This window comes from Clostridium sp. UBA1056 (genome assembly GCA_002316385.1).
Lineage (GTDB): Bacteria > Bacillota > Clostridia > Clostridiales > Clostridiaceae > Clostridium_J.
This window is the reverse complement of the sequence record DCDL01000051.1, coordinates 123029-176152: the sequence shown is the minus strand read 5'-3', so window position 1 is coordinate 176152 and position 53124 is coordinate 123029. Positions and strand designations below refer to the sequence as shown.

Annotated in this window: 44 protein-coding genes and 1 other annotated feature; of the genes, 11 read left to right on the top strand and 33 right to left on the bottom strand. The window is 29.3% G+C overall.

The features are described 5' to 3' along the window. Positions 1-153: 153 nt before the first annotated feature. Together B3W71_RS13085 and B3W71_RS13080 are read right to left on the bottom strand one after the other, a co-directional pair. Positions 154-1308: a YibE/F family protein gene (locus B3W71_RS13085; RefSeq protein ID WP_346889374.1), complete on the bottom strand. Its 1155-nt coding sequence runs from the start codon at positions 1306-1308 to the stop codon at positions 154-156. An 84-nt stretch (positions 1309-1392) separates the two neighbouring features. Next, positions 1393-6351: a CehA/McbA family metallohydrolase gene (locus B3W71_RS13080; protein WP_346889373.1), complete on the bottom strand. Its 4959-nt coding sequence runs from the start codon at positions 6349-6351 to the stop codon at positions 1393-1395. 274 nt (positions 6352-6625) lie between these two features. On the opposite strand from B3W71_RS13080, the gene B3W71_RS13075 reads away from it, so the two are divergent. Beyond that, positions 6626-6790, top strand: coding sequence for a DUF3006 domain-containing protein (locus B3W71_RS13075; RefSeq protein WP_346889372.1), 165 nt, complete (start codon positions 6626-6628; stop codon positions 6788-6790). Positions 6791-6831: 41 nt separating this feature from the next. Here B3W71_RS13075 and B3W71_RS13070 read toward each other — a convergent pair whose 3' ends face one another. Then, positions 6832-8058 (bottom strand): dicarboxylate/amino acid:cation symporter, encoded by a 1227-nt coding sequence (locus B3W71_RS13070; protein ID WP_346889371.1) that lies wholly within the window; start codon positions 8056-8058, stop codon positions 6832-6834. A gap of 231 nt (positions 8059-8289) precedes the next feature. Between B3W71_RS13070 and B3W71_RS13065 the strand changes: the two genes are divergently transcribed. Beyond that, positions 8290-9147, top strand: coding sequence for an AraC family transcriptional regulator (locus B3W71_RS13065; RefSeq protein ID WP_346889370.1), 858 nt, complete (start codon positions 8290-8292; stop codon positions 9145-9147). Positions 9148-9269: 122 nt separating this feature from the next. Here the strand turns inward: B3W71_RS13065 and B3W71_RS13060 are convergent, their stop codons facing one another. From B3W71_RS13060 to B3W71_RS13045, 4 genes are all read right to left on the bottom strand, one after another. Continuing rightward, the gene (locus B3W71_RS13060) at positions 9270-9413 is read right to left on the bottom strand and encodes a clostri-philic family protein (protein WP_346889369.1); all 144 of its coding nucleotides are present in this window, start codon (positions 9411-9413) and stop codon (positions 9270-9272) included. A 126-nt stretch (positions 9414-9539) separates the two neighbouring features. Next, positions 9540-10937 carry an aldehyde dehydrogenase gene (locus tag B3W71_RS13055; protein ID WP_346889368.1) on the bottom strand — a complete coding sequence of 466 codons (1398 nt, stop codon included), beginning with the start codon at positions 10935-10937 and terminating at the stop codon, positions 9540-9542. 312 nt (positions 10938-11249) lie between these two features. After that, entirely contained in the window at positions 11250-11912 is a 663-nt protein-coding gene (locus tag B3W71_RS13050) for a hypothetical protein (RefSeq protein ID WP_346889367.1), read from the bottom strand. A gap of 87 nt (positions 11913-11999) precedes the next feature. Continuing rightward, complete coding sequence (locus B3W71_RS13045) at positions 12000-12569, bottom strand: TetR/AcrR family transcriptional regulator (protein WP_346889366.1); 570 nt, start codon at positions 12567-12569, stop codon at positions 12000-12002. A 614-nt stretch (positions 12570-13183) separates the two neighbouring features. Here B3W71_RS13045 and B3W71_RS13040 point away from each other — a divergent pair. Continuing rightward, positions 13184-13897 carry a flavin reductase family protein gene (locus tag B3W71_RS13040; RefSeq protein ID WP_414632031.1) on the top strand — a complete coding sequence of 238 codons (714 nt, stop codon included), beginning with the start codon at positions 13184-13186 and terminating at the stop codon, positions 13895-13897. 33 nt (positions 13898-13930) lie between these two features. Beyond that, positions 13931-15835: an NAD(+) synthase gene (locus B3W71_RS13035; RefSeq protein ID WP_346889365.1), complete on the top strand. Its 1905-nt coding sequence runs from the start codon at positions 13931-13933 to the stop codon at positions 15833-15835. A gap of 216 nt (positions 15836-16051) precedes the next feature. Here the strand turns inward: B3W71_RS13035 and B3W71_RS13030 are convergent, their stop codons facing one another. Next, positions 16052-16474: a YaaR family protein gene (locus B3W71_RS13030; RefSeq protein WP_346889364.1), complete on the bottom strand. Its 423-nt coding sequence runs from the start codon at positions 16472-16474 to the stop codon at positions 16052-16054. Between the two features lie 498 nt (positions 16475-16972). Here B3W71_RS13030 and B3W71_RS13025 point away from each other — a divergent pair, with 498 nt between their 5' ends. The 4 genes from B3W71_RS13025 (at position 16973) to B3W71_RS13010 (ending at position 23984) form a co-directional block, all read left to right on the top strand. Continuing rightward, complete coding sequence (locus B3W71_RS13025) at positions 16973-19624, top strand: cation-translocating P-type ATPase (RefSeq protein WP_346889363.1); 2652 nt, start codon at positions 16973-16975, stop codon at positions 19622-19624. A gap of 281 nt (positions 19625-19905) precedes the next feature. After that, on the top strand, positions 19906-21186 hold the full coding sequence (locus B3W71_RS13020) for a helix-turn-helix transcriptional regulator (RefSeq protein ID WP_346889362.1): 1281 nt from the start codon (positions 19906-19908) through the stop codon (positions 21184-21186). Between the two features lie 222 nt (positions 21187-21408). Continuing rightward, the gene (locus B3W71_RS13015; RefSeq protein WP_346889361.1) at positions 21409-22692 is read left to right on the top strand and encodes a helix-turn-helix domain-containing protein; all 1284 of its coding nucleotides are present in this window, start codon (positions 21409-21411) and stop codon (positions 22690-22692) included. Positions 22693-22913: 221 nt separating this feature from the next. Further along, the gene (locus B3W71_RS13010; RefSeq protein ID WP_346889360.1) at positions 22914-23984 is read left to right on the top strand and encodes a hypothetical protein; all 1071 of its coding nucleotides are present in this window, start codon (positions 22914-22916) and stop codon (positions 23982-23984) included. Between the two features lie 212 nt (positions 23985-24196). On the opposite strand, the gene B3W71_RS13005 is transcribed toward B3W71_RS13010, so the two are convergent. The 6 genes from B3W71_RS13005 to B3W71_RS12980 form a co-directional block, all read right to left on the bottom strand. Next, entirely contained in the window at positions 24197-24373 is a 177-nt protein-coding gene (locus B3W71_RS13005) for a hypothetical protein (RefSeq protein WP_346889359.1), read from the bottom strand. Between the two features lie 54 nt (positions 24374-24427). Beyond that, positions 24428-24613, bottom strand: a complete 186-nt coding sequence (locus tag B3W71_RS13000; RefSeq protein ID WP_343827581.1) for a helix-turn-helix transcriptional regulator — start codon at positions 24611-24613, stop codon at positions 24428-24430. A gap of 38 nt (positions 24614-24651) precedes the next feature. Then, on the bottom strand, positions 24652-25098 hold the full coding sequence (locus tag B3W71_RS12995) for a DUF2975 domain-containing protein (RefSeq protein WP_346889376.1): 447 nt from the start codon (positions 25096-25098) through the stop codon (positions 24652-24654). A gap of 211 nt (positions 25099-25309) precedes the next feature. Beyond that, the gene (locus B3W71_RS12990; RefSeq protein WP_346889358.1) at positions 25310-26146 is read right to left on the bottom strand and encodes a CvfB family protein; all 837 of its coding nucleotides are present in this window, start codon (positions 26144-26146) and stop codon (positions 25310-25312) included. A gap of 143 nt (positions 26147-26289) precedes the next feature. Continuing rightward, positions 26290-26787: a GAF domain-containing protein gene (locus B3W71_RS12985; RefSeq protein WP_346889357.1), complete on the bottom strand. Its 498-nt coding sequence runs from the start codon at positions 26785-26787 to the stop codon at positions 26290-26292. A gap of 97 nt (positions 26788-26884) precedes the next feature. Continuing rightward, positions 26885-27424: a gamma carbonic anhydrase family protein gene (locus tag B3W71_RS12980; RefSeq protein WP_346889356.1), complete on the bottom strand. Its 540-nt coding sequence runs from the start codon at positions 27422-27424 to the stop codon at positions 26885-26887. Between the two features lie 574 nt (positions 27425-27998). Here B3W71_RS12980 and B3W71_RS12975 point away from each other — a divergent pair. Continuing rightward, the gene (locus tag B3W71_RS12975) at positions 27999-30998 is read left to right on the top strand and encodes a vitamin B12-dependent ribonucleotide reductase (RefSeq protein ID WP_346889355.1); all 3000 of its coding nucleotides are present in this window, start codon (positions 27999-28001) and stop codon (positions 30996-30998) included. A gap of 145 nt (positions 30999-31143) precedes the next feature. On the opposite strand, the gene B3W71_RS12970 is transcribed toward B3W71_RS12975, so the two are convergent. The 5 genes from B3W71_RS12970 to ymfI all read right to left on the bottom strand — a co-directional run bounded on the left by B3W71_RS12970 (position 31144) and on the right by ymfI (position 35916). Then, on the bottom strand, positions 31144-32538 hold the full coding sequence (locus tag B3W71_RS12970) for a hypothetical protein (protein WP_346889354.1): 1395 nt from the start codon (positions 32536-32538) through the stop codon (positions 31144-31146). Further along, complete coding sequence (locus B3W71_RS12965; RefSeq protein ID WP_346889353.1) at positions 32535-33932, bottom strand: HAMP domain-containing sensor histidine kinase; 1398 nt, start codon at positions 33930-33932, stop codon at positions 32535-32537. Before B3W71_RS12965 ends, B3W71_RS12970 begins: the two co-directional genes overlap by 4 nt. Then, the gene (locus tag B3W71_RS12960) at positions 33933-34619 is read right to left on the bottom strand and encodes a response regulator transcription factor (RefSeq protein WP_346889352.1); all 687 of its coding nucleotides are present in this window, start codon (positions 34617-34619) and stop codon (positions 33933-33935) included. A 134-nt stretch (positions 34620-34753) separates the two neighbouring features. Next, positions 34754-35092, bottom strand: a complete 339-nt coding sequence (locus B3W71_RS12955; RefSeq protein WP_346889351.1) for a hypothetical protein — start codon at positions 35090-35092, stop codon at positions 34754-34756. An 86-nt stretch (positions 35093-35178) separates the two neighbouring features. After that, on the bottom strand, positions 35179-35916 hold the full coding sequence (gene ymfI / locus B3W71_RS12950) for an elongation factor P 5-aminopentanone reductase (RefSeq protein ID WP_346889350.1): 738 nt from the start codon (positions 35914-35916) through the stop codon (positions 35179-35181). Positions 35917-36180: 264 nt separating this feature from the next. Here ymfI and B3W71_RS12945 point away from each other — a divergent pair, with 264 nt between their 5' ends. After that, complete coding sequence (locus B3W71_RS12945) at positions 36181-36351, top strand: DUF362 domain-containing protein (protein ID WP_346889349.1); 171 nt, start codon at positions 36181-36183, stop codon at positions 36349-36351. A 194-nt stretch (positions 36352-36545) separates the two neighbouring features. On the opposite strand, the gene B3W71_RS12940 is transcribed toward B3W71_RS12945, so the two are convergent. The 8 genes from B3W71_RS12940 to asnS all read right to left on the bottom strand — a co-directional run bounded on the left by B3W71_RS12940 (position 36546) and on the right by asnS (position 45000). After that, positions 36546-36770 (bottom strand): hypothetical protein, encoded by a 225-nt coding sequence (locus tag B3W71_RS12940; RefSeq protein WP_346889348.1) that lies wholly within the window; start codon positions 36768-36770, stop codon positions 36546-36548. A 27-nt stretch (positions 36771-36797) separates the two neighbouring features. Then, positions 36798-37040 carry a hypothetical protein gene (locus tag B3W71_RS12935; protein ID WP_346889347.1) on the bottom strand — a complete coding sequence of 81 codons (243 nt, stop codon included), beginning with the start codon at positions 37038-37040 and terminating at the stop codon, positions 36798-36800. 410 nt (positions 37041-37450) lie between these two features. Next, positions 37451-38308 carry a YitT family protein gene (locus B3W71_RS12930; RefSeq protein ID WP_346889346.1) on the bottom strand — a complete coding sequence of 286 codons (858 nt, stop codon included), beginning with the start codon at positions 38306-38308 and terminating at the stop codon, positions 37451-37453. Positions 38309-38554: 246 nt separating this feature from the next. After that, the gene (locus B3W71_RS12925) at positions 38555-38866 is read right to left on the bottom strand and encodes a DUF1540 domain-containing protein (protein ID WP_346889345.1); all 312 of its coding nucleotides are present in this window, start codon (positions 38864-38866) and stop codon (positions 38555-38557) included. A 394-nt stretch (positions 38867-39260) separates the two neighbouring features. After that, on the bottom strand, positions 39261-39566 hold the full coding sequence (locus B3W71_RS12920) for a metalloregulator ArsR/SmtB family transcription factor (RefSeq protein WP_346889344.1): 306 nt from the start codon (positions 39564-39566) through the stop codon (positions 39261-39263). Positions 39567-39788: 222 nt separating this feature from the next. Beyond that, positions 39789-41552 (bottom strand): methyl-accepting chemotaxis protein, encoded by a 1764-nt coding sequence (locus B3W71_RS12915; RefSeq protein WP_346889343.1) that lies wholly within the window; start codon positions 41550-41552, stop codon positions 39789-39791. Positions 41553-42317: 765 nt separating this feature from the next. Then, complete coding sequence (locus B3W71_RS12910) at positions 42318-43178, bottom strand: hypothetical protein (RefSeq protein ID WP_346889342.1); 861 nt, start codon at positions 43176-43178, stop codon at positions 42318-42320. 430 nt (positions 43179-43608) lie between these two features. Further along, positions 43609-45000, bottom strand: coding sequence for an asparagine--tRNA ligase (asnS, locus tag B3W71_RS12905; RefSeq protein WP_414632030.1), 1392 nt, complete (start codon positions 44998-45000; stop codon positions 43609-43611). Positions 45001-45298: 298 nt separating this feature from the next. Then, positions 45299-45543, bottom strand: a binding site (T-box leader). 198 nt (positions 45544-45741) lie between these two features. Between asnS and B3W71_RS12900 the strand changes: the two genes are divergently transcribed. Beyond that, the gene (locus B3W71_RS12900) at positions 45742-46224 is read left to right on the top strand and encodes a DUF1648 domain-containing protein (protein WP_346889341.1); all 483 of its coding nucleotides are present in this window, start codon (positions 45742-45744) and stop codon (positions 46222-46224) included. Positions 46225-46301: 77 nt separating this feature from the next. On the opposite strand, the gene B3W71_RS12895 is transcribed toward B3W71_RS12900, so the two are convergent. From B3W71_RS12895 to B3W71_RS12870, 6 genes are all read right to left on the bottom strand, one after another. After that, the gene (locus B3W71_RS12895) at positions 46302-47438 is read right to left on the bottom strand and encodes a DHHW family protein (RefSeq protein WP_346889340.1); all 1137 of its coding nucleotides are present in this window, start codon (positions 47436-47438) and stop codon (positions 46302-46304) included. Between the two features lie 20 nt (positions 47439-47458). Continuing rightward, on the bottom strand, positions 47459-48865 hold the full coding sequence (locus B3W71_RS12890) for an MBOAT family O-acyltransferase (RefSeq protein WP_346889339.1): 1407 nt from the start codon (positions 48863-48865) through the stop codon (positions 47459-47461). Between the two features lie 28 nt (positions 48866-48893). Next, positions 48894-49367, bottom strand: a complete 474-nt coding sequence (locus B3W71_RS12885) for a DUF4358 domain-containing protein (protein ID WP_346889338.1) — start codon at positions 49365-49367, stop codon at positions 48894-48896. A gap of 9 nt (positions 49368-49376) precedes the next feature. Next, a complete protein-coding gene (locus B3W71_RS12880) occupies positions 49377-50147 on the bottom strand; it encodes a GDSL-type esterase/lipase family protein (RefSeq protein WP_346889337.1) in 771 nt (256 codons plus the stop codon). A gap of 582 nt (positions 50148-50729) precedes the next feature. Continuing rightward, a complete protein-coding gene (locus B3W71_RS12875; protein WP_346889336.1) occupies positions 50730-51257 on the bottom strand; it encodes a QueT transporter family protein in 528 nt (175 codons plus the stop codon). Between the two features lie 788 nt (positions 51258-52045). Then, positions 52046-53124, bottom strand: a 1079-nt coding sequence (locus B3W71_RS12870; RefSeq protein ID WP_346889335.1) for a SpaA isopeptide-forming pilin-related protein, incomplete at its 5' end; no start/stop codon positions are given.

The window sequence follows — 53124 nt, the reverse complement described above, 5'->3', positions numbered from 1 at the left end:
TGTTGACGCAGTATAAACAGAGTTCTTAGCTTCTTTGAAGCTTTAGAAATCGTTATCCAGGGACGTAACAGCTCTTTACGCCAACCTTTAAAAGAGATGGGAGTATTAGAGCTGGTAGTCATCGGATAACACAAAATAGACGAGCATTCTGACTTATTTATTTTTTGAAGATGCCTTACATAGATATGCTGCTATTATTGCCGTTGCTGGTACCGTTAGAATTATTCCAATAGTTCCCGCAAGCCCCTGAATCAGTTCAGTACCAAGTATATCTAAATTCAGTAATCTATTAGCTGGCATATTTGAAGAGTATAGCAAAATAAGTACATTTATAGACCCTCCTGCAAAAGCTAGAATTAAAGTATTAGACATAGTTCCTATTATATCTCTACCAATATTCATGCCACTTTTAAATAGTGATTTTATACTCATGGCCTTATCTATGGAACTTATTTCGAATATGGATGAGGATATTGACATGGCTACATCCATTACTGCTCCCAATGCAGATACAAGAATCCCTGCAAACAATATACCATTTATTTTGAGATTAGTAGTTTCTGCTATATACATTATACTTTCAGCCTCTGACATGTTTATTCCTGAAAGATTTGTGGTTTCCCCAAATATGTAAGCAAGTACCCCTGCTATTAAAACTCCTACTAAAGTTCCTATAATAGCTGACAATGTTTTCTTATTTGTTCCTGATACTAGCACTAAGGTAATCGATGTACTTATTATAGCTATCATTATAGCTGATATTATAGGACTTACACCTCTTAACATTAAAGGAACCATCAAAAATATTATGCATATCATTGTAAATAGTAATGCTACTATAGACTTTAAGCCTTTGAATCCTCCTACCAATAATATTACTAATAAAAATAAAATAACCATAATAGATAAAGAAGTGCTTCTCTTAAAGCTAGATATAGCCACATCATTAAGCTCATTGTCAATAAAATACATGGCAACTATTACCTTGTCACCTTTTTTAACTACAGTATTATATAGTCTACTTACATTATTAGTTATTTCATATTGATTTTCCACATAAGGACCATCTAATATTTTTACTGATACCTGTTGATATCCTAGTTCTATTTCTTCTATATATTTATCATCCTGCAAATTTTCTTTAATTACATTTACTATTTCTGCTTCATAATATTCTACTCCAGCACTTAACTTGTCCAATAAAAATCCATTAGTAAATATTAGTTTAGATGAAAAAACAATTAATATCCCTAATATAACGGTTACTGTTATTGTTATGATATCCTTCTTGTATTTATTTATATCCATCAAAAGCCCTCCTCTCACCTATTTTTATTGTAAGGGGCTGTTTCAAACTTACTTTGAGTCAGCCCCTAAATTCAATGTCTATTTTTATTTTTTACTCTGCTCTGTATCCTCACCTTTGTTTTTTCTCTTAAGTAATAGAGTTACTCCTCCTCCAATTACTAAAACAGCTATAACTATTAGTACTATTGAAGAGCTATCTCCTCCTGTTTTAGGTAATTTAGAAGTATTACTTCCTGGATTACTTGATTTGCTTGGCTTATTAGGTTTACTTGGAGTTTCTGGTTTTTCACCACTTACTACAGTTATTTTTCTTGTCATAGTAGTAGTATTTCCATCACTATCGGTTATACTGTAAGTTAAAACATACTCTCCAGCTTTACTTGTATCCACTGAGCCTTTTATTACTATTTTTGAAGTTATATCTCCATCCTCTTTATCAGTAGCAGTTACGCCTGATTTTGGATCAAAGCTATCTCCAACCTTTATTGTTATATCCTCGGCTCCATTAATTACTGACTTTTCATTGGTTCCTTCACTTGGAATTAACACAATTTCTCCAGTATTTCTAACTCTAAGTCTTGCTCCTTCAGGATCCATTGAACCAAGTCCAATAGCAGATACTGTATCTCCAACTCTAATATTCTTATCCCATGTACCCTTTGTAGCTTCATCTTTTCCATCCCATATATATCCTTCTACATATATCCTTGACTCTCCAGTGCCATCGTTAATATATAGATTAGATTTATCCATTCTAACTACCTTACCTTGCACCTGAATAAGCTTACCACCATTCTCAGTTAGCATACTATTTCCAGTAGAAAGCTTTACCGGTGATATATCCACGGGATTTTCATCGAGAATTTGAATTTGAGCATCCTCATCATTAACTTGAATTTCAAATTCACCTTGATATGCATCTACTGTACCTGTAACTCTAATTTTTTGTCCAACCCTTAATGGAGTTTTAGATACACCAAATATACAAATACCTCCTGTTTCATCTTCTATATATACTACTTCAAAGAAGGAATTTTTAGGAGTTACTGCCTCTGATTGAGAAGTTACTATGCCTTCTATAGTAAACTCTTCTCCTAATAAATCTGGTACATTGTCCTTATTTGCATCTATTCTAACATCTTCAATATTTACTTTTTCAGCTACCTTCTCTGCCATCATCCAACCCATAATATTTTTTACGATTTTAATATTTGAGTAAGAGGTTGCATTTTGCCCATCTGTTTCAAAGTCTGAGAAGAATGTATTACCAGCTACCACTACCTTACCACCATTACTTAACTCTTCTGCTCCAATAACTGATACTTTACCTTGTTCTACTGGTACGTTATCTTTATCATTATCCGAATCGCTAGTAGTTGTAGTTTCGTGACCCTTTACTAAGAAATCTACCTTATCTCCCTTAGCTCCATCTGCAAGAACAACAGAAGCTCCACTATAGAAGCTATATTGCTCTTTTCCATCTTCAATACCTGATACTAAATTATATAATGGTGAACTGTACTTATTAAAGTATAGTCTATAAGGTTGACCTCCATTAGTAGTATTATCAATAACTTGGTCATCATTTATTCTAAGTTCTGTTCCTATAGCTTCAAGTAATGGATTAAGCTGCTTATCATTACTATACTCTCCTTTTCCATCCTTATAATCAGCAATAGTAGTTACTATTATATTTCCTCCATCCTTTACATAATCTGCAATAGCCTTTATTTCACTTGGCTCTAACTTACTCTTAGTTAAGTTGTATTTAGACTCGTCTATACTTTGAGGATCTGTAAGAATAAATAAATCTATTCCCTTAAGAGTATCTGCAGTTATTGGCTCCTTGTTTAAAGAAAGTATAGTATTTCTATCCTGTAGTAAATTCTTAAGAGCTGTGTATTTTCCTGCATAATTTCCACTTACATATTGATTTACGTGAGCACCATCTATCACAACTTTATAAGTATTTTCTGGATTTTTAACCTTTACCTTTACACTACTAGTAAATACTTTTTCACTACCTTCATGATTTATGGTAGCTTTAGCATAAATTGTATATTCACCTTGTTTAGTAGGTGTCCAATCTAATTGAGCATTTTCAGTTTTAGCACCTTCCACTAAAGGAATAACTTTTTCGCCTATTTTATTTTCTGTTTTGACTTCGTTTACAAAGAACTCAACCTTAGCATCTTTTAAAGCCTTAGCTTCATTATTGTAAACTCCCACAGAAACTTGAACCTTTTCATTAGGTAAAGTTATCTCATTATCTACAGTAACTGCAGTCAATCCAAAATTACTACTATCTCCAACCCAAACTGGAGCTGTGACTGCTATATCTTCATCTCCTTGAACTATTTTTAAATAATAGTAAGTGTATTCTGGAGAAAGTTCAAATTGCCAATCTACATTTTTAGAGTTAAACTCTTTAGAAGTCACCTCAACTCCACCATTAGAAATAACTGATACCTTCTTTATAGCATCATCATCAGCTATATTAACTTTAAAGTTAAGTTTATCTACTTCACCTAAAGAACTTCCCATGATACTACCATTTACTGTATAATCAATGGTCATATTCTCATCCTCTGACGCATATACATTTAAATTTCTCATGGAATCATATAAAGCTTCTCTAGAGTTATCTGTAGATATAATTACTGTTCTAGCAGTATTAGCTGTGTACCATTTTCCCTTATGATTGTCTTGATTATTGGTTGGTGCTACGTGCCATCCCTTATCAAGAGCTCTTGTATAATATTCATAGCTTGGGAAATATCCTGAACCTCTTATTGGCCCCTCACCATTACCAACTTCCACTAGGTTTACAACCTTATCAGCTCCTGCACTATAATAACCAAAGTCTGCAAAATCTCCAAAGGTTTTTCCTGGATGATTTAATTGTGAAATTGACTGTGGTTGTGTTTGCAATGTATTGTAATAGTTTTGTAAATTCATCGCCTTATTGGATCTGGTTTCAAATCCTGGTGTATTAAATGTGTTCATATGCCCCCAACCACCTGTAGAACCTGACCAAGTCATTTCATAGCCATATATAGCTGTAAAATCATCTCCTTTATCATATTTATCCGCTGTAACATGAGCATTTGCCCAAGCTTTACTTGCTGACCCATCCGCCAAAGTAGCTGCTGTATCATTATCAAACCAGTTTGAGTGGTCTGTTACTGCATAATAATCAGCTCCATGATTCTTAGCCCAAGTATAAGCTTCATCTAAAGATCCTGTTCCATCTGAAATATTAGTATGAGAGTGAAGTTGTCCAAAATAATGAGTTAGTTTACCTTTTTTAAATGACCACTCTTTAGTTGAAGAATTTCCCAAAGTATCCTTAGCTTCAACTTTAACTATATGACTTCCATCTGCTAAATCACTAGCTGGTTTATATAATATAGAGGTTGCAGTTATTGTAGCCTTAGAAGTTACCTCTTCACCATCAAAGAACATTTTAATAGAGTTCCTATCTACTCCTGTCCTATCTTTTATTGAAGCCTTTATTTCAGGTCTTGCTACATCTCCAATGCTTGCACCATTATCTGGTACCAAATCATATATTTCTGGCCCAACTATATCTGCATTAGTTACTTCTACAAGAAATACACCCTCTTGTGGAATTCTTGTAGTATTAGTTCCATCCTCTGCTACAAGATAATATTCCATACCTTTTAAGTTTAGCTCTTCTTTAGATATTAATCCCGTGTAATTGCCTTGTTCATCTTTAATCATGTTTATAGCTTTGAAGATTTCTTCTCCCTTAGCTCTATAATTTAACATTGCACTTTTAACTTCTTTATTATCTTCAATAGAAGCTGATATTTGTAGCGCTTCATCTATTGATGCCTTAACCACTGGTTCATGCTTTATAATAGGCCCTTCAGTATCAGGAGCTTCTACCTTTGTAAAGGTACAAGATGAACCATATATTTGTACAGTTGTGTTGTATCTCCCCATAGTTCCTTTAACATTAACTAAGTCACCAGTAACTACATTCATATTAGAAGGTACATAGTATATGTCTAACTTATCTTCTCCTTGAGTTAAAGTCTTAGCTGTAACATCTATAACTGCATTAGTTATTTCCACATATTTTGAGTCATAATTTCCTGTTAATAACTCTTTTATAGTATGAGTTTCTGAAGCTGGCATACCACTATTCGATATAACCTTAATATCACTAGCTTGAAGTTGAGATAATCCTCTAAATGTATCTCTTTTCCCCTTAACTTCCACTAAAGCTCCATTAACTGCAGCACTTAAGTCTATCTTAGTAGAGTTATTTGATATTGCAATTGCACCCGTAGCATCTTGAATATGAATTGTTTGATTTCTATCATTAAAGGAAACTACTCCTCTAACTACAGCTTCAGTCCCATTACTTAAAGCTCTAGCTGCTGCTATAGTAAGTGGATCTACTGGTGGTTCCTCTGGGTCTGTAGTCCCTCCTCCATCACAAGTAATTTTAATATCATCTATAGCTAAGTTACCTGATGCCTTGTTGAAAGTAAATCTTACTGCTGTAACTTCCTTTTCTAAAGAAACTGAAAAAGTGCTTTCACTAGTTACTGTAATATCTGGTCCTTTTATCTCTTTCCAAGCATCATTAACTTTAACTTCTAATTTAAATGTTGAAGTTATAGGACCATTAGCAGCCTGTCCCTTATACCAAAAACTTAAAGTTCCTGTTGAATTTAAGTTGAATACTGGTGTTTCTAAGGTTTCAGTACTACTTCCACTCAATCTTCCAAATCCTAATGAAGGTTTTTCTTTACCATAATTTCCACTTGTATCATATCCATCTAATACAGTGGCCTCTTCCCCATTCCTTGTAATTATCCAGCCTGTTCCTTCTGGCTTCACATTTTTTCTAGCCCCTGTAAAACCTTCTGATAGGAGTATTGTTGTATCTACATTATTATTAATAGCTTTTTCCAATGCATAAGCATTTATACTCGGCATCACGATATAAGTTACTAAGAATAATAATGCACTAATTAGGCTTAAAAGTTTATTATTTTTCTTTCCCAATTAATTGTCCCCCTTTATAATATTTTAAAACAATTATACCATTTTATTCTCAATATTGTAATTATTGTAATGGAATATTCAACCTTAAATTACTCTATAATTAACTATTTTTTTGAATTTCTGTGCGATTTTTATTAACTAACCAGTAAAATATGTAATTATATAATCTGATTAATAAAATATTATCAATGGATTATATAAATTTTATTGGAATATTTATTACTTCAAGCTATAATATTGTTGAACTTCTATTGGATAAAGGTAGGTTTTAGAAATGTTAACTATAAATTATCAAGTTGTCGCCATTGATGGAGACTATGCAATTTTAAAGGATGAAAATAATAATACTATAAGTATAGCCAGAGCCCTACTTCCCCTTGAAATAAGAGAAGGTTCTAAGCTTTTATTTGAAAACTTTGAATATAGTATAATTCAATAAAAATAAGACTATCTCCAACTGAGATAGCCTATAATTTTATTTTATCCACTTTTCTTTTCTGTAAATTTAGATATTACCATGGTGCAAACAGTATTTCCAGCTGAATTTAGTAGTGTTGCTGGAGCATCAATTATAGTCGCAATGACTAACATTATTGCTAAAGCTTCTGGCGGAAAACCAAATATACTTAGTATTAGCATCTCACCAATGGAACCTCCAACTGGTATAGCTCCAACAACAGCCCCGATTAATAACCCTACAGCTAAGATGATAGTTAATGTTCCCAAGCTATTCATGTCTCTTCCGAATATAGCAAATAGAAACATTATCTTATATATTCCACCTATTACTGAGCCATCCTTATGAATATTTACCCCTAAAGGCATAACTATATTAGCTAGAGAGCTAGAAACTCCCATGTTTTTAGCAGCTTCTATATTCACTGGAATGCAAGCTGCACTAGAGCATGTAGCTAGTGCTGTCACTGATGGTCCTGTAGAATTTCTCCAGAAAACTTTTATCCCTTCCTTACCTCCTGCTATATAAGCATAAATTGTGAAAAATATTATGAAGTAAACTATGGATACTACTAAATAAAGTACGAAAATCTTAGCATATCCACTTAATATTTGACTACCTAATTGTCCAACTACATTAGCAAAGTATGCAGCTAAACCTATAGGTGCATAATACATAATTATATTTATCACCTTATTTACTACTACTGCCCCACTATTCAAAAACTTAGAAAAAGCTTTTCCCTCTTCCTTCGCTAGCATAGTTCCAAAACCTATAAGCATAGAAAATATTATAAGTGCTAACAGATTACTTCTAGATAATAACTGTGAAAAATCTCCTACCGTTATACTAGCAACTATCTTTTCTAAGAATCCCATTTGTTCCCCTGCTGTAACTTGAGTACTATTAATTAAATTAGTAAACATAGATGAATCTAATCCTTCAGCAGGATTAAAAATCTTAAAACTAGCTACTCCTATTATTCCTGATATAATGGCTGTGAATGCAAATACTACTATTGTTACACATAGTATTTTTCCCAGCTTTTTAGAACTATCCATATTAGCTATGGCTGATGAAATACTGAAGAATACAAGTGGTATTAGTATAGTAAATATTAAATTTAGAAATATTGTTCCTAGTGGCTCGAAAATACTTGCTCTTTCTCCCATTATTAATCCTATAATTCCACCTATAATAACTGAAAACATCAAAATTATAGACGATTTATAATTCCTTAAAATCTTCATTCATTCCTCCTCCTTAAATGAAATAATATAATTACTAATCTAATTCTCATATATTTTATACTCTCATTATATTCAACAATATGTACAATAAATATAGAATATATTGCTTGAAATGTTGCAAAAAGTGCTTTATTATTAAGTTACAAATAAGGCTTTAATCTCCTTTACACTTTAAAGTAGTAGCATTAGTTCTAATACTTTTATGATACATTAATCTTAGGAGGAACTTTTATGAATAATACCTATTCTAGTAATAAATCTGGATATCTTCATAATGATTTTCAACTCTTTCATATAAAAGATAAAAAAAGTCAGGAATTCGAATTTCATTATCATGATTTTAATAAAATAATAATCTTTTTATCTGGAAAGGTTACCTATTTAATTGAAGGTAAAGCTTACTATTTAAAACCTTGGGATATTTTATTAGTAAATAATCATGATGTGCATAAACCGATTATTGATTCTAAAGAAACCTATGAACGTATAGTTATTTGGGCTAATTCAGATTTTATAGAAGATCATAATTATGAGGGTTGTGATTTATCTACTTGCTTTAAACTAGCAAAAGAGAAGAGTTTTAATTTGATTAGATTGGAAGCTAATTTTCAAGATAATCTTAAGAATATCATATCATCCTTAGAAAACTCCTTTAGTTCTCAGGATTTTGGCAGTAAACTTTTAAGTAATGCTCTATTCATTCAACTAATTATATATCTCAATAGATTATACCTTGATAATACTTACATTACCTCTAAGGATTCTTTGAAATATGATAAACAAATCGAAGATATTTTAAAGTATATAAATAATAATCTATCACAAGACTTATCTGTAGATATTATATGTAAAGAATTTTTTATAAGCAAATACTATCTAATGCATAAATTTAAAAATGAAACTGGATATACTCTCCATAATTATATAATACAAAAAAGATTGTTTCTGGCTCAAGAGCTTATAAAATCTGGTGAACCAGTAACTAAGGTTAGTTCTATATGTGGATTCAAAGATTACTCCAGCTTTCTTCGTGGCTTTAAAAAACTATTTCAGAAATCACCTCGTGAATATATTAATGAAATAAAATAGACTATTTCAAAATAATTTACTAATATTTGTCTGATATTGAGCATGTGCTTATATTAAAGTGCATGCTTAACATAAATTTAAGATTAGTTTATTTTGAGATAGTCTATTTAAACATTATTTAATTATTTTATTGAGTTTCCATTGAAATCTTTAAACTCAGGCTTATTTTGAGGATCGCCTACATTATTTTGATTTTTATGAAGCCTTTGTCTTCTTTCTCCCTTTTGCATTGGGTTACTAACATTAGCACCTGGTTTACTCTTCATACTAAACACATCCTTTCCTTAAATAGTTTCTTCTTTTTTTAAGGTTTTATGTGTCTAATAAAACTACTAATTTACAAGTTTAGTCTTGAATATACTAAACTTTAAAATAAGTTAACATATATCTATTTATTTCATAAGTTTTTTTACATTATCTAGATTCTTTTTATTGAAAGGTGGAAAAATTATTGGAATATTTATTTTAGTAGTTTTTCTTACAAGGCTTCTCCTATGAGAGAATGTAGTAAAGCTTTCTCTACCATGGTAAGCACCTATACCTGAATTTCCTACACCCCCAAAAGGTAGCTCTGGGTTAGCCAAGTGTGTTATCGTGTCATTTATACAAGCTCCACCTGAAGAAATTTCCGTCAAAACCTTTTCTTCTACTTTATAATTCTCAGTAAATAAGTAAAGAGCTAGCGGTTTTGGTAATCTTTTAATCTTTCCTATTACCTTATCTAAATCGCTATAGCCTATAATCGGAAGAATAGGTCCAAAAATCTCATCTTCCATAGCTGCTCCTTCCCATGAAGCATCTATAAGTGTAGGCTCAATATGTCTTTTTTCTCTATTAACTTTGCCGCCATATATTATTTTATCTGATTCTTTATCTAATATGTTTTTAAGTCTTTGTAAATGTCTATCATTAACAATTCTTCCGTAATCTTTACTTTCCTCAGAATCTTTACCATAAAAACTTTCAATTTGTATCTTTAACTCTTTAATTAATTCACTTTTTACCTTTTCATTAACTACCACATAATCTGGTGCCACACAGGTCTGACCTACATTTATAGTCTTACCCCAAATTATACGCTGAGCTGCCACCTTGATATTTGCACTTTCATCTACAATTACAGGACTTTTCCCTCCTAATTCTAAAGTAACAGGAATTAGATTTTTAGCTGCAGCCTCCATAATTATCTTTCCAACTTGAGCACTTCCTGTGAAAAAGATATAATCGAAAGTACCATTAATTAAAGAAGTATTAGTCTCTATTCCACCTTCAACTGAACGTATATATTCCTTTGGAAAGGCTTCAGTAATCATTTCTGTAATTACTCTTGATACATTAGGTACATTTTCGGAAGGCTTTAGTACTACACAATTTCCTGCAGCAAGAGCTCCAACTAAAGGCTCTATCAGAAGCTGAAATGGATAATTATAGGGTCCTATAATTAAAACTGTTCCATAGGGCTCCGAAACTATAAAACTCTTTGCTGGAAATAAATATAAAGGTGTTTTTACCTTCTCCTCCTTTGCCCAATGCTTTAGATGCTTTATAGTATGACTAATACTACTTAATACAAAGCCTACTTCTGTAGTATAGGATTCAAACTCACACTTTCCTAAATCCTTATCTAGTGCTTCATATATCCTACTTTCATATTTCTTTATAGCAGCCTTTAGATTTCTTAATTGATTAATACGAAAATCTATATCACGACTTTTCTTCGATTCATAAAATTTATGATGCTCTTCTATAATTTTATCAACATCCTTTGAACTTAACTCTTTATATTCCATAAGAATAATCACCCCCATGCATATTTAGAACAAAATTTAAAATATTATATTTTGACTTACAACTACTTTATATACTAAATACTTTAGACCTGTTACTATAACTATATTTTATACTATTTTTACAATTTATACTACAGGCCTATATAACAAAGCCCTACTTAAAGTTATTATCTTTAAGTAGGACTTGTTCTTAAAATTTTCTATTATTTTTTTAGACTCTCTATTTAACATTTTAAAATTTTCTCTAGGCAACTATTAACATAGTTGCCTAGAGACTAGTTATATAAATAACTAGTTGCTCTGTTCATATCATTATAAAAGTTTTCTCATTTCTCTATATCCCATAAATACAACCCATACATAGGCTAGAGTTTTAGGTATCATTAAAATTCCCACAATAGGTACAGTATTTGCCCATAGTACCACTGGAACATAAAATCCAAAGGATAAAGTTATAGCAAGGGGCATAAACTTAAAGCCTCTATCATTAGTTTCTTTAATCTTCTTATAGAAAATCCATATGATTATAATTCCCAACATAGCAAAGGGAATGTTACGATATATTCCCCAGGAAACTGGAGCATTATATGATAACCATTGATTTTGTGGAAAAGCACATAAGATAATTCTAACAATGGCTAAAGTATAGATAATAGTAGTTAAACCTTTTTCACTTTTAACCTCATAACGAATTCTCCATATATGATATAAAACAACGTAAAATATAGTCATTGTGATAGATGTGATTAGCTTTCCTATACCTAAAGCTGCAGCATTAGCTTCTAATCCAGTAGTAAGTAATCCATAGGCCCTTGGTACTAGATGGAAAGCATCTCCACACCCTAAAATCACTGCCATAATTCCAAATAATCTGTATTGCTTATTTTGTCCACTTTTCTTAATCATAATGATTCCAATAATTATAACTGTTGTAAGATATACAACATCGAAAAGTGTTTCCATAATTCCTTGCATAATAAATCACCTCATCTCTTATTTGAACATTGTTCATTTCAAAAGTATATAAAATACCATATCTTAGTATGGCATAATTATTTAGCTTTATTTTAAATAAATAATTCTCTTTAAAATTTCTATAAAAAAGGCTATATTTTCTTCTCTAGCTTTAAGCATAGCCAACATGTTATTAAAAATAAATTTAGCCATTCCTTCTTTAGTTAAATCATTAGTCCAAGTTTCATTACTAATGATCTCTTCAGAATCTAGTAGATTAACTATACTTTTACGAACCTTTTCAAAAAACTCGTGCTCTCTTTTCCTTCCAAGAGATTTCCCACTACTACTTAATAAAGATAATTGTTCTATCCAATTTTCTTGAAATTTATCTAGATAAATAAATAGATTATTATATAATAGCTCTATCTTTTCAAAAATATTCTTATCTCCTCTTAAGCATTTGTCAAAATCATTAAAGGCTTCTCTCCAAAAGTCTTCAACAACTGCCACTAGTAATTCTCCTTTTGTTGAAAAAGAATTATAAACTGTTCCTACAGAAATTTTACATCTACTAGCTACAGCCCTTATATTTATTGCTGAAATTCCTTGCTCTAAAGCAATTGCTTTTGCTCCTTCAAGTATGATCTCTCTTGGGTTCTCTGAGAATTTATTCATTTTATCTACTCCTAATTTGAACTTTGTTCAAATAAATCTTATAACAATTATATTCTAAAGTCAATAAGATTTTTTTATTCCTACTATCTTAATTTATTAAACTAATTTACTTCCTATAATTGTATTATAATCTAAAATTACTCATACAAACAGTCTGTTCTTATTCAAAAATTTCCCCTATAATCTAAATATAAAGTTTAAAGAAATATTATTATGATAAGTAAATATGTAACAGTCATTATTACCACTAACCTACTTAATAAAATATGTAATTGAAACTAAAGGTATTCTTTCAGCCATGGTTGGCATGAAAAAACTATCCCATGTGAAAGATAATATGAAGATATTAAGGTATTAAGGTATTAAGGTATTGATTTTAATTATTCTACTATAATAAACATCTATTCTATATCTTAGATGTTTATTATTTTTGATAAATATACCCGACTTGCTATATAATACATATGAGATGAAATTAATTATTTTACTTCATTATTAAATGTAATTATTATCCTATGAATAAATGATATTTTTATACTAATACCGTCATGTTAGTGTATAATTCAGTTTATTTATATTCGGCTTATGTTAAAATTAGAAAGTGATGTGATATTATGGCTAAAACTACTTTTAAGGGTAGTATTATGCTAAATCCTGTTCCAGCAGTGATGATAACTAGTAGAAATTCTAAAGGAAAAGATAATGTATTTACTGTAGGTTGGATAGGTACAGCTTGTACTAAACCTCCTATGATTACCGTAGCTATTCGTCCTGAAAGATTGTCCTATGAATATATAAAAGAAAGTGGTGCCTTTGTAGTAAATCTAACTTCTAGTACCCTAGTGAAAGCCGTAGACTACTGTGGAGTAAAAAGTGGAAGAATTACTGACAAATTTAAGGATATGAACTTAACTCTCAGTGAGGCTAAGGATATTTCTTGTGGCATTATTAATCAGTGTCCTGTTGCCTTTGAGTGTATAGTAAAATCCATAACTCCTCTAGGTACCCATGATTTATTTTTAGCTGAAATAGTTAATTGTCATGTGGAAAATAATCTTATAGATGAAAAAGGAAAAATTCACTTTGAAAAAGCAGACTTGCTTTCCTACTCTCACGGTGAGTACTTCAGTTTAATTCCTAATCCTCTTGGAAAATTTGGATATTCTGTGGCTAAAAAAGCTACTATTAAACCTAAAGATCAAGGTATAAAAAAGCATAACAAAGCTACTAAAACTACCTCAGTGAAAAAAGAAAAGGTACATAGTAATAAAAATAATAAGATTAATAAATCTAAAAAAACAAAAACTAAGAAAAGAACTCGTATATAAGAAATATATTTAATGTGAAAGGTGCGATGTTTAATGAACTTTATAAAAGTTGGTTCTGCTTGTCCTGTTACTAAGGTAGCAGATGTAGATTTTAACTTAGATGAAATAAAAAAATGTGTTGAGAAAGCTATAGAAGATCAAGTTAAAATTTTAGTTTTTCCTGAACTTTCTATAACTTCATATAGCTGTGCAGATTTGTTTTTTCAACAAAAACTACTTAAAAAGGCGGAGATAGCTATTGAAAACCTTTGTGTATTTTCCGAAGGAAGAGATATCTTATTTACTGTAGGTGCTCCTCTTGAATATGACGATGTCCTTTACAATGCAGCTTACCTTATCTTTAATGGTAAGGTTCTAGGTATTGTTCCAAAGAGCTACCTACCTAATGCTTCTGAGTTCTATGAAAAACGTTGGTTTAGTAGCGGTCTTAACATTACTTCTAGAATAGTTAACCTTTCTTTCCAAGATAATATTCCCTTTGGTACTAACCTAATGTTTAGAAGTAGTGATATCAGTATTGGATTAGAAATTTGTGAGGATCTTTGGGTTACTATTCCCCCAAGTAGCTTCTTATCTTTAGCTGGTTGTAATATAATATGCAATCTTTCCTCATCTAATGAGCTAGTTAGTAAGGCTGATTATAGAAGAGATTTAATAAAAAATCAAAGTGCTAGATGTATGGGAGCCTATATTTACTCTTCTAGTGGAGTATTTGAATCTACCACAGATGTACTATTTAGTGGTCATCTTTTAGTCAGTGAAAATGGTGGAATTTTAGCTGAAAATGAAAGATTTAATCGTGAAAATGAGATTATCACAGCTATTATAGATGTGGATAAACTAAAGGCTGAAAGATTAAAAAATATAAGCTTCAGAGATAATAAAGTATTAATTCCTTTTGATATGAAAACTATAAACTTTGAATTTAATAATATAAATATTGATAAATTTGACAAATATATAGATAAACATCCTTTTGTACCTAGTAATCCTCTTGAAAGAGATAAACGTTCTAAGGAAATATTTAATATTCAAACATCAGCTCTTGCTAAGAGGTTTGCTCATACAGGTTCAAAGAAGGCAGTTATAGGAATTTCTGGCGGCCTTGATTCTACTCTGGCTCTACTAGTAGTAATAAAAACCTTTGATATGCTTAAAATGCCTAGGGAAAATATTGTAACCATTACTATGCCTGGTTTTGGTACTACGGATAGAACCTATAATAATGCACTAGACCTTTGCAAACACCTAGGTACAGATTTAAGAGAAATAAATATTGTACCTGCTTCTCTACAACATTTTAAAGATATTGGTCATCCTGTCGAACAGCATGACGTAACCTATGAAAATGTTCAAGCAAGAGAAAGAACGCAAATTCTTATGGATATTGCTAATAAGGAAGGTGGATTGTTAATTGGAACCGGAGATTTATCAGAGTTAGCTCTTGGGTGGTGTACTTATAATGGAGATCATATGTCTATGTACTCCGTGAACTGTTCTATTCCAAAAACTCTTGTAAGATATTTGGTAGATTATGTAGCTGATCACGAAAGTACTCCTGAGATAAGTAAAATTCTTATTGATATTTTAGATACTCCTGTGAGTCCAGAGTTACTTCCTAAGGATAAGAATGGAAATATTACTCAAAAAACTGAGGATATTGTAGGTCCATATGAGCTTCATGATTTCTTTCTATATCACTTCATGAAGCATGGCGCTTCTAAAGAGCGTATAGAATTCTTGTCTAAGGTTGCCTTTAAAAATATTTATGATGAAGAAGTTATCGACAAATGGCTTAATAAATTTATAACTAGATTCTTCACTCAACAATTTAAGCGTTCTGCTCTCCCTGATGGTCCTAAGGTTGGCTCTATAAGCCTTTCTCCTAGAGGGGATTTAAGAATGCCATCAGATGCTAGTTATAATGGGTTTCTTTAAATCTAATTATAATTTGAAGTACTCTTTTGTTAAGTAAATCTTAAAGATATGATATAAAAATACCACTGATAATAAAAATCTGTTTATCCAGAAGGATAATTAGTTGCCTAATAACTCTGTTTATTATCAGTGGTTCATTAACTTAATATGTAGAATATTTTATTATAATATAATATTACAAAATAACTATAATTTATTATTATAATTTATAAAATACTATTTATAAATGTCTACTATAAGACCTGATATTTCATCTATAGTGCTGGCTACATCTAGATTTTCTCTTTCTTCGCTAAGTAGCATCTGCGTTAATTCTTCTAGCTTATTATCTATAGTCTCCACCGTCACAAAGTATTGAGTTTGCCAAAAACTTATATCCTTTTTTATAGAATACATAAATGCTAGTACTGATTCTAAATACGCTTTTATTTCTCTTTTATAAGCCCTAACATCAGCATAGCACTTGGAAATTACAAGTCTATTCCCCTTAGCACTTATATTTTTAAGCATTTTCTTAAGATCTTCTTCTGATTTTTGCTCTCTAGCAAAGTTAAAGTTTTTAGAGAACTCCTGTTTGTTATTTACAACTTTACTTTCTCTTTGTATTGGAGTATTTCTTCCAACTTTTGATATTTCCATATGAACACCCCCTTGTCCTTTAATTATATTATAAATAAAGTTAAAGGTTTTAGCTATATTTTTTACTATTTACTAATTAAATTATTTAAGGGATCATTATGAAGATTTTTGTGGATTTTTAGGTATATTATTTTATGGAATTATGTCTAATTTATTTGTTAAATTTAAATAAAAAATATCTTGTAATTTAGTAGTACATCCCTTATAATTTATGTATAAAATATAATTACATATGAGGGAGTAATTAGTAGGATTATCCTATGGCAATGTCAACATCTTGGCTTTAAGTCTGGCTTTGCATTAAATAATGAGACTCATGTATAGTTCTTACACTATATATGAGTCTTTTCTTTTTACATACATTCCCTACATATGTAATCAAGTTTTTGCAAATATTAATAAAAGAATATTTTTTCTTTTATTAACTTTAAGTAAGTTCTACTAACTAAGTCTAAGATTTAGAGTATGGCTTAATATTAATAATTATGAGGTGATTTTATGTATTTTAATGACTCTATTGATGATGTTATAGGTAAGTTTAACACCAATCCAGATACTGGTCTTACTTCATCTCAAGTTGAGGAAATTAGGTCCAAGTATGGAGCTAATAAACTGGCATCTAAAAAGAAAAAGACTAAAGTTCAACTATTCTTTGCACAACTAAATGATATCCTAATTTATATCCTTATAGTTGCAGCCATACTATCTATAGTCGTAGGAAAAGAAATTAGTGATGCAATTATTATAGGTATCGTTATTCTCGTTAATGCAATAGTTGGAATGATTCAAGAGTCTAAGGCTGAAAAGGCCCTTGATGCACTAAAGGAATTATCAACACCGAAGGCTATAGTAAAGCGTAATGGAGAATTAGTAGAAATTCCTTCAGAGGAAGTAGTACCTGGAGATGTAATCATTATTGATGCAGGTAGATTTATTCCTTGTGATATTCGTCTTATCGAAAGCGCTAACTTAAAGGTAGAAGAATCTGCCCTTACCGGTGAATCTGTTCCTGTAGACAAGGATGCAAATCTTGTACTTGAAGATGAAAAGGTATCTCTTGGCGATAAAAAGAACATGTTATTTATGTCAACCTTAGCTACCTATGGTAGGGCTATAGGTATTGCTGTTGCCACAGGTATGAATACTGAAATTGGTAAAATAGCTAAAATGCTTGATGAAGGTGAAAATGAGCTTACACCTCTTCAAAAGAAACTTGAACAACTCGGAAAAATGCTAGGTATTGTTGCTATTTGTATATGTGTTGTTATGTTTGCAGTAGGTTTATTCCAAGGTAGAGGCGTTACTGATATGTTTATGATTTCTATAAGTCTTGCCGTTGCAGCTATTCCAGAAGGTCTCGCAGCTATAGTAACTATAGTTCTTGCCCTAGGTGTTCAAAGAATGATAAAGCAAAATGCTATTATTAGAAAGCTTCCTTCTGTAGAAACTTTAGGGTCTGTAAATATTATCTGCTCTGATAAAACTGGTACATTAACTCAAAATAAAATGACAGTAGTTAAATACTTTGTAGATAATAAACTAAGTAATGTTAAAGATTTCAATATTAATAGTAATGGTGAGAAACTTTTACTTGAAAACATAGTTCTTTGTAATGATGCTACCTCTACTGCTACATCAAAAACTGGAGATCCAACAGAAATAGCACTTTTAGATATGGGAAATATGTTCAATTTATTTAAAGAAGAGTTAGACAAAACTCATAGAAGAGTTGATGAAATACCCTTTGACTCTGATAGAAAATTAATGACTACAGTAAACTCATATGAAGATAAATTCTATGTAATGACTAAGGGTGCAACTGATAATCTTCTAAACATATGCACTTCTGTTTATATTAATGGTGAAGTCGTACCAATGACTGAAGAAATCAAAAGTAACTTCTTAAAAGTTGCTACAACTATGTCTGATGATGCTTTAAGAGTTTTAGGATCTGCTTTTAAAACTATTACTTCTACCCATATAAAAGTTGATGAATTAGAAAAAGATTTAACCTTTATTGGTCTTGTTGGTATGATAGATCCTCCTAGACTTGAGGTTAAAGATTCTATAGAAACTTGTAAAGCTTCTGGTATAAAAACTATAATGATTACTGGTGACCATAAAAATACAGCTTTTGCTATTGCTAAGGAGCTATCTATTGCAGAAGATATAAATCAAGTAGCTAGTGGAGCTGACATAGATAGCCTATCAGATGAAGACTTGGCAAAGAAATGTGAAAATCTTAGAGTTTTTGCTAGGGTATCTCCTGAGCATAAGGTTAGAATAGTTAAAGCCTTTAAATCTAGAGGAAATATTGTATCTATGACTGGAGATGGTGTTAACGACGCTCCATCATTAAAAGCTGCTGATATTGGCGTAGCTATGGGTATCACTGGTACCGACGTTGCTAAAGGTGCATCTGACATGGTATTAACAGATGATAACTTCTCCACTATAGTAACAGCTATTGAAGAAGGTAGAAATATATTCAATAACATAAAAAAATCTGTAGTATTCTTAATTTCTTGTAATGCTGGTGAAATTGTTGCTCTATTCTTTGGTATTCTCTTTGGATGGGCAGCACCACTTAATGCAACTCATATACTATGGGTTAACCTTATAACAGACTCCTTTCCTGCCCTTGCTCTTGGTGTAGACCCAGGTGATAAGGATGTCATGAAGCATAAGCCAAGAGACCCTAAAGATAGTTTATTTGAAGGATCTATATTTACTCTCTTATTTAATGGTATATTAATTGGTGTATTAACTCTTATAGGCTTCATTTATGGAGTTATGAAATATGGTGATGCTGGAGTTACTCTTGTTAACGTAGCTAATAATCCCCAAGCTTTAATGCATGCTCAAACTATAGCCTTTGTAGTTCTTAGTGGAACTCAATTAATTCATGCTTTAAATATGAGAAGTACTGACAAATCTATATTTAAAATTGGTTTATTCTCAAACATGTATTTAATTTACGCAATGCTTGTTGGTATTGGATTACAGATGGCAGTTATCTATATACCACCTATTGCTAAACTGTTCAATGTTATACCACTAACTTTAGCGGATTGGGGAGTTGTCATAATCCTCAGCTTAATACCTCTAGTTATCAATGAAATAATAAAGTTATTTGTTAAAGATAAGTAGAAATAAAAAACAGCTCATAAAAGATATAAACATAATCTTTTATGAGCTGTTTTTTATATAGCAACTTACACAATTACATGAATTATTCCATTATTAAATTAATTGATGTGTATTTATATAATTTTGTACAAAATAAAGTAATATTTTGTCATAAATCCCCTTATTCCTTTGCCCCTTTTTCTATTGTAATCATACAATATATATTATAAAATATAATTAATTATTATACAGATAATTTATTATTTGTATATGTAGTTAGCTTAGATAAGGAGATGAAACATTTGGATTTCTTAAGCCCAGGTCAAAAACTTAAGCAACTAAGAAACCAATTAGGGATAAAGCAAATTGAGCTCGAAGCAATAGGTGTTTCAAGAAACTATATTAGCATGATAGAAAGTGATAAAAGACATCTTAATGCTAATACTCTTGAAAAACTTGTAACCTTCTTTGAAAATAGAGCTTTAGAATTAGATAGAGATTTTAATATAGACAAGGCTAAATTGGTTTTATCTAAAAAAGATGAAGCTAGAAATTATTGTAATGATAGATTATCTTCAAAAATTAACTTGACAGAAATAGATGAAATTATATCCATCGGTGAAGAATATAACTTGATAGATGTACAATCTAAAGCTTACTTTGATAAAGGAAATCTCTTATATAGATGTAAAGATTTCGATAAGGCTATAGTATATTACTATAATTCTTTAGAATCTTTTAATCTTCTAAATGATGATTTGTCTAAATCTTATGTATATTACAAGTTAGGTAAATGTAAAGTTCAAACGCTTTGTTACGAAGATGCTTTAGCTTATTTCTTCAAATGCTATTTCCATCTTGATAAAAATAATGATACGGAACTATATCAAAATTGTAGTTTTAATATTGCTTTAACTTACAAAAAAATGGGTGAATATGACAACGCTCTTCTTTATATAAATAAATTGATTAAACTTCCTTATTCTGAAGGTAATCTTAATAAATATATAGATTTAATGATTGTAAAAGCTAATTGTTATATAAGAAAAAATGATTTTGATATGGCTATTAAAATATATAATAATATAATAACTGTTTATGAAGATCAACTTGGAGCTTCTCTAGGGTATGTCTATAACAATCTGGGATTGCTTTATTTAGAAATTAACAAAATAGATGATTCCCTTCTCTATCTTGATAAAGCCATTGCTATTAGAGGACTTATGGACAAGTCGGCTCTATGTCATTCAATAATTGATAAATCTAAAGTTTATATTAAACTTAATTTATATTCCGATGCAATCCCTCTATTGGAAAAAGGTATAACTTTAGCCAAGGAATACCTTGATAAGGAATTTATGTTAACCGGATACGAATTACTTGAAAAAATATATTCAATTATACACGAGTATGATAAATTAGAAAATATATATTTAAGCTTATTATCAATATTGGAAAATACTGATTATGAAAGATTAATAAATACTTATATTAAATTATCTCTTTTATATTCAAATATGGGATACAGTGAAAAATGTAGAGAATATTTAATTAAAGCTCAGAATATATCAATACTGAATTAGTACTTTAATCTAACTATATTATTTATAGTTAGATACCATATATTTATTTCTAAAAGCTATATTCTCACCGAACTTTACTTCATGATGAATATAGCTTTTTTATTGTTTAATATGCTATAATTATTTGAATTATTGCAATTAATATATTTTTCTACATATTGAGTTTTAATATAATTAGATATAAAATATAAATAACTATACTTATTTAGCGAGGTGAAGGTTTTGGATTTCCTGAGTCCCGGAAAAAGAATAAAAACTCTTAGAAAACAACTAAATATTAAACAAGTAGAATTAGAAGTAATTGGTGTTTCTAGAAATTATATTAGCATGGTTGAAAGTGATAAAAGAAATCTTACCGGGGAGACCTTAAAAAAATTTCTTAAATTCATACAAAATAGAGCTAATGAACTTGATATTAATGTAAATCTAAATACAACTTATCTCCTTCTTCCTGAAAAAGAAGAGGCAAAAAATTACTGTGCTCTAAAGCTGGAATCCAATTTAAATCATGAAGACTTAGATGAACTTATAAAAATTGGAGAAAAATATAATTTAGTAGATATACTTATAAAAGTATATTTTTCAAAAGCAGATCTTTTATATAATGAATGTAGTTATAATGCTGCCTTTATATACTACTATAAAATTTTAGAAATTTATATTGACAATCATGACGATAAAAATAAAGCTTTTATATATACAAAACTTACCAAATGTAAATGTATGACTTTATCTTATGAAGAGGCCCTTGCTTATTCATTTAAATCTTACTCTTATTACAATAAGTTTAACGATAAAATCAATCTTATGCACTGTATATTTAATATATCTATTATTTATGAGAAGCTAGGTGAATATGATAATTCCTTACTTTATATTGATAAACTTCTAAATATATTAAATCCTAAAGATAACATTAGCAATTATATAGATGCTATTATTGTAAAATGTAAATGCTATGTAGCAAGGGGAGACTTTAAAATCTCTATAGATACATATAATTCTACTTTAAATAATTTTAATAATATTCCTAGTGTTTCATTGGGAAATATATATAATAATTTAGGAGATACCTATTCAAAGTTAGGTGAATTAGAATATGCATTGCTTTATTTTGATAAAGCTATATCTATTAGAACTGTCTTTGATAAATCTATTTTATCTCATAGTTTAATAGATAAATCTACTGTATTTATTAAACAAAAATTTTATAATAATGCAGTCTCTTTATTGAATAAAGGTATATCCTTAGCTAAAGAAAATTCTGACATAGAGTATATACTAAAAGGATATTATCTATTAGAGGATATATACATAGAATCAAATAACAAGGGTAAACTTGAAGAAATTTATCTCCTATTAATAGAAACTTTAGACGGCATTGATTCAATTAAACTTTTAAACATATACATAAAATTATCTATATTATATATGGAAAATAATAATGTAGATAAATCTAAAGAATTTCTATATGAAGCAGAGAAAATTCAAAAATCTTTAAATTAAAAAGGTTCTCGTGAACCTTTTTTTATTTTAATTTTCATATGATTCGTAACACTTTTATATTTACTTTATGTTACTGATATGTTATATTTATAATATAAATTACAAATTTAGTAATATATTTATCATGAGTTAACCTCACTATTAAAGTCCTTTCTTTTGTTTTAACAAATTAATATACATAAATCATAGTAAAATATTCTAATTTCTATTTAAACAGGGGGATGAATAATTTGATATTAAGTGAAAAAGCTAAACCTAGACTTTATTTTACTAATAAAATTAAGTTTAACTTAAATACTACTGAGCTTGATAAAATAATAGGTAAAAGTGAATCTAATAACTTGATAGACATACTTCTTTCTACCTATTTTAAAAAGGGAAATCTATTATTTAACAAAAGTTTATTTAATCAAGCTTTCACATACTATTCAAAAACCTTAGACATATATAATACTTTTCCTACTAAAGATAGCTCTATCATATACATATATAATAGATTAGCTGAATGTAAAATTAATACCCTTTGCTATGAGGAGGCTTTAGCCTACTTATGTGAATGTTATTCCTGTATTTCCGAACTTAAAGATAAAAATAATTATAATGATTGCATCTTCAATTTGGCTTTAACCTATAAAAAACTAAAGGATTTTGATAATGCACTCTTCTATGTGAACAAGTTTTTAGATTCATTGGATATTAATAATAACTTAATTAAATATATTGAGGCAGTAATTTTGAAATGTAACTGTTATATTGGAAATAATTCTCCTTCCAATGCAATAGATCTCTGTGATAAGCTGTTTCTTAATCTTGGAGATAAATTAGAAAAATATACTGGATATATATATGATATTTTAGGAAGAGCCTATCTACAAAAAAATAATAAGGAAACTGCTCTAAAATATTTTAATAAAGCTTTATATTTCAAATCAGTAAATGATAGATCTACTCTCTGTCATTCACTAATAAACATGTCTAATTTATATATAAATGAAGGTTTATATAAGAAAGCAATTGAAGTTATAAATAACGGACTTATTCTATCTTCAGAATATCATGATAACGAATACTTATTAAAGGGTTATTTAATACTTGAAAAAATCTATAAACAATTAAATGATCATGAAGAACTTAAGTATTTATATATACAGATGCTAGAAGATTTAAAAGGCATTGATTCCTGTATATTGATGGATATCTATACAAAACTCTCTTCTCTTGAATCTCATAATATAGATTACAGTAAATTAAATAATATTTTTTCTAAAAATAAATTATTTACAATTATTTAATCTTTTTCTGTAATAAATTATACTTTATGTTTTTTTATTTTTATGTATTATATTAGGAGTTTATTTAATATGACAGATTATTAATATCCCTCTATAAAATAATTATATTTTCGGATTACACTAAATTTCATTATTACCTTTTAATTTAACTACATCGTTGTTATTTGTAGTTAAATTAAAACAAAAGGATTGGGTTTCCCAATCCTTTTGTTTTAATTATAGATTTTACATATAAAACTACATATCATTAATTTGTTACCTTCTAACGTAAAAATAATAAAATCATTTTTATCGTTCTTATCCATATAAAAATATTTAGCATCTTTACTTAATTTCTCTATTACGTTTTGATGATTATCATCAGATATACTGGTCCCTATGACGTTCATCGTCCCTTCATCTCCTAGTATCACAACACCACCATAGGATATTTTAAAAGATAATTATTCCTCATCTTCTCTATACTCCAATATATCTCCAGGCTGACAGTCTAAAGCCTTACATATAGCTTCTAGTGTAGTAAATCTTACGGCTTTTGCCTTATTATTTTTTAGAATAGAGAGGTTCGCCATGGTTATACCAACTTTTTCAGAAAGTTCAGTGGCACTCATCTTTCTCTTGGCCATCATTACATCTACATTAACAATTATCAATTAATCCACCTTCCTTATATAGTAAGATCATTTTCTTCTTGAAGTTCTATTCCATTATTTATAAGTTCTCTTACTACTGAAGAAATGATAAATACCATCATGGTAGCAAAAGTTATAATCACACAAATTAAATTCTTATATATGAATACTGATCCTATTAAATAAGCAATAAAAGCTATAAATGCACATATACTTATTATTTTAAGCTCCTTTATACTCTCCTTGCAGAATGGACTTCCCTTTAATAATTTACCACTTAACTTCATTACTGATATAAGCATTAGTAAAAATGGGATATAGGTTATGTATAAAAATACCTTAACGCTTCCCCCTATTTCTAATCCAACACTGGATATATTACTAAGATACCAATTCACTATGTTTGGTAATATAGCTCCTGCTATTATAGTTATAACTACTGATAGAACGGATATTATATAAAGTAATTTTCTAAATAACATATTTTTCAAATTTATCACCTCTATAAAAGCTTATCATAACAAATTTTGTATGTCTATAATTTATTATTGTTATTCAATAAAAACCTATTTATACTATATAGAAAGCCACCTCAAAATAACTTACTAAACTTAATAAAATGTTGAGCATACACTTTGATATAAGTGCATGCTCAACATTAATACAAACTTTAGCTTATTATAAGACAGCCTACTACTTTAACCTAGTTCCCTTCTCATCTTGCTCTATAAGTCCTTTTTTCATAAGGCCTCCTAAAGCTCTCTTAAAGGCATTTTTACTAGCTTTAAAGTGTCTCTTTATATCCTCTGGACTGGTCTTATCATTAAAACTCATTGACCCTTTATTTCTCTTTAGGTATTTAATAATAACCTCCTCTAGGTCTCCCATCTCCTCAAGACGAGGTTTTCTTGTGGTAATTTGTATTTTACCATCATCAAAGTATTTCTTTACTCTAGCCTTTATTTTATCCCCAATAGAAATATCATCATAACATTCACTTTTTAATATTATTCCTCTAAAGGTATTATCTATAGCTACTAATAAATTTCCATTAGAATGTTTTCCGTATACTACCCCTTCTACTTCTTCACCTACATTATAGTGAGTAGTATCATGTAAGTATCTATCTACCTTAGTTGTTGCAGCTATTCTGTTAGTTTTATCTATATATAGATAAAATAAATATTCTTTATCTACTTCTAATTCAAAGGATGCCTCTCTAAAAGGAACTAATACATCTCTTTCTATACCTATGCTAACAAAGTATCCTATTCCAGTTTTATCTACTACTTTTAAGTAAGCAACATCTCCTACCTGCGCTTCTACTGGCTTCATGGTAGCAATTGGTCTATCTTTAGAGTCTCTATATACAAATACATCTATCTCATCTTCTACATCTATTTCACTTATTATATTACCATTTGGTATTAGTATATCTTGAGAAGTAGTTTCTCCTTGTGCGTCTAAATAATATCCAAATTCACAACTTCTTGCTACTTTAAGGGTATTAATTTTTCCTAATTCTATCATTCATATTCTCCTATCTATTCAAATAGCTTTATTAAATATATTTCATTTAATTCACAGCCTACGTTACTTTGAAATACAAGCTACAATTTAAATAACATTGATACACACGTTATTTATAATTATTTTATTTTTCTCAGTTATTTCTATAGGTGATTCCAATCAATATATTTATTAAGCTTCTCTACAAACTTTATTAAATATTTCTCTTCTAATTCTGTAAATGTATTAAATTCATAACTATCTATATCTAATACTCCATAAACTACATCATCTTTTATTATAGGAATTACTATTTCAGAATTTGATGCAGAATCACAAGCAATATGTCCCGGAAACTCATGAACATTATCTATTCTTTGAATTTGCTTAGTAGCTACAGCTGTTCCACATACACCTTTTCCTATAGCTATCCTATTGCAAGCTGGTAACCCCTGAAATGGTCCTAGAACTAATTCTTCATCCCTTACGAAGTAAAATCCACTCCAGTTTAATTTATCAAAAATAGTATATATAATAGCAGAAGCATTAGAAATATTTGCATATATATTTTTTTCTGAACTCAACTGTCCTTCTAAGAGAATTAGCATGTATTTATATTTTTCTTCTGTAGTCATTTTTTTGATTACATCTAACTTTATCAATATTATATCTCCTAGCATAATTTTATTATATTATTTAGATTTACATAAATGCAAAATTTATACCATAACTAATATCTTGACATTTCAGTAGTATTCTTTATTTTTCTTGGGTTCTCTTATGTTCTCTTCCTAGTTCTACGTAATGTTCTCTTCCTAGTTCTACGTAATGTTCAGATGAAGATCTTATGGATTCAATTTCCTCTTCTGTCAACTCTCTTATAACTTTAGCTGGACTTCCCATACATAATACTCCACTTGGAATCTTCTTATTTTGAGTTACAAGACTTCCTGCTCCTATAATTGTATTCTCTCCAATTTCAGCTCCATTTAGTATTATAGATCCCATACCTACTAATACATTATTCCCTACATTGCATCCATGAATTATGCAGTTGTGACCTATAGTTACATTGTCTCCTATGGTAGTTGATATTCCAAAATCATTATGCACAGTAGAATTTTCTTGAATATTAGTATTTTTTCCTATGGTGGTAATATCCATGTCGCTTCTAATAGCTACACTGTACCATATGTTGGTATTTTCTCCTATAGTTACATCTCCTACTATCGTTGCGTTTTCTGCTATGAAACATGTATCATCTATAATTGGTGCTTTTCCCTTAACTGCTTTTATCATTTTTATCCCATCCTTTATAGCTTAAATTTATTCTATATAAGTTTGATTAAACCTTCTACATTAAATTTACTTACAATCCTAGATTACACTAAGAAATATTAATAAGTTTTGTTTATTAAAACTTATATATTAATTTAAACTTTTAAAATTTCTTTATTTATCTAGAAAATTATTAATCATAACTGAAAATTTTTTAATATACAGTAATAATACCATAATTTAAAAGTCTATTGTGTAATAATTTATTTTTTCCCACTTTTCATCAAATAATCATTTAATCGAGCATTTATTTTTTCCATATTTATTATGAAATCATAATAAATTTTATAACTCTGTCATAAAATTTTATTAGATAGTCAGTTGAAGTGGTTAGGGTGCTGAGATCTCCTTAATTTACGAGCAATCTTATACGCTAACAAGCACAATTCAATTGAAATTTCAATAGTTGTATGAAAAAATTTTTTATAATATAATACAACATATAGTGCCAAGGCACATTTCGGACACAATATATAGTATATAAAGTATTTAGGGGGGTGACTTGCTAATCATAACATTGTGATTAGCTTTTATAATGAAGAGTATTAATAATATAATAAAAAGATACTATACAAAAGAGTTAGAGATTAATAAAGATTTAACAGTATATGATTTATTTCAATGGAAAAAAGTCGATGTAATTTTAAAAGACTATAAAAAAGGTACAGTTCTTGTGGATATGAAGGACTTAGAATTTCCAATTCACTATTCACAAAATGCTTGTGATATAATTGCATCTAAATATTTTAAGAGAGCTCTAGTACCTAATGAAATCGGTTATGAGAATAGTCTTAGAATGGTAGCCCATAGATTAGTTAATTTTTGGTGTGAATCCCTAAAGGATGAATGTTTAATAACTACCGATGAAGAGTTTACAATACTATATGATGAATTAGTTTATTGCTTCTTAAATCAAATGTATGCACCAAACTCACCCCAATGGTTTAATACTGGATTAAAACTTTCTTATGATATTACTGGTGAACACCAAGGTCACTTCTACTATGATGAAAAATTTAAAAAAGTTGTAGAAAGTGTGGATAACTATACTAGAACTCAAGCTTCTGCTTGCTTCATTTTATCCATTGAGGATAGGCTTTTAGGACCTCACTCAATTTCTGAGCAATATGTAACTGAAACTAAATTATTTAAAGGTGGCTCAGGATGTGGAACTAACTATTCAACCCTTAGAGCAAAAGATGAGAAGCTTTCTTCTGGTGGAATATCTTCAGGAGTTATGAGTTTTTTAAAGGGCTTTGATAGAAATGCTGGAACTATAAAATCAGGCGGTACTACAAGACGTGCGGCTAAAATGGTCTGCCTTGATATAGATCATCCAGAAATTAAGGAATTTATAAACTGGAAGGCCAAGGAAGAAGACAAGGTACGTGCCCTAGGTAAGATGGGATATGATGATTCCTTCGAAGGTGAGGCTTATGAAACTGTTTCTGGCCAAAATGGTAATAACTCTATAAGATTTAGTGATGAATTTATGCAAAAGGTTGAAAATCTATCTGAAAACCCAGATGAAGTAATAACTTTAAGTGGAAGAATAGATAAAAATATTGATAAGGATATTCAAGTTAGTGAATTATGGGATGATTTTAACTTAGCTGCATGGCAATGTGCTGATCCAGCTCCACAATTTGATGATACATTTAATGCTTGGCATACATGTCCTGGTGGTGAAGATGGCGACTTCGGTGCAAAGCATAATAGGTTAAATTCTACTAACCCATGTGGTGAATATGCATTCCTAGATGATACATCTTGTAATTTAGCTTCAATTAACATATATAAGTTCTATGATAAAGAACGTAAAGTATTTGATTTAGATGGATATATTCATATGGTATCTTTGCTACAACTTATGCTTGAATCATCTGTTCACTGGGGTCAATTCCCAACAGAAGATATTGCAAGAAAAACATATATGTTTAGAACAACTGGTCTTGGAATTGCAAACCTAGCATCTCTTCTTATGGTAATGGGCTATGCTTATGATTCAGAGGAAGCTAGACAATTAACTGCTTCTCTTATAGGAGTACTTACTGGCGCCTCTTATGTTACTTCTGCTCTTATGGCTGAAAAAGTAGGACCATTTGAAAAATATGAGATTAATAAAGATGCTATGCTTAGAGTGATAAGAAATCATGGAAGAGTTGCAGGTGCCATAGATGGTGAATACGAAGACTTACATTATAGACCTGTTGAAATTAACCATGAAATTCTTAAATCAGAAGGTGCTACTGAATTATCTGAGCTTTTAAAAGAACTTTGGCAAGAGGCTATTGAATATGGTGAAAAATTTGGATATAGAAATGCTCAAGTATCTGTAATAGCTCCAACTGGAACAATTTCCTTTGCTATGGACTGTGGTGCTACTTCTATTGAGCCATATTTCTCACACTTTGTGTATAAGAAATTATCTGGTGGTGGATTTATGACCATAGTAAATCCAATTATAGAAGATGCTCTCGAAAACCTTGAATATTCACAAGATGAAATTAAAGATATAGTAGATTATATTCTTAGAAAAGAAATTGTTAATGAAAATGGATATGAATACGAAAAAATTATAGATGGTAAAATTGAAGGAGCTCCTCATCTTAAAGAAGAACATCTTCACATTTTTGATACAGCAAATAAATGTGGAACTGGTGAGAGATATATTAAGCCTATGGGTCACGTTTTGATGATGGCTGCTATTACTCCTCTTATATCTGGTTCAGTTTCTAAGACAGTTAACCTGCCTAAGACTGCTACTGTAGATGACTTCAAAAATGTTGTCCTTGATTCTTGGAAGCTCGGAGTAAAAGGAATATCCCTTTATAGAGACGGATGTAAAGCTAGTCAACCTTTAAATACAGTTCTAGAAGAGGAAAATGATGCAGATTTAGAAAAACTGACTTACCAAGAACTTTTAGCTAAAGCTAAGGAATTACAAAAGCAATCTCATTACTCTACTGTATCTACTCGTGAGAAACCTATTGGTATTAGAGTTGGAACTACTCATCCTGCTCAGATAGATGATGTGAAAATATATACTACAGTTAATAGAAGGGCAAATGGAGAGATTTCTGAAATTTATATAACTACTGACAGAGAAGGAACTATAATAACTGGACTTTTAAATTCTCTTTCTAAATCAATTTCTGTTATGTTACAATATCATGTTCCTGCAGCAGATATTGCTAAAATGCTTAGAGGTCAAAAGTATGAGCCATATGGCTTTGTACAAAAGCATCCTTATATTAAACATGTTAGCTCTATCTCTGACTTAATCAGTAAAGTTATAGATATTGAACTTGGTGATTATTCTCGTTGCCAAATTAAACCTAACCCTGAAGATGTGGTAAAGGCTTCAAATCATCACCATGAAGTTTCAACCACTTCTATTGAACCTGACAAAGTAGAAACTCAAGGCGAGCGTATTTACTCTGAGGTTTGCTCAAACTGTTCAAGCACAAATCTAGTTAAAAACGGTACATGTAAAGTTTGCCAAGACTGCGGCACAACCACTGGATGTAGCTAAGATTATATAAGATAAACAGAAGCCAGGTAATATTACCTGGCTTTTTATATTATCTCATTATTTAAAGTTACTATATAATTGTATTTTAAAAATATATCTTCAACTTAATTGAAATCTAATTTTAATACAATCTATTACTGTATACCTATTTATTCGATTGAAGTAATGAGTTTACTTGCTCTGTCCAATACCCAACATATTCTCCCATTGCCCACTCTGACATAATTATCTCTTCATCATCATTCAAGGAAATTGTCAGCTCTGGTGAGTCACTCATCTTTCCATCCACTATTTTATATGCATATAAACTTGATTTTGTTTTTATAATAGCCATATTCTTATTAGGAGATGATATAGCATCTACCGCCGACGGCACTTGATTTTTTATTCCTTGCCATGACGTAAATAGTCTATCATACCTAGTCACATTTTTTGACACCTTTAAAGGTATATCTATGCTATTTTTACCCCTTTCATCATCCTTATTACTATTCATAGTATAAAGTCCCCATCTACCTTGATTCCTCTTAATACAAACATTAATAAATGCATTTATATCTTCTATATGAAGCCCTTGTGATTCATTATTAAATTTGGTTATATTTTTCTGTTCACTAATATTTCCTAGGGATACAGCTCCTTTTCCTTCTATATTCATAGTATCAATTAAATAGGTTCCTAAGTTTTCTAACTTATGTCCCTCACCTTCTTCTTTAGCTCTAATACTTATATAATCATTTCCTATGAAGGTTATTTCCTTTGATATATTTGTATTTGATTCCTTATCTCTTTTTATAGTAGATTGCTTTTCAGAAGGGCTGGAATTTAAAAATATAAATTCTATATTATCTTTATAGTTCATTCCATTATTGATTCTATTAACTAGAACCTTAAAAAATCCATTTGTGCGTGGCAGAAGTAGAAATGGCACCTCTTGACTAGATATTTTTTCTCCATCATAAGCTATCCAAAGAGTTTTATAACTGAAGCCTTCATCTGTTTTATCTTTAAGTCCTATTAATACTCCACTACTAATTTTTTCGTCACTTACTACTTCTTCCCTGTCTACTTCCTGCTTAATATTACTCATAGGATTATCATCTATCTTCTCAAGATAGAGTAGAACATCATCTTGCATTATTAATATTCCTCCATCTATAACCATAACTTCCTTTAAATATATATTCTCAGAAGATATAGTAACTACCACTATATCTTTGCTATCCTTTAAATAGTCAGGTATAAATCCTACAGCATTATATATGTATTCTTTGCCATCTACTACCTTTGCTTTATAGGTTATTTTCTTATATACTTTATCAAACATAAATACTTCTTCATTACTGAAACTAACTATATTGCCTAATAAATTACAATTCTCTACTTCCTCCTCTGTAACTCCTAAATAATTTTGAACCTTCCATTGTCCATTTAGAATAGGATCACTATTAGGTTTCATTACTTCTATATTAAATTTATCACATCCCGTAAGAATAAGTACTAGCACAAAAGTTATCATTATGCTTAATAATCTTTTCATTTCATTTCTCCTTTAGGTAACATTATAATAACCTCTGTCCCCTTTTGTAATCCACTCTTTATTTCTAGAATTCCCCCATGCTGAGTTATAATCTCATCACATATGGAAAGTCCTATACCATTACTTGCATTTATATTTCTTCCCTTATAAAACTTTTCTTTTACATGAGGTAAATCTTCTTTTGAAATTCCATAACCATGATCTTTAATTGATATAGTTAAATATTTATTATCTTCCATTATACTAATTACTATTTTCGAGTCATTAGGTGAAAATTTTATAGCATTATCTAAAATATTTATTAAGACTTGCTTCATCCTATTTTTATCGACTTCTATAGGTTTAACTTCTTCTGATTTAAACTCTACATCTATTCCTCTAGATAATAATTTAGGCTCTAATTGTCTTAATATATATTGAATGAATTTATCTACATTTACCATTTCTTTTCTTAAGGTAATCTTTCCTGAAATTAATTTTGAGAAATCCAGTAGTTCCTCTACTAAATAAGTTAATCTCTCAACTTCCGATTCTATAATTTTAAGTCCTTCTCTTATCTCTTCTTTGTCTTCTAAGTCTGATGACTCTAGCACAATTGCCCATCCCTTAATTGAGGTTAAAGGAGTTCTAAGCTCATGAGATACAGATGATATAAATTCATTTTTTAACCTCTCATTTTTTAATATTTCCTCGCACATATAATTTAAGGTATCAGCTAAATTACCTATCTCATCCTTAGAGTATTTAGGTATACTCTCATTAAAGTTACCCTTAGCCATTTTTTCAGCTCCTATACAAACTAATTTTAAAGGTTTCATTACACTATTAGAAATAAATAGGCTTATGGTGGAAGAAATGAGAATGACTAATAATCCTAATAAAATTGTTATAAATAATATATACTGTATACTTTTGTCTATACCTTGAGTTGAAGCACTAAATCTCAATACTCCATCTACATCTGTATCGTAAAAAAGCGGATATGCCATACTTATAATTTTCTCATTGCTATTTGCATTTTGATATGTTGTGGCTTCCCCCTGTGTATTACCACCAAATGCTGCCTTAACCTCTTTAGTTAATATTTTTTCCTTAGATATATATCCCGAAGAATCCATAATAATATTGCCGTCTAAGTCTATTATTTGAACTCTACAGTCCGTATTACTCCAAAAGGTATCATTATCATTAAAGATATTTTCTTTTACAGTATTTGAAGATAAATATGTATTATAAAAATCTGATGATATCTTAATTTGTCCATATATAGTATCCTTAAGATTACTATAGTAATATCCTTTTACAGCTATGTAAATCATGATTTGAACTATTAAAACAGTTATAACTATAACAATTATATTGCTACTAGATATCTTAGTTTTTATGGATTTCACTTAGTCTTCCCTCCACTTATATCCTGTTCCCCATACAGTTTCAATATATTTAGGTTTAGATGAATTACCTTCAATCTTACTTCTAATACGTCTTATATTTACATCAATAATTTTATTTTCTCCTATATAATTATATCCCCATACCATATCTAGAAGTTCATCTCTACTAAATGCTTTGTTAGGATTCTCTATGAATATCTTCATAAGCATGTATTCCTTAGGTGTTAATTCTATCTCTTCTCCATTTTTGTATAGTACCTTACTATCTAAATCTATTTTAAAAGCTCCAGATATAATTTTCTTGCTCCTAAGGCTATTTCCTAGTTCCATTCTTCTAAGTAATGATTTGATAATAGCTATAAGCTCTAGAGGATTAAATGGTTTTATAATATAATGGTCGGCTCCAAATTCTAATCCCATAATTTTATCCCCATCTTGTGCCCTTGCTGTCAGCATTATAATTCCCAGCTGTGGATAATTTTTCTTTAAAATTTCGCATACCTTATATCCATCAATACCAGGAAGCATTATATCAAGCATTACAATATCAGGGCTCTCCTTTGCTACCTCTTCAATACCAAGCTCACCTGTTTCTGCTTCTACTACATTAAACCCTTCTCTCTTAAGACTTATCTTCACAAACTTTCTTATATGTTCTTCATCTTCAATTAATAATATCTTATTCATTCCATCCACCTCCAATGTACAAAAGCACCAATAGTAAAATAATTTATTATTGGTGCTCCCTCTTATTATTAACTATTTATTCTCTCACTTGATAAAATAAGTTATTTTATCATATATTAAAGTTTTATTTAAAATTATTTTTCCTTGTCATCACTTTCCTCATACTCTTCCACATCTACAATAGTAGAATCACTGTAGTCTATATAAGAATCTGAATCTGAATTTATATTTTCAGTAGTTCTATCTTGATGTCTTTCATTTTCGTAGGAAGAATAAAATTCATTTGTCCCTTTTTTAATCTTATATTTAAAATACATTATGCTAAGGGTTATTATAATTACAATCCCTATAATAAGCCATAGAATTCCTTTAAATACAATTCCTAAAACTCCAAAAATAAATGGAGAAAATATAAATAAAGCTATACATAAAACTATAATCTTTATTAATGTTTTCATTTCAACACTATTCATAAATATTAATTCCCTTCTATATGTATAAATTTAATAATACTATAATGTCCAAATAGAACATTTATTATATATTTTAAATGTTAGGTTTAAAAGCCACCATTTACATTTAATATTTCACCTGTGATATAGCTACTATCTTTACTAGCTAAAAATACAGCAGTTCTTCCCACTTCCGATATGCTTCCAAATCTCCCCATAGGTATTTCTTCAGTTAACTCTATTTTTTCTTTTTCCTGCATCCACATATTCATCTTAGTTTCTATAACTCCTGGAGCTATGGCATTTACTCTTATATTACTTAAAGCTAATTCCTTAGCTAAGGCCTTTGTAAAAGAGTTTATGGCTCCCTTTGATGCAGAATATAAAACTTCACAAGCAGCTCCTTCTCCTCCCCAAACTGATGATATATTAATTATACTCCCTTCTTTTCTAGAAATCATATGTTTAACTACAGAATTGGTAGTATTAAATACCGACTTAAAGTTTATAGATATAATTTTATCAAAATCTTCTTCTGTCTCATCCATAAATAATCCAATTTTAGAAATAGCTGCATTATTTACCAATACATCTACCTTCCCTAATTTTTCCACGGCGTACTCTATTAATTCCCTAGAAAGTCTATAGTTACTTACATCTCCTTTAAATAAAGTACAATAGTTCCCCATAGATCTAATTTCCTTTAAAGTTTCTTGAGCGCTTTCATCATCACTAAAATAGTTAAGTACTAATGATGCTCCTTCCTTAGCAAATTCCAAGGCTATTCCTTTACCAATTCCTCTTGTTCCACCTGTAATTACTATACCCTTACCTGTTAGTTTCATTTCTATACCTCGTAAAACTTCTTCAATTTCTATTGTAGTTATTTTAACATTTGTCTCTTTATAACACTAGTAAATTATCTATAAAGTTTACAAGTATTAAATAAATGTTAATATATTTTCTATTAATATACATTTAACTAGTTATTAGTCATGAAAAGTATTTATTTATTGATTACTTTATCATATTTAGATACAAATCCTCTTTATTATTATATCATAATGTGTTATGATATTCATGATTTAATAGTAAAGGGGGTCTTTTTGATGGCTTATAAAATAGTAGATACTTGTATCTCTTGTGGTGCTTGCGAAGCTGAATGTCCAGTGAGCTGCATAAGTGCAGGAGATGGATTATATCTTATCGATGCTGATTCTTGTATCGAATGTGGTGCTTGTGCTAGCGTTTGCCCAGTTGGTGCTCCAGTTCAAGACTAATTCAAATAAAAAACAGATGTACAAGATGTACATCTGTTTTTTATTTTTGTCTAATATTTTAATTTTAGTTTACTTGTAGAGTCAGTATCACTAATAAATATTAAATCATCGAAGGCATCTATTGGTTTTAATTTTATATAATAATCTTCTTCATATCTATTATAATAAATATTATTATTCATTAGCTTTGAAGATTAAAACCATCTTATCATTTCCATTTTTTTCATATCTATTAGTTCTAAAGACTCTTCAGCCGACCATGAATGCCCCTTATTTACCTTTGTCTGTCTAACTATATTTTCATCGCTACCTTCTCCATGTAAAATATAGTTATTACATGCTGCTATTCTTCTAAAATCCACATCCATAGCAAAGATTATATACCCATCATTTCCTCTGCTAAAAACTCCAATATCCACTGTTTCATTTGGAAGAATCCTTTTGTTTTATAGGCTAGTTTCCCCACCTATGCCTATAATTTGTTTATCCTGTAATATATCTTTTAACCCCTTTAAATCTTCAAGTCTATTGCCAACCTCTACAGTACTTAAAGGCACTAGACTATCCTTTATAATTTTAGCTTCTTCATTAGGATTCGTTCCCCAACTAACTAGTCCTAAACCTACCCCTACCAAAATTAATATATTTGAAATAATTAATAAGTTTTTGCTACTATCCATCTTTCTCATATATATCTGTCTAAATATTCATATTTACTATATATGTAAAAATGTATTCTTTTATTTCTCTATACTGATATATTCTTGAGGATAATCCTTCACACCTTTTATTAATTCTTCTCCTCCTCATAATACCCCCAATCATAAATTTCTTAACTTAATATATATTAAATTTCAGTTACATATATAATATAACAAATTTTAGAATTTTTCAATATTTCCTCCAAAATTTTATATTTCCCATTGATAAAAATTATTTCTTATATAAGTTAAATATACTAATTAAACTTAAATATTATTAGAATTCTATTTGCTAAAAATACTTTGAAGTACAAATATACAAAATAAATTTTACTTAAAATTAGAATACAATATAAAAGATCCGTAAATCTCTTAATTGAAACTTGCTGATCTTATAATTAATCCAATATATTACCAAAGCCTTCACCCAGAACTTCATGAACATTGTTAGTTATAATAAAAGCACGTGGATCTACTTCTTTTATAAAATTTTTAAGTTTAATAAACTCTCTCTTGCCTAGCACAGTTACTAAAACATCACTTTTTTTTAAGTTATATGCTCCTACAGCACGATAAATAGTAGCACTTCTATCTAGCTCTTCAATAATAAATTTTCTTATTTCTTCAGTCTCGCAACTCATTATCTCTATTCTTTTAGTTATGTTAAACCCATCTATTACGAAATCTACCATAGAACCATTAATTATAACTCCAAGAAGAGCATACATTCCTGTAGTAGCTCCAAAGGTCATAACAGCAAGCATTGTTACAATAAGATCTATGATTAAAAGTCCTTTTCCAATTTCTAAATGAGCATATTTATTTAATATCTTTGCAGGTATATCAGTACCTCCTGTAGATGCATTCTTATTAAATACCATAGCCATACCTATAGCTCCAATTAATATACCAAAAACTAAATTTATAAGTATATCTTGTGAGATAGGCTCACTAACAGGTACTATTTTTTCTAGAATAGATATTATTATTGAAAGCATAAGACTAGCATATATAGTTTTTGTTCCAAAAGCCTTTCCTATAAATATAAAACCTATAGCGAAGAAAAATACGTTTCCTACAAGCATTATGATACCTATACTAAGAGTAGGCACATAATGATTTATTACCATGGCAAGTCCTGTAAGGCCTCCAGCTGCTAAATTGTGTGGAACTAGAAAAAAATGAATCCCTATAGCAATCAAAACTAATCCAAAAGTTATTATAATGTAATCCTTAATTTCTTTTTTCAAACCCATCTCCTCCTTGATTTATTTTACAGATTATTATGAAAACATTTTATGTTTTCAATTTAATGTTAATTCCCTCTATTTCATCATATCGCAATCAATGAATTATTACAACATCTCTCTTTTTCTTATATATGTTCCGCCGTTTAATTACTTATATACATAAAAAACTACTACTATGAAAATTAACTGAACTTAATCATTATATTCCATAGTAGTAGCTTATTTAAAATATTTATTTGTAATATTCTTTATCTATTTGTAATGAAATGTAGCACATTCTGTTTCTATAGGTTTGCCTGCATGATCTCCAGAAATACGAACTTCTGAAGCATCACATTTATAATCTTCATTATAAACACAATTAGTGGCTTCACAAGCAATTTCCATATGAGGATTAGGTGTTTGATTGCTGTTTGATATTGTTCCTGTCTTTTCTGCAAAGCTATCGCAACAAGTAGATGATTTATGAGTAGCTTCTTTTCCACCTACTTGAATAGAATTAATACAGCAATAATAGTTATTATTATATGCACAACTACGTGCATCACATTTTAATTTAGTCATATAAATGCCTCCTAAAGTTTATTTCTCCGTTATTGTTTGAATATAGATAGAAATTTATTCTTATCCTGTTTTTAAAATTACTTTTCATTAAAATTCTTCCAGAGAGAAATAAAACTTCAAGGCGACTTTTAATCATCGTTTTATATTCTTGCTTTTTTCCCTTTTCCGTAAGACCCTCCTTGAATTCATATATTTATTTTAAATCTTATAGGCTTAATATCTATTGCTTAAAGTTTACAAATCTAATACTTAAATATTACGATTTTAAAAAACTAAAATGAACCTTAAGGGTAATAGTTTCTCAATTGGAAAATGCTGTAGCTTTACCTGAACCTAAAAATGTAGTTAACACATCTAAATTTATTTTTTTCTTCATGATTTTTCCTCCTATAGATTATCGACCTAAAGGTTTATGTTTAGATTTTTTATCTCTAGAGTTTAAAAAACTTTTTAATTCCATAAGCCTTTCTGAGTTTAATCTATATTTCATCCATGAACCATCTTTATTCCCAACAACCAATCCACTATCCGTTAAAATCCTCATGTGATAAGATAATGTAGGCTGTGTAATATTAAAATTCTCAAGAATTTTACATGCACATAACTCCTCTGACTCCGTAAGCATATTAATAATTTTTAGTCTAGTCTCATCAGCTAATGCTTTAAACATTTGTACATATTCTACATAATCGTATTTCATAAAATTCTATCTCCTAATCTTTTTATTTATGGATACGTATATAATATCCATCATTATATTGTCAATATAGATGTTCCTCTATATAATTTTTGTATTTTAATTTAATTAGTATAGTTTTTAAAAATATGATATATAATTGCACTATATAAAAATAGCTATCTCAACATGAGTTTTTAGTCATTTTGAGATAGCTACCTCTTTAGATCATTATATTTCTAAAATTTATTTTACTTTAAACTTTAATACAGATTTCTCTAAGTTTGCAGTACTGGATTTTATTCTTATAGTGTTTTCTAATAAATTATCAGACTTCTCTTTTATATTAGTTGATTCTTTCGATATTGAAAGTACCCCTGAAGCACATTCTGATGTAGCCTCAGCTATATTTCCAACAACATCTAACATTGTCTCAATGGATGAAGTAACCTCTTGTGCAACACTACTTAAATCTGCAGTAATATCACTTATTTTATCTGAATCTTTATTGTATTGATCACTAGTATTTAGTAGCATTTCATACTCTTTAATTATATTAGTATCTATAAATAAGAGAGCTGATTTTGAACTATCTACTAAATTATCTACTGCTCCTATAACTTCATCTGTTATTGCAGTTATTTGATTAGCTGTTTTACCAGATTTTTCTGCTAGTTTTCTAATTTCATCGGCAACTACAGCAAATCCTTTTCCAACTTCCCCAGCTCTTGCAGCTTCTATACTTGCATTTAACGCTAATAAATTTGTTTGAGATGTTATTTCAAGGATTTCATCAGTTAAAGTACTTATCTTAGTCACTGATTGTGACTTAACTATAGCCTCTTGTAATTTATAATCTATATCCTTTTTAACGTTATAAGTTAATTCTTTAGTACCTAAGGCTTCATTTCTAAGTGTTTCGGCTCTACTGGTAACTTCAGAAGCTAAAGTTGCACTCTCTTCAGCCTTTCTACTTACAGCCTGAATTGCAGTACTTATCTCCGAGAAGTTAGCATTTAACTCTTCGGCTGAAGCTGCAGTATCATCCATAGCATTAGTTAATTGTTGAGTAGTTGAATTTATTCCATCTAATGAATCCACTAGAATTTCTAATTCAGTGCTTGCACCTTTTATTTCTTCAGTCATATTATTTGATTCTTTATTTACAGATAATAAAATATTCTTTATTGAATTTCTCATTGCTAATATTGCCTTAGCAATTTCTCCTATCTCATCATTTTTATCAATTAAATCTTTGTCTATATCCTTAGAAAAATCACCAGTTGCTAATAAATTTATGTACTTTTCTATTTTCTTTAATGGTTTAAGTATACTTAAACGAAGTAATGTAACTAATACTATTATAAGAGTTATCACACCAACATATTGCAACATACTTGCATAACTTTTATTATCACTAACTTCCTTATTTAAATCTTTCATATAGAAATCACAAGATATTACTGCTATTTGTTTTCCTTGACTGTCGTTTATTGGAGCGTAACAAGATACAAATGGCCCCTGTGTCTCCTCGCCCTCATTATAAAAATATCCAGCCTTTCCAGAATATCTAGCTACTATATCCTCAGGATTTTCTGTAAAGTTGCCTTCTGAAATTTTCTTTCCTAAAGGTAAAAAACCCTCTTCATTTTTTTCGTTACCATCTACTATATACATTGGGTTTCCTTCAGAATCCTTAGTTTCAGTAAATAAATAGCTCAAATTATTTGCTTCTCTTATAGCTGCTAGATAAGAACGAAGCTCTTCATAATATTCAAGAGAATCATCTTGTTTTTTAATTATTTCTTCAAATTTATTTATATCTATTCCACTGATTGTTGTATTTAGTATACCTTGTCCATATATAACATACTTGTCTACTGCCATGTCTATTAAAAACCCTGAAACTGCGACTATCATTGTAGTTGTAGTTATAATGGATACTAAAAGTAGAGTTACTATTATCTTTGTTTGTAACTTCAGTTTCCATTTAACTTTTAATTTCTTCATATAATATTCTCTCCTTTATATTATTTTAATTTATTACTTTACCTTTTCCTCATAATGAATTTAAGTTTCATTCAAAATGTAACTATTCATAATTATATTTTCGACTTATTTTGCAATTTCATAAGAGGACTTTTGTATATTTATTAAAATTCTTTAATATAATGAAATATAATCCTTTAATCATGTAATTAACTAAATTTAAAGAGTTACTCAATCGTTAGTTATATTAGCTAAACTAGTCTCTCAAAGAATAGCCTTATCCCTAAAAAATATATGTTTATCTATCGAACTAACATATCAATTACAAAAAAATCAAGATTGAAAATGAATTAGGTAAATTTCTTAATATAGCCATATACGTATATGCAATTATAAATACTGATGATTATATTAAGATTAATTATTTTTATAATAAAATCATTAACTTTGTAAAAGCATCATGAACCCAAGCTACATTGCCTTGATTCTGATGCTTTCTAGTTTATATATTATAAATTCCTCAATAGTTAAATCCCTTTACTCCTTCTAAGCATAGGAACTTTTTAAAATTTTATATGTCTAAAAAGTTCCATATTAAAAAAGTTATATATAGAAATATATAACTTTTTTAATTGCTTAGTGGTTGTTAATGTCTTATACTTATATATTAAGCATAAATTAATGCGACAAATTATTTGTTAATTAGTTATGACTTTTCTTGCAATAAAAATAAACTACCTCAAAATATTTTGAGATAGTTTTTCAAATTTTTATTTAGGTAAATTTTTATTTAGTTACTTTAATGTACCTTCCAACAAAAGATGTAGTTCCACTTTGTTCAAAATTAATGTAAGCATTGTCAATTTTACCTTCATCTACTGCGTAAATTAAATGAGTTTCTTTTGTCTCATTTGGTTCAAAATCACAGAAGTAGAAGTGTCCACCTTCATAATCTGATTGATCAAAGTATATTGGTGCATTATCCGTTTGAAGTTCATTACCATTTCCCCAATAATCACTTAGCGATTCGAGAGTACCATTTGATGCTTTCTTCATAAACCCAATTCTTGGATAAATATTTATATCTTTTAGCTCTTTATCAAAAGGATTCTTCATAGTTAGAGTCACATAAACATACTTCATTCCTACTGTTTTAGTAACAGTATTCATTTTATTATTTTCCCATTTTCTCTCATTAACTCTTTCATAATCCTTTAGAGTTCCATCTTCATTTATAAATTCAAGATACTCATTATAATCAGAGAACTTATTTTTATCTACTTCTGGTAACTTATCCAACACTTCAATGTTATTTACAGTAAAAGTTGGGTTTTGATCAGGGAACCCTTCATCACTTATTTCTTTACCAATATTAAATACATGATCAGTTGTAATTGTAGGTTCCACATATTCTATTATTTTTTCTTTATTTGCTTTATTAGCTTCAAGATCAATAAATTCTCCAGGAATCACTTCATATTTTATATTTTCTGCTACTTTTTTAACCTCATCAAAAGGAACTGCATACTCTGATTGTTCTACATTATTTAAAATTGAGTATGCAATACTATACATTTTATTTTCATAAGCATCATAAAGTTGTGCTAGCATATTATTTTGAAAATTTTCATCTGATGAAATCTCCACCTAATCACTCCTTGCTGTTTAAGGCACCTTCAAAAAATAAATAAGTCAGAATGATAGTCTATTTTGTGTTATCTGATGACTACCCGCTCTAATACTCCCATCTTCTTCAAAGTGGGAGTAAAGAACGGCTACGCCCCTAGATAACGATTTCTAAGCTTCAGTGGAAAAACCCCTCTGAAGCAAAGANNATTTATTTTCAGATGCCTAAGAGTACTCTTACTAAATATAACGATTGAGAACTTACAATTCTGACATTTTTATTTTAAATTTTAAATAATTACTACTTATATAATAATAAAGCTTAATTTTAATAAATACTGTTATTAAAATTAAGCTTTAAAATAGCAGTTTAATTTGTAATTTTAAACATAAAACAAAAGGGCAAAACTTTCGTTTTACCCTCATACTTGTTTATTTTATTAATTTTCTCCTAGAACTCTGCAGTTCCTGTTGTCCTTGGGAATGGTATTACGTCTCTGATGTTGCTCATTCCAGTTACATACATTATCATTCTTTCAAAGCCTAGACCAAATCCAGCGTGCTTTGTACCACCAAACTTTCTTAATTCTAGATACCACCAGTAGTCCTCTGGGTTTAATCCTAGTTCATTGATTCTGTCTACAAGAAGATCGTATCTTTCTTCTCTTTGGCTTCCTCCGATGATTTCTCCTATACCAGGAACTAATAAGTCCATAGCTGCTACAGTTTTGTTATCATCATTCATTCTCATGTAGAAAGCTTTGATTTCCTTTGGATAATCAGTTACGAATACTGGTCTTTTGTATACTTCCTCTGTAAGATATCTCTCATGCTCTGTTTGAAGGTCACATCCCCACTCTACTGGATACTGGAACTCTTTATCTGCTTTCTTTAATAATTCTACAGCTTCTGTATAAGTTACATGACCAAAGTCTGAAGTTGCTACGTGATTTAATCTTTCAAGTAATCCCTTATCTACAAAGCTGTTGAAGAATTCCATTTCTTCTGGAGCATTTTCAAGAACATAGTTTATGATATATTTTATCATATCCTCTGCTAATGTCATGTCATCCTTAAGATCTGCAAAAGCTATTTCTGGCTCTACCATCCAGAACTCTGCAGCGTGTCTTGCAGTGTTAGAGTTTTCAGCTCTGAAGGTTGGTCCAAAGGTATAAACATTTCTAAATGCAAGGGCATAAGCTTCTGCTGCAAGCTGACCACTAACTGTAAGGTTTGTTTCCTTACCAAAGAAGTCATTTTTATAGTCTATTTTCTTATCCTCAGTCATTGAGATGTTTTCAAGGTCCATAGTTGTAACTCTGAACATTTCTCCTGCACCTTCACAGTCACTTCCTGTAATGATTGGAGTGTGAGTATAAACAAATCCTCTTTCATTGAAGAAGCTATGAATTGCATAAGCAACTAAAGAACGTACTCTAAATACTGCTGAAAAAGCATTACTTCTTGGTCTTAAGTGAGCTATAGTTCTTAAATATTCAAAGGTGTGTCTCTTCTTTTGAAGTGGGTACTCACTACTTGATTCACCTTCTACTACTATTTTTGTAGCTTTAATTTCAAAAGGTTGCTTACTTCCTGGAGTTAATACAAGCTTCCCTTCAACTATTATTGATGAACTAATACTTAACTTTTCTATTTCTTTAAAGTTATCAAGACTATCCTCAAATACTACTTGAACATTTTTAAAGAAGCTACCATCATTAACTTCTATAAAACCAAAAGCTTTAGAACTTCTTAAAGTTCTAATCCATCCTGAAATACAAACATCCTTGTCTGCGTACTTTTCACTTTCTCTGTAAAGACTTTTTACTAAGATTGTTTCCATAATAAAATCCTCCTTTTATAAATTTATATAAGCTTCACATTTCTTCGTTAGTTTCAGTCACTGCGGTGTTCATTTATGTTTAATAAACTTCACTCCTCGTTCCTTCACTGCCTTGAACTGTTCGCTTTTATTAATTTATTATTTTTAATATTGATGTTTCCTCTTCATATTCTTCACAAGATTATATATAAAGTGGAGAAACTTAAATTACCTAATTACAATACTGTTCTAATTATTTCCTATTAAGGTAGTATGATTCTATTTTAAGGCAATAAAAAAACCTTTCCTTCCCTAAAAAAACAGGGACGAAAGGATACATTCCGCGGTACCACCCAAATTATCATAATGATCAACTCTACAAGTACAAAGATTACTCTTGATACTCTTCTCTTTTAACGGTAAGTCCCCGTCTAAGTCTACTCTCCTAGGATTTCGGTTAGAAACTCCGAGATGTTCTTCAATAAGAGCTTCGTATTGACCTTCCACCATCGCCAATTCGCTTTAACTACTTCTCATATCTACTCTTCTCATCACAGTCTTTATTCTCATCTATTAACTAGTATTTTCAATTTTATATTATTTATTCAAAACATTTGTTATCTATTATTATATGTTCATGATTTTAGAATGTCAACTCTAATAGAAATAATTTATGATATAATTAAAATATAGGTTTTTATACCTATTATGCAAATCAGTGAGACATTTTTCCTTTATTTCATCTCTATAGGAGGTTATCTTATGAAAGAGAAAATCCCTTTTACTAAATTTCAGAAATTCCTTGAAGCTCTAGCTCTATTAATTTTAATAGGCTCCATAATCTATCTAATAATCTCTTGGAGTACTATTCCTGATACTTTGCCTTCTCATTATAATGCTAAGGGAATTGTTACCAACTGGAGTGGAAAAGGCAATCTACTTATAATACCTATAATCTCAATAATTTTATACGCAGGACTTACAACACTAACATGTTTCCCTAATATATGGAGTACTTCAGTGGAAATCACAGAAAAAAATAAAAGCTTTGTATATACTAATTTAAAAACTATGCTTATAGTTATGAAGCTAATTTTAGTATCTGATTTTGCTTATATGACAATATGTTCAGCAACTCAAAGTTCTTTAAGTATTTTGTTTACACCTATCGTTTTAATTGCTGTATTTGGGACACTAGCTATTTTTATTACTAGAATAATTAGAGGAAGTAAAAAATTTGAATAATACAATTTAAATTTATATACAACAGTAATTAAATGAAAGAGCCTAGATACTAATATATCTAAGCTCTTATTTATTATCTAATTAAGATTTAATATAGAGTCATCAGAGTTAAAAGTATTTACATTATATAGGAATAATATATCTGTTATTCCTTTTGCTTTTATTAACTCTTCTACATCCTCCATATAATACCTTAAATCTACCACATCTATCTCACCATAATGAGAAGTTAAAAATGGTAAAAAACTATTGGCATAGGAATCTTTAATTACTAATAGCTTCTTTTTTTGGTCTCCTAGTGATTTAATGTTAATATGAGGATGATTTCCTCCCGTAAATACCTCATACTTATCTTTTTTATCCAAGCTTTCACTATTATATAGACTAGTGGTTCTCTTCTGCTCAGTTACATAATTAACTACAATTTCTCCATTTTCCTTAGGTATATATGCATATATATAATCCGGCTTACCCCTCTTTACTCCTATTTTTGAAGTTAAGCTTCCATAAAAATCATTAGCAACTAATTCCATATCAAATTCTTCTTCTTTTTTAGGCTCTAGACCTACAGCTTTACAGAATTCCACATAGGCAATATAAGCTCCTTTACTAGTCCAATGATGGTCAGTTTTATAGTATAAATATTTATCCTTATTATTAATTAGAGCATCATAAGGATTTATAAATTTTATATTGGAATTTATATTCTCTTGTATATACTTTATATATTCTAATTGACTACCCACTGGTGCATATTTAGGTAGTTTTTCCTTTAATATCTCTGTAGCTGTTGGTACCATCATAAAGTATGTATTTATATTTGCATTGACATTTACAAATTCATTAATAGCTGAAACTTTCTCATCAGTCTCTTCTTTATGTCTTTCCTCAAAATCTTCTATGAGCTGATTATCCTTTCCTATAAATACATCATTACTTTCACTTTTTCCCATTAATTTATCTGTCTTAGCCTTAACATTTACAAAGAACCTTCGACCTGGAAATTGATCAGATATATAACTTTCGTAGTTTTTAGTATAATTACCTTTAAAAAGGCTCGTTAATGAAAACTCTGGTTTACTGCTTAAATTTCTATTTTCTTCTTCTGAAAATACTTTTTCTCTTCTTAGTATATTACTTATAGACATTATAGCTATAAATAAGAGAAATACTACGGCCATTAAACTTCTACATCTTTTATTTCTCTTTCTCATTTCTCTCACTCCGCTCTTCTTTAAAATCTAAAATATAGGAAAGGATTGTAACTTTCACTAACTAAGTAAGCCGTAGATATAATTAGAATTAACATATTCATAACTATTACTATAAATTCACCTTTTAGCTTATACTTCTCTTTTAAATTCACAATTAGATTTTTAATTAAAGGTGTAGAGCAAAGAATAGCTATTACTAAAATTATCAGATTAGTTTTTAGATTATATTTAGCCATATTATCAATAAATATATTTTCTCCTATGCCAAACATAACTTTTATGTAATTTAATGCCTCGTTAACTTTGACCATATCAAAGAATACCCAACTTATAATTACTAAGAGTAAAGTATATGTATGAGCAATAAATCCAGGTACTCTTTTTAGTACTTTTCCTAAAAATACTTTTTCAAGGAATATAAATACCCCAAAATATAGGCCCCAAATTACAAAGTTCCAGCTGGCTCCATGCCATAATCCTGTAGCAAACCACACTATAAATAAATTTCTAAACTGTATGGCTATACCTCTTCTGTTTCCACCTAGTGGAATGTATATATAATCCCTAAACCATGACCCTAAAGATATATGCCACCTTCTCCAAAATTCACTAACGCTCGTAGACATATAGGGATATTTAAAGTTTTCTAAGAAATCGAACCCAAACATCTTTCCAAGACCTATTGCCATATCAGAGTAACCACTAAAGTCAAAATATATTTGTAGTGTAAAAGCAATTATACCTATCCATGCTGATAATATAGATAGCTCTTCTAGTGGTATTCCCTTAACGGAAGTCCAAATTATTCCTATATTATTAGCAATAAGTACCTTCTTACCTATTCCTAAGATGAATCTTTCTACACCCTTTCCAAACTTCTCCATAGACTCTCTTCTATTATTAAGTTGATTTTCCACATCATTATATTGGACAATTGGTCCAGCTACTAACTGAGGGAACATGGTAATATATGCCCCAAAATTGATGATATTTTTTTGTGCAACCACCTTTCCCATATATACATCTGCTACATAGGATATAAGTTGAAAGGTGTAAAAGGATATTCCCAGTGGTAAGGGTAGATTTCTTATTTGAAGATTAGTACCTAAAACTCCATTGATATTATCTATTAAAAAGCCATAATACTTAAAGAAAAATAAGGAACTTAGATTTAACACAATAACTGTAATAAATATAGCTCTTCTCTTTTCCTTGTCTTCTTTGCTTGCCTCTATCATAAGGCCACCTATGTAGTCAATTAATATAGAACCTATCATTAAGAAAATATATATAGGCTCACCCCATGCATAAAAAATTAAACTCATAATAAGAATTACTAGATTTTTAAATTTCCTAGGACATATATAATAAATAATTAAGGTAATTGGTAAAAACATAAATAAAAATATTAAACTACTAAAAACCAAATTAATCACTCCAATTAAAATATAGTTACTACTTAAATTCTTTATTTATTGCTGCTTCTATTTTTTCCGACTCGCTTGAAATGATCAATATTAAGTACTTTCCTTTTATATCTAATACTCGGTTACTTATTATGTCATATTCTTCTGGTCTATAGTTTTTAAAACTATCGGATTGTTTTTTTATTCTTTCTTCAACTTTAACCTTTAGCTGTTCTATATCCTCCTCATTTTTTGCTTTTAATATAAGTACTTCACTAGCCTCCATATTACTTTTAGGTGAGTATAGAATAAAATCTTCTACTTCATTTTTACTAATATAATATAACTTTCTTAGCTTTGAGCTATCACCTATATCCATATGTTCACTGTCTATAATCTGTGAGAGACTTTGCCTTAAGCTATCCATATCTACATCTTTAACTTTAAGCACTTGATACAAGGCTATAAATGTAATTAGTATAGCCGCTGTTAATATGTAATAATAATTTTTATAGTTCTTCATATTTATCTCCTAATTATTTGATATGATAGCTTGATGTAAATAAGCTAACCATTTTAAGTAGAAATCATATTTAAAATGTATCCCATCTCCTTCATGTAATTCATCCTTATCTCTTGCTAAAACATCAATATTTACATAGTTAACTCCAGTTTCTTGACTTACCTCATATGCTATTTTTCTAAACTCATCTAAGTTAGAATTAGTAAGCCTTGCATTAGTTTCTTTAGCCTTTTCCATGACAGGTAGAGGTGCTTGTATATATATGTTTGCATTAGGTAATTTTGTCTTAACATCATTTACAAATCCTATATAATTAGACTTAAATTGGTCTGAACTTCCATCAAACTCTATTACATCATTCATACCGTATAACATGACCACATTTTTAGGTTGTAAAGATGTAAGTTTATCTATGTTTTTTCTTCCCTTGACTACAGTATCTCCCTTATTACTTATTACATTGTACTCATTCACTAAACTCATATCTATAAGTCCTTCTGTAATCGAATCCCCCATAAATACTGTATTTTCATAGAAATTATAGAAATCAATATCTTTATCCTCTATAACTACTTCTGGAGTATGATGCTTGTCTATTTTTTCTTCTACTGCACTTAGCTCCATCTCTTCTAGCTGCTTTAAATGTTTCTTTCCTAAAAGAACCTTTTTTTCTTCATTTATACTATCTTTCTGATTACTTATAATTATATATGTAGTTGTTGCTATTGCTATGGTTATTAATCCCGTAAATGCTATAATTCTAAAACTTCTTTTTTTCATGTTACCTTCCTCTTCTGTTTCATATTTATCTTACTTAATTATTGTAATACAATAAATTTAGCATTTGGTTACAAAATCCTTACGTTTCTTAAAATCATTTTAAGTACAACACCGATTTACGAAAATATAGCCCATAATCACACATTCATATTAAAACTACTTTAAAGAACGTGAAAATTATGAGCTATAAATATATTACTACACATTAACGTTGTTGTATAGCTAATTTTAAAAAGATAGGATATAGCTTAAAGTCAATATCTTGTCATTTAGGTAAAAACATATCTGGTATATAAAAGGAACTTAAAATAAATTCTATAAAGTGCATAGATTATGAACTGCCTTCTGATGTCTTTTCAGAAACATTAAATGAGTATTGCACTTGACTTTACAAAGTGTCATACAAAAAACCTAAGCATAAGTATACTTAGGTTTTCTATTATTATAATGTTATATATTTCTTAAATCTCTAACATTTATTATAGGATATTCCAAAATAAACTATGATAACCAATTTTTTCTAGTTCTATTTGAATTTTAACTATCCTTGAAATTTTTATCAGCTGAGTCTTTTAATAAAACTTAATTAAATTTTAACTTATCTTTTAAATTTTCATTTTCTAGAATAAATTTAAATACTAAAACACCTATAATTGAAACTACTACAAATTCTCCTATTGCAACTTCTAAAGCTGAAAGCCAGAATGGTAGATTTAACATGTAGTAAAGTTCTGCTCCTACAATTAAAGCATTTGATATAGTTGCCCATAAGGATGCTATAAACAGTACAAATATACTATTATAACCCTCTTTTTTAGTTAATAACACTTTAGTTCGCCAAATTAGAACTAAAGCTATTAAAGTAGCTAAACTTCCGAATATCACATCAACTATAGCCATAGGACTAAGTAGGAAGTTAGATATAGCACATCCTATAGTTAAAGCTGGAATATATAGTGGGTCTATAAATGCTAAAAGTACTAATACCTCTGATATTCTAAATTGAATGCTTCCAAATGCAAAAGGTGCAATAACAGCAGTAACCGCTACATAAGCAGCTATGATTAATGCCATCTTTAATAATTTTCTAGTTTTGTTGCTAGTATTCATAAATATAATACCTCCTCATTTTTTAATTCCTGCCTAGGTACCTAGTTAACAACTTCTAATAAGCAAAACTCTAAGAAATTTGTTAATAGTATACGCTTTTAGCATTGTTAGATTTATATTGTCCTATTAAGGCTCTATACAAACCTACTAAAAAATAATGAGTCTAGCTATGTCACCTCACTAGCTCTGCACCTATCTTCAACTCAGCATCTTATTTCTATCCATCTCAAGCATCTCATTATACACTTATTTGAGTTAAGATTATATATCATCCTATAGCATATAGGTATTTCTCCATATCCTATAGAAAAAATAAAGGCTGTCACCCAAATGACAGCCTTGTAATCTTTACACATAAATAAAGTTCTAAACAGTATAAAAACTATAACTTATATCTATTAAATTAAAACTCTAATTTAACAAATAATAGATTATATTACTTTACTAGCTTTTACCAAAATAAAAATTAACTTTGTTTTGAACTTTTCTTGAGGATTTAATTAAAAGATTTCAATGCCGTAGTTTTATTTAAAGACAGGAGGCTTACGAACTGTCTCATTAATTTTGTTCTTCTTTATTATATCTTCTAAAGTTCTAAATTTCAAGGTTTCAATATATTTTCAAAAGATTCCTTTTATCATTTTTCACATTTTCCGTTAGAAATTTTCTTATAAGATATTTCCAACAAGATTCTAATAAAAAAACTAAGGTTTAACTTCATGGTTATTCCTTAGTCTTTTTTACTATAAAATATATAGAAAACTTATCCTATTACATAGATAGTTTAACTACTTTGATTTATTTCTTTTCACTAATAAACCAACACCACTTATAATTATTACCATTCCAATTATAAGTTTATAATTAAATACACCACCAGTTTTAGGTAGAATATTTACCATTTTATTACCAAGCTTTTCAACTTCATTTTTAACAACAAACTTTTCAGCTTCATTTTTAACAATAAACTTTTGGCTTTCTACAGAATTAACCTTAACTTCTAGTTGCTCTTTGCTTAGAATATACCCCTTAGGAGCCTTGGTTTCCTTAATAGTATAATTACCATAATCTACATCATTAAAAGCTGCAATACCATCCTTATCAGAAATTACAGTAGTTACTTCTTTACCATTTCTATCATATAAAGTAAACTCTGCACCTTCAAGTAGCTTTCCGTTCATATCAGTTTTAGTAATTATAATACTGCCCTTAATTCTATTATTTACTACATCATAAGTGTATAACTCCTTATCTTTATCCACAAATACCTTTATTGCGCCTTCTGAAATTAAATATCCTTCAGGAACTTTTGTTTCTTTTATTGTATACTCTCCATAAAGAATATCCTTAAACAATACAATGCCATCTTCACCTGACACAGAAGTTTCAATTGCTTTACCATCTGCATTATATAATGTAAATTCTGCATCCTTTAAAGGTATTTTATTTTGATCTAGCTTTTTAATTTGAATAGCTCCTCTGATTTTTCTATTAGATACACTTTCAGGATTTGCTTTCACAATACTACTATTTTCAGTTATATCGGCAGTTAATACCTCGTCTGAAATAACATATCCCTCTGGAGCTTTTGTTTCTTTTATATTGTACTTTCCATATTCTACATTTGTGAACTCTACATGTCCTTTTTCATCACTTATAGCTACTCCCATAGGGTTCTCAAAGTTTTTATCTGTTTCTTTGTAAAGTTTGAATTCTGCTCCTTGTAATGGCTTTTCATTTTCATCTAGTTTAGAAAACTCTATACTTCCTCTAATCTTTCTATTAGATATACTTTCAGGACTTGCTTTTACAGTACTATCATTTTCAGTTATATTAGCAGTTAGCACCTCGTCTGAAATAACATATC

Excerpts from the sequence above, each read along its gene's own strand:
- B3W71_RS13085 (WP_346889374.1), bottom strand. The coding sequence starts at position 1,308 with ATGGATATAAATAAATACAAGAAGGATATCATAACAATAACAGTAACC.
- B3W71_RS13075 (WP_346889372.1), top strand. The coding sequence starts at position 6,626 with ATGTTAACTATAAATTATCAAGTTGTCGCCATTGATGGAGACTATGCA.
- B3W71_RS13070 (WP_346889371.1), bottom strand. The coding sequence starts at position 8,058 with ATGAAGATTTTAAGGAATTATAAATCGTCTATAATTTTGATGTTTTCA.
- B3W71_RS13065 (WP_346889370.1), top strand. The coding sequence starts at position 8,290 with ATGAATAATACCTATTCTAGTAATAAATCTGGATATCTTCATAATGAT.
- B3W71_RS13060 (WP_346889369.1), bottom strand. The coding sequence starts at position 9,413 with ATGAAGAGTAAACCAGGTGCTAATGTTAGTAACCCAATGCAAAAGGGA.
- B3W71_RS13055 (WP_346889368.1), bottom strand. The coding sequence starts at position 10,937 with ATGGAATATAAAGAGTTAAGTTCAAAGGATGTTGATAAAATTATAGAA.
- B3W71_RS13050 (WP_346889367.1), bottom strand. The coding sequence starts at position 11,912 with ATGCAAGGAATTATGGAAACACTTTTCGATGTTGTATATCTTACAACA.
- B3W71_RS13045 (WP_346889366.1), bottom strand. The coding sequence starts at position 12,569 with ATGAATAAATTCTCAGAGAACCCAAGAGAGATCATACTTGAAGGAGCA.
- B3W71_RS13040 (WP_414632031.1), top strand. The coding sequence starts at position 13,184 with ATGGCTAAAACTACTTTTAAGGGTAGTATTATGCTAAATCCTGTTCCA.
- B3W71_RS13035 (WP_346889365.1), top strand. The coding sequence starts at position 13,931 with ATGAACTTTATAAAAGTTGGTTCTGCTTGTCCTGTTACTAAGGTAGCA.
- B3W71_RS13030 (WP_346889364.1), bottom strand. The coding sequence starts at position 16,474 with ATGGAAATATCAAAAGTTGGAAGAAATACTCCAATACAAAGAGAAAGT.
- B3W71_RS13025 (WP_346889363.1), top strand. The coding sequence starts at position 16,973 with ATGTATTTTAATGACTCTATTGATGATGTTATAGGTAAGTTTAACACC.
- B3W71_RS13010 (WP_346889360.1), top strand. The coding sequence starts at position 22,914 with ATGAATAATTTGATATTAAGTGAAAAAGCTAAACCTAGACTTTATTTT.
- B3W71_RS13005 (WP_346889359.1), bottom strand. The coding sequence starts at position 24,373 with ATGAACGTCATAGGGACCAGTATATCTGATGATAATCATCAAAACGTA.
- B3W71_RS13000 (WP_343827581.1), bottom strand. The coding sequence starts at position 24,613 with ATGATGGCCAAGAGAAAGATGAGTGCCACTGAACTTTCTGAAAAAGTT.
- B3W71_RS12995 (WP_346889376.1), bottom strand. The coding sequence starts at position 25,098 with ATGTTATTTAGAAAATTACTTTATATAATATCCGTTCTATCAGTAGTT.
- B3W71_RS12990 (WP_346889358.1), bottom strand. The coding sequence starts at position 26,146 with ATGATAGAATTAGGAAAAATTAATACCCTTAAAGTAGCAAGAAGTTGT.
- B3W71_RS12980 (WP_346889356.1), bottom strand. The coding sequence starts at position 27,424 with ATGATAAAAGCAGTTAAGGGAAAAGCACCAATTATAGATGATACATGT.
- B3W71_RS12975 (WP_346889355.1), top strand. The coding sequence starts at position 27,999 with ATGAAGAGTATTAATAATATAATAAAAAGATACTATACAAAAGAGTTA.
- B3W71_RS12970 (WP_346889354.1), bottom strand. The coding sequence starts at position 32,538 with ATGAAAAGATTATTAAGCATAATGATAACTTTTGTGCTAGTACTTATT.
- B3W71_RS12960 (WP_346889352.1), bottom strand. The coding sequence starts at position 34,619 with ATGAATAAGATATTATTAATTGAAGATGAAGAACATATAAGAAAGTTT.
- B3W71_RS12955 (WP_346889351.1), bottom strand. The coding sequence starts at position 35,092 with ATGAATAGTGTTGAAATGAAAACATTAATAAAGATTATAGTTTTATGT.
- ymfI (WP_346889350.1), bottom strand. The coding sequence starts at position 35,916 with ATGAAACTAACAGGTAAGGGTATAGTAATTACAGGTGGAACAAGAGGA.
- B3W71_RS12945 (WP_346889349.1), top strand. The coding sequence starts at position 36,181 with ATGGCTTATAAAATAGTAGATACTTGTATCTCTTGTGGTGCTTGCGAA.
- B3W71_RS12935 (WP_346889347.1), bottom strand. The coding sequence starts at position 37,040 with ATGAGAAAGATGGATAGTAGCAAAAACTTATTAATTATTTCAAATATA.
- B3W71_RS12930 (WP_346889346.1), bottom strand. The coding sequence starts at position 38,308 with ATGGGTTTGAAAAAAGAAATTAAGGATTACATTATAATAACTTTTGGA.
- B3W71_RS12925 (WP_346889345.1), bottom strand. The coding sequence starts at position 38,866 with ATGACTAAATTAAAATGTGATGCACGTAGTTGTGCATATAATAATAAC.
- B3W71_RS12920 (WP_346889344.1), bottom strand. The coding sequence starts at position 39,566 with ATGAAATACGATTATGTAGAATATGTACAAATGTTTAAAGCATTAGCT.
- B3W71_RS12915 (WP_346889343.1), bottom strand. The coding sequence starts at position 41,552 with ATGAAGAAATTAAAAGTTAAATGGAAACTGAAGTTACAAACAAAGATA.
- asnS (WP_414632030.1), bottom strand. The coding sequence starts at position 45,000 with ATGGAAACAATCTTAGTAAAAAGTCTTTACAGAGAAAGTGAAAAGTAC.
- B3W71_RS12900 (WP_346889341.1), top strand. The coding sequence starts at position 45,742 with ATGAAAGAGAAAATCCCTTTTACTAAATTTCAGAAATTCCTTGAAGCT.
- B3W71_RS12895 (WP_346889340.1), bottom strand. The coding sequence starts at position 47,438 with ATGAGAAAGAGAAATAAAAGATGTAGAAGTTTAATGGCCGTAGTATTT.
- B3W71_RS12885 (WP_346889338.1), bottom strand. The coding sequence starts at position 49,367 with ATGAAGAACTATAAAAATTATTATTACATATTAACAGCGGCTATACTA.
- B3W71_RS12880 (WP_346889337.1), bottom strand. The coding sequence starts at position 50,147 with ATGAAAAAAAGAAGTTTTAGAATTATAGCATTTACGGGATTAATAACC.
- B3W71_RS12875 (WP_346889336.1), bottom strand. The coding sequence starts at position 51,257 with ATGAATACTAGCAACAAAACTAGAAAATTATTAAAGATGGCATTAATC.